General features: G+C 57.1%; 58 protein-coding genes, 6 tRNA genes, 3 rRNA genes and 1 pseudogene (2 of these 68 cut by a window edge). 60 read left to right on the top strand and 8 right to left on the bottom strand.

Translation table 11 applies throughout. The features are described 5' to 3' along the window. The 7 genes from gabT to trpC form a co-directional block, all read left to right on the top strand. On the top strand, positions 1-660 hold the 3' portion of the coding sequence (gene gabT, locus GYM54_RS10895; protein WP_181104467.1) for a 4-aminobutyrate--2-oxoglutarate transaminase. 621 nt of this gene lie to the left of the window's left edge; the window shows 660 of its 1,281 coding nt (coding positions 622-1,281); the start codon falls outside the window, past its left edge; the stop codon is at positions 658-660. 104 nt (positions 661-764) lie between these two features. After that, positions 765-1,439: a ribulose-phosphate 3-epimerase gene (rpe, locus tag GYM54_RS10890; protein WP_181104464.1), complete on the top strand. Its 675-nt coding sequence runs from the start codon at positions 765-767 to the stop codon at positions 1,437-1,439. Further along, positions 1,436-2,137 carry a phosphoglycolate phosphatase gene (locus GYM54_RS10885; RefSeq protein ID WP_231752182.1) on the top strand — a complete coding sequence of 234 codons (702 nt, stop codon included), beginning with the start codon at positions 1,436-1,438 and terminating at the stop codon, positions 2,135-2,137. Before rpe ends, GYM54_RS10885 begins: the two co-directional genes overlap by 4 nt. A gap of 188 nt (positions 2,138-2,325) precedes the next feature. Then, the gene (gene trpE / locus GYM54_RS10880; RefSeq protein WP_181104462.1) at positions 2,326-3,810 is read left to right on the top strand and encodes an anthranilate synthase component I; all 1,485 of its coding nucleotides are present in this window, start codon (positions 2,326-2,328) and stop codon (positions 3,808-3,810) included. Positions 3,811-3,812: 2 nt separating this feature from the next. Next, positions 3,813-4,406, top strand: a complete 594-nt coding sequence (locus GYM54_RS10875) for an aminodeoxychorismate/anthranilate synthase component II (RefSeq protein ID WP_181104460.1) — start codon at positions 3,813-3,815, stop codon at positions 4,404-4,406. Then, positions 4,406-5,452, top strand: a complete 1,047-nt coding sequence (gene trpD / locus GYM54_RS10870) for an anthranilate phosphoribosyltransferase (protein WP_181104458.1) — start codon at positions 4,406-4,408, stop codon at positions 5,450-5,452. The genes GYM54_RS10875 and trpD overlap by 1 nt, the downstream gene beginning before the upstream one ends. Then, positions 5,449-6,285 (top strand): indole-3-glycerol phosphate synthase TrpC, encoded by an 837-nt coding sequence (trpC, locus tag GYM54_RS10865; protein ID WP_181104456.1) that lies wholly within the window; start codon positions 5,449-5,451, stop codon positions 6,283-6,285. The genes trpD and trpC overlap by 4 nt, the downstream gene beginning before the upstream one ends. A 56-nt stretch (positions 6,286-6,341) precedes the next feature. Here the strand turns inward: trpC and crp are convergent, their stop codons facing one another. Next, positions 6,342-6,986 (bottom strand): cAMP-activated global transcriptional regulator CRP, encoded by a 645-nt coding sequence (crp, locus tag GYM54_RS10860; RefSeq protein ID WP_045430655.1) that lies wholly within the window; start codon positions 6,984-6,986, stop codon positions 6,342-6,344. 216 nt (positions 6,987-7,202) lie between these two features. Here crp and GYM54_RS10855 point away from each other — a divergent pair, with 216 nt between their 5' ends. Then, positions 7,203-7,625 carry an OsmC family protein gene (locus GYM54_RS10855; protein WP_019341349.1) on the top strand — a complete coding sequence of 141 codons (423 nt, stop codon included), beginning with the start codon at positions 7,203-7,205 and terminating at the stop codon, positions 7,623-7,625. Positions 7,626-7,855: 230 nt separating this feature from the next. Beyond that, positions 7,856-8,659, top strand: a complete 804-nt coding sequence (gene speD / locus GYM54_RS10850) for an adenosylmethionine decarboxylase (RefSeq protein WP_131651860.1) — start codon at positions 7,856-7,858, stop codon at positions 8,657-8,659. 114 nt (positions 8,660-8,773) lie between these two features. Here speD and coq7 read toward each other — a convergent pair whose 3' ends face one another. Next, entirely contained in the window at positions 8,774-9,421 is a 648-nt protein-coding gene (coq7, locus tag GYM54_RS10845; protein WP_181104454.1) for a 2-polyprenyl-3-methyl-6-methoxy-1,4-benzoquinone monooxygenase, read from the bottom strand. Positions 9,422-9,484: 63 nt separating this feature from the next. Then, positions 9,485-9,826 carry a histidine triad nucleotide-binding protein gene (locus GYM54_RS10840; RefSeq protein WP_131651848.1) on the bottom strand — a complete coding sequence of 114 codons (342 nt, stop codon included), beginning with the start codon at positions 9,824-9,826 and terminating at the stop codon, positions 9,485-9,487. A gap of 80 nt (positions 9,827-9,906) precedes the next feature. On the opposite strand from GYM54_RS10840, the gene GYM54_RS10835 reads away from it, so the two are divergent. Then, a complete protein-coding gene (locus tag GYM54_RS10835; protein WP_181104452.1) occupies positions 9,907-11,382 on the top strand; it encodes an AAA family ATPase in 1,476 nt (491 codons plus the stop codon). Between the two features lie 180 nt (positions 11,383-11,562). On the opposite strand, the gene GYM54_RS10830 is transcribed toward GYM54_RS10835, so the two are convergent. Continuing rightward, positions 11,563-12,531: a nitronate monooxygenase family protein gene (locus GYM54_RS10830; RefSeq protein ID WP_181104450.1), complete on the bottom strand. Its 969-nt coding sequence runs from the start codon at positions 12,529-12,531 to the stop codon at positions 11,563-11,565. Between the two features lie 18 nt (positions 12,532-12,549). Further along, on the bottom strand, positions 12,550-12,978 hold the full coding sequence (hemJ, locus tag GYM54_RS10825; protein ID WP_131651851.1) for a protoporphyrinogen oxidase HemJ: 429 nt from the start codon (positions 12,976-12,978) through the stop codon (positions 12,550-12,552). Positions 12,979-13,111: 133 nt separating this feature from the next. Here hemJ and argC point away from each other — a divergent pair, with 133 nt between their 5' ends. Both argC and erpA read left to right on the top strand, forming a co-directional pair. Next, on the top strand, positions 13,112-14,146 hold the full coding sequence (gene argC, locus GYM54_RS10820) for an N-acetyl-gamma-glutamyl-phosphate reductase (protein WP_181104448.1): 1,035 nt from the start codon (positions 13,112-13,114) through the stop codon (positions 14,144-14,146). Positions 14,147-14,283: 137 nt separating this feature from the next. Next, positions 14,284-14,634: an iron-sulfur cluster insertion protein ErpA gene (erpA, locus tag GYM54_RS10815; protein ID WP_122166900.1), complete on the top strand. Its 351-nt coding sequence runs from the start codon at positions 14,284-14,286 to the stop codon at positions 14,632-14,634. An 80-nt stretch (positions 14,635-14,714) separates the two neighbouring features. Here the strand turns inward: erpA and GYM54_RS10810 are convergent, their stop codons facing one another. Both GYM54_RS10810 and GYM54_RS10805 read right to left on the bottom strand, forming a co-directional pair. Next, positions 14,715-15,806, bottom strand: a complete 1,092-nt coding sequence (locus GYM54_RS10810) for an anhydro-N-acetylmuramic acid kinase (RefSeq protein ID WP_197445205.1) — start codon at positions 15,804-15,806, stop codon at positions 14,715-14,717. Continuing rightward, positions 15,806-17,202: pseudogene (locus GYM54_RS10805) on the bottom strand (peptidoglycan DD-metalloendopeptidase family protein). Before GYM54_RS10805 ends, GYM54_RS10810 begins: the two are co-directional and overlap by 1 nt. Positions 17,203-17,384: 182 nt before the next feature. Between GYM54_RS10805 and tyrS the strand changes: the two are divergent. Beyond that, a complete protein-coding gene (gene tyrS, locus GYM54_RS10800; protein WP_181104442.1) occupies positions 17,385-18,584 on the top strand; it encodes a tyrosine--tRNA ligase in 1,200 nt (399 codons plus the stop codon). Positions 18,585-18,667: 83 nt separating this feature from the next. Here the strand turns inward: tyrS and GYM54_RS10795 are convergent, their stop codons facing one another. Further along, positions 18,668-19,066, bottom strand: a complete 399-nt coding sequence (locus GYM54_RS10795) for a hypothetical protein (protein WP_257626595.1) — start codon at positions 19,064-19,066, stop codon at positions 18,668-18,670. A 96-nt stretch (positions 19,067-19,162) separates the two neighbouring features. Here GYM54_RS10795 and GYM54_RS10790 point away from each other — a divergent pair. The 47 genes from GYM54_RS10790 to secY all read left to right on the top strand — a co-directional run. Further along, positions 19,163-20,700, top strand: a 16S ribosomal RNA gene (locus tag GYM54_RS10790). Positions 20,701-20,791: 91 nt separating this feature from the next. Next, positions 20,792-20,868: transfer RNA gene (locus GYM54_RS10785), tRNA-Ile, on the top strand. A 30-nt stretch (positions 20,869-20,898) separates the two neighbouring features. After that, positions 20,899-20,974: transfer RNA gene (locus GYM54_RS10780), tRNA-Ala, on the top strand. A 255-nt stretch (positions 20,975-21,229) separates the two neighbouring features. Further along, positions 21,230-24,117, top strand: a 23S ribosomal RNA gene (locus GYM54_RS10775). A gap of 156 nt (positions 24,118-24,273) precedes the next feature. Further along, positions 24,274-24,389: ribosomal RNA gene (gene rrf / locus GYM54_RS10770) — 5S ribosomal RNA — on the top strand. The 16S, 23S and 5S rRNA genes sit together here with 2 tRNA genes alongside, the layout of an rRNA operon. A 112-nt stretch (positions 24,390-24,501) precedes the next feature. Then, positions 24,502-25,467 carry a bifunctional biotin--[acetyl-CoA-carboxylase] ligase/biotin operon repressor BirA gene (gene birA, locus GYM54_RS10765; protein ID WP_181104982.1) on the top strand — a complete coding sequence of 322 codons (966 nt, stop codon included), beginning with the start codon at positions 24,502-24,504 and terminating at the stop codon, positions 25,465-25,467. Next, positions 25,457-26,197 (top strand): type III pantothenate kinase, encoded by a 741-nt coding sequence (locus GYM54_RS10760; protein ID WP_181104981.1) that lies wholly within the window; start codon positions 25,457-25,459, stop codon positions 26,195-26,197. The genes birA and GYM54_RS10760 overlap by 11 nt, the downstream gene beginning before the upstream one ends. 10 nt (positions 26,198-26,207) lie before the next feature. Further along, positions 26,208-26,870: an SPOR domain-containing protein gene (locus GYM54_RS10755; protein WP_131651947.1), complete on the top strand. Its 663-nt coding sequence runs from the start codon at positions 26,208-26,210 to the stop codon at positions 26,868-26,870. 139 nt (positions 26,871-27,009) lie between these two features. Continuing rightward, positions 27,010-27,094, top strand: a tRNA-Tyr gene (locus tag GYM54_RS10750). A 25-nt stretch (positions 27,095-27,119) separates the two neighbouring features. Next, positions 27,120-27,193 (top strand) — tRNA-Gly (locus GYM54_RS10745). Between the two features lie 28 nt (positions 27,194-27,221). Continuing rightward, positions 27,222-27,297: transfer RNA gene (locus GYM54_RS10740), tRNA-Thr, on the top strand. An 83-nt stretch (positions 27,298-27,380) separates the two neighbouring features. After that, a complete protein-coding gene (gene tuf / locus GYM54_RS10735) occupies positions 27,381-28,574 on the top strand; it encodes an elongation factor Tu (RefSeq protein ID WP_131651939.1) in 1,194 nt (397 codons plus the stop codon). Positions 28,575-28,626: 52 nt separating this feature from the next. Next, positions 28,627-28,702 (top strand) — tRNA-Trp (locus tag GYM54_RS10730). A 43-nt stretch (positions 28,703-28,745) separates the two neighbouring features. Next, complete coding sequence (secE, locus tag GYM54_RS10725; RefSeq protein ID WP_181104979.1) at positions 28,746-29,114, top strand: preprotein translocase subunit SecE; 369 nt, start codon at positions 28,746-28,748, stop codon at positions 29,112-29,114. 9 nt (positions 29,115-29,123) lie between these two features. Continuing rightward, the gene (gene nusG, locus GYM54_RS10720; RefSeq protein ID WP_131651944.1) at positions 29,124-29,657 is read left to right on the top strand and encodes a transcription termination/antitermination protein NusG; all 534 of its coding nucleotides are present in this window, start codon (positions 29,124-29,126) and stop codon (positions 29,655-29,657) included. Between the two features lie 111 nt (positions 29,658-29,768). Then, positions 29,769-30,200, top strand: coding sequence for a 50S ribosomal protein L11 (rplK, locus tag GYM54_RS10715; protein WP_125840149.1), 432 nt, complete (start codon positions 29,769-29,771; stop codon positions 30,198-30,200). After that, entirely contained in the window at positions 30,200-30,895 is a 696-nt protein-coding gene (gene rplA, locus GYM54_RS10710; RefSeq protein ID WP_131651943.1) for a 50S ribosomal protein L1, read from the top strand. The genes rplK and rplA overlap by 1 nt, the downstream gene beginning before the upstream one ends. Positions 30,896-31,102: 207 nt before the next feature. Then, positions 31,103-31,603 (top strand): 50S ribosomal protein L10, encoded by a 501-nt coding sequence (gene rplJ / locus GYM54_RS10705; protein WP_014854237.1) that lies wholly within the window; start codon positions 31,103-31,105, stop codon positions 31,601-31,603. A 75-nt stretch (positions 31,604-31,678) separates the two neighbouring features. Continuing rightward, positions 31,679-32,047 carry a 50S ribosomal protein L7/L12 gene (rplL, locus tag GYM54_RS10700; RefSeq protein WP_131651953.1) on the top strand — a complete coding sequence of 123 codons (369 nt, stop codon included), beginning with the start codon at positions 31,679-31,681 and terminating at the stop codon, positions 32,045-32,047. Positions 32,048-32,267: 220 nt separating this feature from the next. Next, complete coding sequence (rpoB, locus tag GYM54_RS10695) at positions 32,268-36,338, top strand: DNA-directed RNA polymerase subunit beta (protein ID WP_197446134.1); 4,071 nt, start codon at positions 32,268-32,270, stop codon at positions 36,336-36,338. A gap of 61 nt (positions 36,339-36,399) precedes the next feature. Further along, a complete protein-coding gene (gene rpoC / locus GYM54_RS10690; RefSeq protein WP_131651941.1) occupies positions 36,400-40,599 on the top strand; it encodes a DNA-directed RNA polymerase subunit beta' in 4,200 nt (1,399 codons plus the stop codon). Positions 40,600-40,739: 140 nt separating this feature from the next. Then, entirely contained in the window at positions 40,740-41,111 is a 372-nt protein-coding gene (gene rpsL / locus GYM54_RS10685) for a 30S ribosomal protein S12 (RefSeq protein ID WP_025240342.1), read from the top strand. Between the two features lie 98 nt (positions 41,112-41,209). Next, positions 41,210-41,680: a 30S ribosomal protein S7 gene (gene rpsG / locus GYM54_RS10680; protein WP_019342051.1), complete on the top strand. Its 471-nt coding sequence runs from the start codon at positions 41,210-41,212 to the stop codon at positions 41,678-41,680. Between the two features lie 30 nt (positions 41,681-41,710). Further along, positions 41,711-43,840, top strand: a complete 2,130-nt coding sequence (gene fusA / locus GYM54_RS10675; RefSeq protein WP_131651940.1) for an elongation factor G — start codon at positions 41,711-41,713, stop codon at positions 43,838-43,840. Positions 43,841-43,870: 30 nt separating this feature from the next. Then, positions 43,871-45,064 carry an elongation factor Tu gene (gene tuf, locus GYM54_RS10670; protein ID WP_131651939.1) on the top strand — a complete coding sequence of 398 codons (1,194 nt, stop codon included), beginning with the start codon at positions 43,871-43,873 and terminating at the stop codon, positions 45,062-45,064. A gap of 149 nt (positions 45,065-45,213) precedes the next feature. Further along, positions 45,214-45,525: a 30S ribosomal protein S10 gene (gene rpsJ / locus GYM54_RS10665; RefSeq protein ID WP_003186070.1), complete on the top strand. Its 312-nt coding sequence runs from the start codon at positions 45,214-45,216 to the stop codon at positions 45,523-45,525. Between the two features lie 81 nt (positions 45,526-45,606). After that, a complete protein-coding gene (gene rplC, locus GYM54_RS10660) occupies positions 45,607-46,242 on the top strand; it encodes a 50S ribosomal protein L3 (RefSeq protein WP_131651938.1) in 636 nt (211 codons plus the stop codon). A 12-nt stretch (positions 46,243-46,254) separates the two neighbouring features. Further along, on the top strand, positions 46,255-46,857 hold the full coding sequence (gene rplD, locus GYM54_RS10655; RefSeq protein ID WP_131651937.1) for a 50S ribosomal protein L4: 603 nt from the start codon (positions 46,255-46,257) through the stop codon (positions 46,855-46,857). Continuing rightward, a complete protein-coding gene (gene rplW / locus GYM54_RS10650; protein WP_021209378.1) occupies positions 46,854-47,153 on the top strand; it encodes a 50S ribosomal protein L23 in 300 nt (99 codons plus the stop codon). Before rplD ends, rplW begins: the two co-directional genes overlap by 4 nt. Before the next feature lie 14 nt (positions 47,154-47,167). After that, on the top strand, positions 47,168-47,989 hold the full coding sequence (gene rplB / locus GYM54_RS10645; protein ID WP_131651936.1) for a 50S ribosomal protein L2: 822 nt from the start codon (positions 47,168-47,170) through the stop codon (positions 47,987-47,989). Positions 47,990-48,005: 16 nt separating this feature from the next. Continuing rightward, positions 48,006-48,281, top strand: a complete 276-nt coding sequence (gene rpsS, locus GYM54_RS10640; protein ID WP_014854225.1) for a 30S ribosomal protein S19 — start codon at positions 48,006-48,008, stop codon at positions 48,279-48,281. Positions 48,282-48,294: 13 nt separating this feature from the next. Further along, the gene (rplV, locus tag GYM54_RS10635; protein WP_131651935.1) at positions 48,295-48,627 is read left to right on the top strand and encodes a 50S ribosomal protein L22; all 333 of its coding nucleotides are present in this window, start codon (positions 48,295-48,297) and stop codon (positions 48,625-48,627) included. Positions 48,628-48,640: 13 nt separating this feature from the next. Then, entirely contained in the window at positions 48,641-49,327 is a 687-nt protein-coding gene (gene rpsC / locus GYM54_RS10630) for a 30S ribosomal protein S3 (protein ID WP_131651934.1), read from the top strand. A gap of 12 nt (positions 49,328-49,339) precedes the next feature. Continuing rightward, positions 49,340-49,753 carry a 50S ribosomal protein L16 gene (rplP, locus tag GYM54_RS10625; RefSeq protein ID WP_014854222.1) on the top strand — a complete coding sequence of 138 codons (414 nt, stop codon included), beginning with the start codon at positions 49,340-49,342 and terminating at the stop codon, positions 49,751-49,753. Continuing rightward, positions 49,753-49,944 (top strand): 50S ribosomal protein L29, encoded by a 192-nt coding sequence (gene rpmC, locus GYM54_RS10620; protein ID WP_003289209.1) that lies wholly within the window; start codon positions 49,753-49,755, stop codon positions 49,942-49,944. The genes rplP and rpmC overlap by 1 nt, the downstream gene beginning before the upstream one ends. A gap of 2 nt (positions 49,945-49,946) precedes the next feature. After that, positions 49,947-50,213: a 30S ribosomal protein S17 gene (gene rpsQ / locus GYM54_RS10615; protein ID WP_014854221.1), complete on the top strand. Its 267-nt coding sequence runs from the start codon at positions 49,947-49,949 to the stop codon at positions 50,211-50,213. A gap of 23 nt (positions 50,214-50,236) precedes the next feature. Continuing rightward, positions 50,237-50,605: a 50S ribosomal protein L14 gene (gene rplN / locus GYM54_RS10610; protein WP_014854220.1), complete on the top strand. Its 369-nt coding sequence runs from the start codon at positions 50,237-50,239 to the stop codon at positions 50,603-50,605. Between the two features lie 11 nt (positions 50,606-50,616). Then, positions 50,617-50,931 (top strand): 50S ribosomal protein L24, encoded by a 315-nt coding sequence (gene rplX / locus GYM54_RS10605; RefSeq protein WP_131651933.1) that lies wholly within the window; start codon positions 50,617-50,619, stop codon positions 50,929-50,931. 19 nt (positions 50,932-50,950) lie between these two features. Further along, the gene (gene rplE / locus GYM54_RS10600) at positions 50,951-51,490 is read left to right on the top strand and encodes a 50S ribosomal protein L5 (RefSeq protein ID WP_131651932.1); all 540 of its coding nucleotides are present in this window, start codon (positions 50,951-50,953) and stop codon (positions 51,488-51,490) included. A 12-nt stretch (positions 51,491-51,502) separates the two neighbouring features. Next, positions 51,503-51,808 (top strand): 30S ribosomal protein S14, encoded by a 306-nt coding sequence (rpsN, locus tag GYM54_RS10595; protein WP_197445958.1) that lies wholly within the window; start codon positions 51,503-51,505, stop codon positions 51,806-51,808. A gap of 184 nt (positions 51,809-51,992) precedes the next feature. Beyond that, complete coding sequence (gene rpsH / locus GYM54_RS10590; RefSeq protein WP_003281824.1) at positions 51,993-52,385, top strand: 30S ribosomal protein S8; 393 nt, start codon at positions 51,993-51,995, stop codon at positions 52,383-52,385. 12 nt (positions 52,386-52,397) lie between these two features. Next, complete coding sequence (gene rplF / locus GYM54_RS10585) at positions 52,398-52,931, top strand: 50S ribosomal protein L6 (RefSeq protein WP_019339968.1); 534 nt, start codon at positions 52,398-52,400, stop codon at positions 52,929-52,931. Positions 52,932-52,941: 10 nt separating this feature from the next. Further along, positions 52,942-53,292, top strand: a complete 351-nt coding sequence (rplR, locus tag GYM54_RS10580) for a 50S ribosomal protein L18 (protein WP_131651930.1) — start codon at positions 52,942-52,944, stop codon at positions 53,290-53,292. 3 nt (positions 53,293-53,295) lie between these two features. Further along, positions 53,296-53,796, top strand: a complete 501-nt coding sequence (gene rpsE / locus GYM54_RS10575) for a 30S ribosomal protein S5 (protein ID WP_037025759.1) — start codon at positions 53,296-53,298, stop codon at positions 53,794-53,796. Positions 53,797-53,798: 2 nt separating this feature from the next. Then, positions 53,799-53,978, top strand: a complete 180-nt coding sequence (gene rpmD / locus GYM54_RS10570; RefSeq protein WP_003281818.1) for a 50S ribosomal protein L30 — start codon at positions 53,799-53,801, stop codon at positions 53,976-53,978. Between the two features lie 3 nt (positions 53,979-53,981). Next, a complete protein-coding gene (gene rplO / locus GYM54_RS10565) occupies positions 53,982-54,416 on the top strand; it encodes a 50S ribosomal protein L15 (RefSeq protein WP_181104975.1) in 435 nt (144 codons plus the stop codon). Next, on the top strand, positions 54,417-54,549 hold the beginning of the coding sequence (gene secY / locus GYM54_RS10560) for a preprotein translocase subunit SecY (protein WP_181104973.1). 1,196 nt of this gene lie beyond the right edge of the window; 133 of the gene's 1,329 nt are visible here — the first part of the coding sequence; it begins with the start codon at positions 54,417-54,419; its stop codon lies beyond the right edge, outside the window. It begins immediately after the preceding gene.

Below are 54,549 nucleotides of genomic sequence, written 5' to 3'. Positions count from 1 at the left end.
CCGGTGCAGGGCGAGGGCGGTTTCAATGTTGCGCCGAAGGACTTCATGATCCGCCTGCGCGCGCTGTGCGATCAGCACGGCATCCTGCTGATCGCCGATGAGGTGCAGACTGGTGCCGGCCGTACCGGCACCTTCTTCGCCATGGAGCAGCTGGGTGTGGCTGCGGACCTCACCACGTTCGCCAAGTCCGTCGGCGGTGGGTTCCCGATTGCCGGCGTTTGCGGTAAGGCTGAAATCATGGACGCCATCGCCCCAGGTGGCTTGGGCGGCACCTACGCGGGTAACCCCCTTTCTTGCGCGGCGGCGCTGGCGGTGATGGAAATCTTCGACGAAGAGAAGCTGCTCGACCGCTGCAAAACGGTGGCAGACAAACTCACAGGCGGCCTGGAGGCGATCCAGGCGCGGCACAAGGAAATCGGTGAAGTACGCGGGCTGGGCGCAATGGTCGCCATCGAACTGTTCGAGGACGGCGATCATGTGCGCCCCGCAGCTGCACTGACCGCACAAGTCGTCGCGCGAGCGCGAGAAAAGGGCCTGATCCTGCTTTCCTGTGGCACCTACTACAACGTGCTGCGCGTGCTGGTGCCGCTGACAGTCGAGGACGAGGTGCTCGAACGCGGCTTGGCGATCATCGGGGAATGCTTCGACGAGCTGACCTGAGCCACTCTGCGGCGCGCCGGCACCCGCAATGGCTGTCAGGCGCGCCGCAATCCCGACCCCTCGGGTACAATGCGCGGCATTCCGCCCGCGCAACCGAGGTCGTCATGCAGCCGTTCGCCATCGCCCCCTCCATCCTTTCCGCCAATTTCGCTCGTCTGGGCGAGGAAGTGGACAACGTGCTCGCCGCCGGCGCGGACATCGTCCATTTCGATGTGATGGACAACCACTACGTGCCCAACCTGACCATCGGTCCGATGGTCTGCTCGGCACTGCGCAAGCACGGCGTCACCGCGCCCATCGACGTGCACCTGATGGTCAAGCCGGTGGACCGCATGATCGGCGACTTCCTCGAGGCCGGCGCCAGCTACATCACCTTCCACCCGGAAGCCTCCGACCACATCGACCGCTCGCTGCAATTGATCAAGGATGGCGGCGCTAAGGCCGGCCTGGTGTTCAACCCGGCGACGCCGCTGGACGTGCTCAAGTACGTCATGGACAAGGTCGACATGATCCTCCTGATGAGCGTGAACCCCGGTTTCGGTGGGCAGAAGTTCATCCCCGGCACCTTGGACAAGCTGCGTGAAGCGCGTGCGTTGATCGAGGCCAGTGGCCGGGAGATCCGCCTGGAGATCGACGGTGGCGTCAATCCCAAGAACATCCGCGAAATCGCCGCGGCAGGCGCCGATACTTTCGTCGCCGGGTCGGCGATTTTCAATCAGCCGGACTACAAGGCAGTGATCGACCAGATGCGTGCCGAACTGGCGCTGGCCCGCTCATGACTCGCCTGGAGCAGCTCTTCGAAGGACAGTTGCCGCGCCTGGTGATGTTTGATCTTGACGGCACCCTGATGGATTCGGTGCCGGACCTGGCCGCTGCGGTGGACAAGATGCTGATGCTGCTGGGGCGCGAACCTGCCGGTGTGGCACGGGTGCGCGACTGGGTCGGCAATGGCTCGAAGGTTCTGGTACGTCGCGCGTTGGCCGGTCAGTTGCAGCATGACGGCGTCGCCGATGAGCTGGCCGACGAGGCGCTGGCGCTGTTCATGCAGGCTTACGCCGGTGGGCATGAGCTGACCACCGTCTATCCTGGCGTCGTTGAATGCTTGGACTGGCTGCGTGAGCGCGATGTGAAGCTGGCGATCATCACCAATAAGCCGGCGCAGTTCATCGAGCCGCTGTTGGAAGAGAAGGGCCTCGCTGGTTATTTCCAATGGCTGGTCGGCGGTGACACGCTGCCTCAGCAGAAGCCCGACCCGGCGGCGCTGTTGTGGGTCATGGACAAAGCTGATGTGACCGCCGAGCAATCGCTGTTCGTTGGTGATTCGCGCAACGATGTTAGGGCTGCCAGGGCTGCGAAGGTCCGTTGCGTCGCGCTCAGCTACGGTTACAACCACGGCGAACCTATCGCCAATGAGCAGCCCGCGCTGGTGCTCGACGGCCTGCGCGAGCTGGTTGCTTCGGCTTCGGGGCTGCGCTAGTGTGGCCTCTGTTCCGCAGATCCCGAAAATCCCGCAGACGAGATCAGATCGTGGTGGTCACCCGCAAACAATGGATGAATGTCATCAAGGCCCTGGCCCGTTGGCGCTGGCGCGCCTGACATTTCCTGCCGGCACGCCCGGTACGTTTGCACGATTCGACCAGTAGCTCCTCCGACCACGAGGCTGACATGACCCGCGAAGAATTCCTGCGTTTGGCCGCCGAAGGCCACAACCGCATCCCGCTGTCGTTCGAAACCATCGCCGATTTCGACACGCCGCTGACGCTCTATCTCAAGCTCGCCGATGCGCCCAACTCCTACTTGCTCGAATCCGTGCAGGGCGGGGAGAAGTGGGGGCGATATTCGATCATTGGCCTGCCGTGCCGCACGGTGTTACGGGTGCAGGATCACCGCATCAGCGTTACCACCGATGGCATCGAGACCGAGAGCTGCGAGGTCGATGACCCGTTGGCCTTCGTCGAAGCCTTTCAGCAGCGCTATCGCGTGGCGCCGGTCGAGGGGCTGCCACGCTTCAATGGCGGGTTGGTCGGCTATTTCGGCTACGACAGCGTTCGCTATGTAGAGCGCAAGCTGGCGCAGTGCCCTAACTCCGATCCGCTGGGAACGCCCGATATTCTTTTAATGGTGTCCGACGCAGTGGTCGTGTTCGACAATCTGGCCGGCAAACTGCATTGCATCGTGTTGGTCGATCCTGCGCAGCCGGAGGCCTATGAGGCTGGGCAGGCGAAACTACAAGCGCTACGCGAAAAACTGCGTCAGCCGATTACGCCGCGTTTGGGCCTGGACTTTGAAAAGAGTGGCGGCACCGAGCCGACGTTCCGCTCCAGCTTCAGTCGCGAGGACTACGAGCAGGCCGTCCACCGCATCAAGGACTACATCCTCGCGGGCGACTGTATGCAGGTGGTTATCTCCCAGCGCATGTCGATTCCGTTCAAGGCCGCGCCGATCGATCTCTACCGCGCGCTGCGTTGCTTCAACCCGACGCCCTATATGTATTTCTTCAATTTTGGCGATTTCCACGTGGTGGGCTCGTCGCCGGAAGTGCTGGTGCGTGTCGAAGAAGGGCTAGTCACGGTCCGGCCGATCGCCGGTACCCGTCCGCGGGGAGCCAACGAGGAGGCCGATGTGGCGCTGGAGCAGGATCTGCTCAGCGACGCCAAGGAGCTGGCCGAGCACCTGATGCTGATCGACCTGGGGCGCAACGATGTTGGACGCGTCGCTGAGAACGGCTCGGTACGGTTGACTGAAAAGATGGTCATCGAGCGCTACTCCAATGTCATGCACATCGTTTCCAACGTCACCGGCCAGCTCAAGGCACCGTTGACTGCCATGGATGCATTGCGCGCGATCCTGCCGGCGGGCACCTTGTCCGGTGCGCCGAAAATTCGCGCCATGGAAATCATCGATGAGCTGGAGCCGGTGAAACGTGGCGTCTATGGCGGCGCGGTCGGCTATCTTGCCTGGAACGGCAACATGGACACCGCGATTGCGATTCGCACCGCCGTGATCAAGGACGGCGAGCTGCACGTGCAGGCGGGCGCCGGCATCGTCGCCGACTCGCAGCCAGCGCTGGAGTGGGAAGAAACGCTCAACAAGCGCCGCGCCATGTTCCGCGCGGTGGCCCTGGCTGAACGCGACCAGCAGGAGAACTGATCATGCTGTTGATGCTCGATAACTACGATTCCTTTACTTACAACGTCGTGCAGTACCTCTGCGAGCTTGGCGCGGACGTCAAAGTGGTGCGCAACGACGAGCTGAGCGTGGCCGAAATCGAAGCCCTGAACCCCGAGCGCATCGTTGTCTCGCCCGGCCCCTGCACGCCAACCGAGGCGGGCGTTTCGCTGGAGCTGATTCGCCATTTTGCGGGCAAGCTGCCGATTCTGGGCGTCTGCCTCGGGCACCAGAGCATCGGTCAGGCCTTCGGCGGTGATGTGGTGCGTGCGCGACAGGTGATGCACGGCAAGACCAGCCCAGTCTTCCATCACAACGCCGGAGTATTCGCCGAGCTGAACAATCCGCTGACGGTCACCCGTTACCACTCGCTGGTGGTCAAGCGCGAGACGCTTCCCGATTGTCTGGAGATCACCGCCTGGACCCAGAACGAGGACAGCGGTATCGATGAAATCATGGGCCTGCGGCATAAGACGCTGAACGTCGAGGGCGTGCAGTTCCATCCTGAGTCCATCCTGACCGAGCAGGGCCATGAACTGTTCGCCAATTTTCTGAAGCAGACCGGAGGCGTGCGCTGATGGATATCAAGGAAGCCCTGAGTCGCATCGTCGGCCAGCTGGATCTATCCACTGAGGAAATGAAAGCCGTCATGCGCCAGATCATGACCGGCCAGTGCACCGATGCGCAGATCGGCGCGTTCCTCATGGGGATGCGCATGAAGAGCGAAACCATCGACGAGATCGTCGGTGCCGTGCAGGTGATGCGCGAGCTTTCCGAACCGGTGCATTTCGATACCCATCGTCTGGTGGATACCTGTGGCACCGGGGGCGACGGGATGAATATCTTCAACGTCTCGACCGCCGCTGCGTTCGTTGTCGCAGCCGCTGGTGGCAAAGTGGCCAAGCATGGAAACCGCGCGGTGTCGGGCAAGAGCGGCAGCGCCGATCTGCTCGAAGCGGCGGGTGTGTATCTGGACCTGACGCCTGAGCAGGTCTCGCGCAGCGTGGATACGGTCGGTGTTGGCTTCATGTTCGCGCCGGCGCATCACGGTGCGATGAAGTTCGCCGCCGCGCCCCGCCGCGAACTGGGGCTGCGCACGCTGTTCAATATTCTCGGACCGATGTCCAATCCGGCCGGGGTGAAGCATCAGGTGCTCGGGGTGTTCAGCAAGGAACTCTGCCGACCGATGGCCGAGGTGCTGGCGCGTCTGGGCAGCAAGCATGTGCTGGTCGTACATGCACAAGACGGTCTCGATGAAATAAGTCTGGCGGCGCCGACTCATGTCGCCGAGCTGAAGAATGGTGAGATCACCGAATACCGCATCCAGCCGGAAGATTTTGGCATCAAGAGCCAGAGCCTGATCGGCCTGAACGTCGACGATGCTCAGGGTTCGCTGACGTTGATCCGGGATGCGCTGGGCCGGCGAAAAACCGAAAACGGTCAGAAGGCTGCCGACATGATCGTGCTGAATGCCGGCGCCGCGCTTTACGCGGCCGATGTCGCAGGCACGCTGAAAGAGGGCGTCGAGCTGGCGCATGACGCATTGCACACCGGTCTGGCACGGGACCGGTTGGAAGAACTGGTGTCCTTTAGCGCGATATTCAGGCAGGAGAAATCGCAATGAGCGGTGTGCCGACAGTTCTAGAAAAGATCATCACCCGCAAGCATGAGGAAGTGGCCGAACGCCGTGCTCGTGTCGGTCTGGATGAGCTCGAGCGGCTGGCGGCTGCGGCAGACCCCGTTCGTGGTTTCGCCCGGAGCTTGCAGGAGCAGGCTCGTAATAAGCAGCCGGCAGTCATCGCCGAAGTAAAGAAAGCCTCGCCAAGCAAAGGCGTGCTGCGCGAGGACTTCGTACCCGCCGACATCGCCAGGAGTTACGAGGCTGGCGGTGCGACCTGCCTGTCGGTGCTGACCGACATCGATTTCTTTCAGGGGGCCGATGAGTATCTCAAGCAGGCCCGCGCTGCGTGCACGCTACCGGTGATCCGCAAGGACTTCATGGTCGATCCTTATCAAGTGGTCGAGGCGCGGGCGCTGGGGGCCGATTGTATTTTGCTGATCGTCGCGGCGCTGGAAGACGCGCAGATGGGCGAACTGGCTGATGCGGCAAAGGCTCAGGGGCTTGATGTGTTGGTTGAGGTGCATGACGGAGCGGAGCTGGATCGGGCTTTGCGCCTCGAGACCCCTTTGCTCGGGATCAACAACCGTAACCTGCACACCTTCGAACTCAGCTTGGAAACCACACTCGATCTGCTGCCTCGTGTGCCTCGCGACCGTCTGGTGGTAACCGAGAGCGGGATTCTTCATCGTGCCGATGTAGAGCTGATGGAGATTAATGAGGTGTACGCATTTCTGGTGGGCGAAGCTTTCATGCGCGCCGAAGAACCCGGCGTCGAGCTGCAGCGTTTGTTCTTTCCAGGGCGCTCCCGCCCGCGTCCGGTCAGTGATCCGGAGTAACTGCGGGGAATTTGAAAAGCCGGCCTTGAGCCGGCTTTTTCAATGCTGAGCGGCGCTCAGCGAGTACCAAAGACCACCATGGTCTTGCCCTTGACGTGCACAAGGCCTTGGGATTCCAGGCTCTTGAGTACGCGTCCGACCATCTCTCTGGAACAGCCGACGATGCGGCCTATTTCCTGACGAGTGATCTTGATCTGCATGCCATCGGGATGCGTCATCGCATCGGGCTGCTTGCATAGGTCGAGCAAGGTGCGGGCGACGCGGCCGGTCACATCGAGGAACGCCAGATCACCTACTTTGCGGGTGGTGTTGCGCAAACGTTCGGCCATCTGACTGCCGAGCGCGTAGAGGATGTCAGGATCCTGCTGTGTCAGTTCACGGAACTTAGCGTAGCTCAGTTCGGCGACCTCGCATTCGGTCTTTGCGCGTACCCACGCGCTACGCTCCTTCTCCGAGCCCTCCTTTTCGAATAGCCCCATCTCGCCGAAGAAATCTCCGGAGTTGAGGTAGGCGATGATCATTTCACGACCATCGTCATCTTCGATCAGGATGGTGACCGAGCCTTTCACAATGAAAAAGAGCGTCTCGCTTCGATCACCCGCGTAGATGATGGTGCTCTTGGCGGTATAGCGACGGCGGTGACAGTGTGCGAGTAGTTTGTCGATGTTCTTGATCTTGGGCGTGAGTGTAATAGCGACCATGCTGTAGTCCCGGAAGATATCCAATAGAAGGCAGATTCTTATTATGTGTGACTGAGTTCTGTTGTCAGCGCCGAGGGAGCTTAACAGACCGGTTCGTGTCGACAACAAAACTGCGACACGAATATCAACTTCAACGCATTCATTTCGTCGGATTGGTGTGCCCGGTCGCAAACATCGGTCATGTTAAGCTTCGCTCTTTTTAATCGGAGTCTATCGATGAAAGCGCGCATACAGTGGGCCGGCGAAGCGATGTTTCTTGGCGAGTCGGGCAGTGGTCATGTCGTGGTGATGGACGGACCTCCGGAAAACGGCGGGCGCAATCTCGGCGTTCGTCCTATGGAAATGCTTCTGCTGGGGCTCGGTGGTTGCAGTAACTTCGATGTGGTAAGCATTCTGAAGAAGTCCCGTCAGGCAGTGGAAAGCTGCGAAGCCTTCCTTGAGGCGGAGCGTGCCGATGAGGATCCGAAGGTTTTTACCAAGATCCACCTGCGTTTTGTCGTAAAGGGCCGTGGTCTGAAAGAGGCGCAGGTCAAGCGTGCCGTAGAGCTATCGGCAGAAAAATACTGCTCTGCATCGATCATGCTCGGGCGTGCGGGTGTGGAAATCAGTCACGAGTACGAGATCGTCGAACTCGGCTGATGGTCGGGCAGCGATGCGCCCGCCGCTGGCGTGTTGTCCCGAGATGCTCGTCGGCACTGGCACCGCAAGCGATCACTCTGCATAATGCGCGCCCCGTTTTTACGGGGCCGTTTCTTAGAACACAGCACAGTCGCAAATGCGAAGAGGTGTATACCGTCCTACGCAGATACAGGGTATCTGACGGGCATGCTCAATCACGCGGTAAGCCGCATCAATGAGAGTTTCCAATGGTGAAAAGCAAACTCAAGCTCCACGGGTTCAATAACCTGACGAAGTCCTTGAGCTTCAATATTTACGACATCTGCTATGCCGAAACGCAGGAAGACCAGCAGGCGTATGTACAGTACATCGACGAACAGTATGACGCGGAGCGGCTGACGCAGATTCTGACCGATGTCGTGGACATCATTGGTGCCAACATTCTTAACATTGCGCGGCAGGATTACGAGCCGCAGGGCGCGAGCGTGACCATCCTTATCTCGGAGCAGCCCGTTACTCCGACAGATAGCCAGATCGAGGAATCCCCCGGTCCGTTGCCCGATACTATCCTGGCGCACTTGGACAAGAGCCACATTACGGTTCACACCTACCCCGAAATCCATCCTGTCGACGGTATCGCGACCTTCCGTGTGGATATCGACGTTTCCACCTGTGGCGTCATCTCACCGCTCAAGGCGCTCAATTATCTGATTCACCAGTTCGATTCGGATATCGTCACTGTCGATTATCGGGTGCGCGGTTTCACTCGCGATGTAGAAGGCAAGAAGCACTTCATCGATCACGAGATCAACTCGATTCAGAACTATCTCTCCGAAGACACTCGCTCGGCCTATCAGATGACCGACGTCAACGTTTATCAGGAGAATCTGTTTCACACCAAGATGCTGCTGAAAGACTTCGAGCTGGAGAACTATCTGTTCGGTGACGCCACTAGCAATCTTCTGCCGGAGCAGCGTAAGCAGGTGGAAGACCGTTTGCGTCACGAGATGCTGGAAATCTTCTACGCTCGCAATATGCCGGGCTCACAGCGATAAGCTGATAAACCCGCTGCGCGCTGCAAGGTCGGAAAAGGCTGTCGCGAGGCGGCCAGCCTCAAGAAGGAGCTCAAGCTGGAGGGCAAGCGTTCCTCAGCTTGAGCCAGCTTCAGCTCAGATCCGGTAGGTAGTTTTGGTCATGACCTTGGCCATCAGACTCATGCCGAATTTGATGGGTGCCGGGAAGCGCAAGCCACCGGCATCGAGAGCGGCGGTCGAATGCTGCGCTTCGTCCGTACGCATCTGCTCCAGAATGGCTCGGGATTTCTCGTCACTCGCCGGGATCTGCTCCAGGTGCTCGTCGAGATGCTTGCAGACTTGATCCTCGGTCGCGGCAACGAAGCCCAGGCTGATCCGGTCGCTGATCAGGCCAGCAGACGCGCCGATGCCGAACGACAGACCATAAAACAGCGGGTTGAGCACACTGGTATGGCTGCCCAGTTGGTGGATGCGCTGTTCGCACCAGGCCAGATGGTCGATTTCTTCATCGGCAGCTCGCTCCATCGCTTCGCGCACTCTCGGTAATCGCGCCGTCAATGCCTGCCCCTGATACAGCGCCTGTGCGCAGACTTCGCCGGTGTGATTGATCCGCATCAGACCGGCAACGTGACGCGCTTCGCTGTCGCTCAGCTCGGTCTCGTTCTTCAATACCGCAGGTGTAGGGCGGTGGGGCTGGCCGCTGAAGGGGAGTAGCGTTCGCAATGCCGCATCGGCTTGCATCAGCAGGCGGTCGGCAGGGGAGTATTGGCGTTGGTTGGGCATTTCGCCTCCAAGTGTTTCGGAGCAGCCTTGATGTGATCGGAAATGGTGCGGACGAGTTCGCGATCAGCCCGGCGGCCAATGCATTTGACGCTGGCCGAGCACGTGCATATGTATGTGGTAGACCGTCTGGCCCCCGAGGTCGTTGCAGTTCATCACGACACGAAAACCATCCTGACAGCCCTGTTCTTCGGCGAGACGCTGAGCCGTGAAAAGGATATGACCAGCGAGCGCTTTGTCATCATCTTCGCTCAGGTCATGGAGGGTCGCGATGTGCTTCTTCGGAATGACGAGGAAGTGCACGGGCGCCTGCGGCGCGATGTCATTGAAGGCGACGACCTGATCATCTTCATAAAGCTTGTGCGCGGGGATATCCCCAGCCACGATCTTGCAGAACAGACAATCCATGGCGTTTCTCCAGCATGGGAACGATTGGGCAGTGTAACAGGCGCTTTTGCGGCAGGTCAGCCGCTACAGGGAGGTAACGCATGAAGAACGACATCCGTGATCTGGTGCTGGTGCTTGAATCAAGGGTCCGATTGGTTGTGATCGAATCCTGGGATGAGCGGCGAGTGCTTGAAACCCTGACTGGGCTGGCTGTCAACCGAGGTCTCGCGCTTCACCTCTGGTCCGTCACCGAGGGACTCAGGCATCTGGCGTTCGGTGGTGAGGCGCTGGATGCAGGCGAAAGCTGCTCGGTGGAGGTCGCGTTGAAGCGCGTCAAGCATGATCCGCTAGGCAACCTCTATGTGTTCTGCGATATGCATCCGTTTCTCGATGAGCCACGCGTGGTGCGGCTATTGAAAGAAATCGCCATGGCGCAGGGGCCGTCGGCACCGACGCTGGTGCTGGTGTCGCATGCATTCAAACTGCCGGCGGAGGTTCAGCGATACGCAGCTCGGTTCAGTCTGAGTCTGCCCTCCGAAGAGGAGTTGTTGAGCATCGTGCGCGACGAGGCGACGCGTTGGAGCGAGCGCAATCGCGGGATGCGGGTGCGCACCGATAACCGCACGCTGCATCAGGTCGTGAAGAATCTGCGGGGCCTTAGCCACGCTGAGGCTAGCAGTCTGGCGCATAGCTTGGTCTGTGATGACGGAGCTATTACTCAAGACGATCTGCCGGAGCTCAATCGCAAGAAGTTCGAGCTGCTCGACATGGATGGCGTACTCGGTTTCGAGTACGAGACAGCACGCTTTGCTGATGTTGGCGGGTTGGGTAATTTCAAGCGTTGGCTGGGCGAGCGCAGGGCGGCCTTTTTTGCTGGTAACAGGTCCGATATGCCTCGCGGAGTGATGCTCGTCGGGGTGCAGGGCGGCGGCAAGAGTATGGCCGCCAAAGCGGTGGCGGGGCTTTGGGGCTTGCCTTTGCTGCGCCTGGACTTCGGTTGTCTGTACAACAAGTTCTTCGGAGAGACCGAGCGTAATCTGCGGGAGGCGCTGAAGCTGGCCGAGCAGATGGCGCCTTGCGTGTTGTGGATGGATGAGCTGGAAAAGGGTCTCGCCACTGGAGATATGGATAGCGGCGTCAGTCAGCGGGTGTTGGGTACTTTGCTTACCTGGATGGCCGAGCGTGACGCACCGGTGTTCATGGTGGCGACCGCCAACGCGGTGGATCGCCTTGCGCCGGAGCTGTTGCGCAAGGGGCGCTTCGATGAGCTGTTCTTTGTCGATCTGCCCGATGAGGCGACTCGTGCCGAAATCTTCCACATTCATCTGGCGCGGCGCGAGCTGGATGCTGGCTGTTTCGATCTGCCGAAGCTGGCCAGTGCTTGCGATGGTTTCTCCGGTGCCGAGATCGAGCAGGTAGTGGTCTCGGCCGTTTACGCCGGGCAGGCGCAATCCCGCGAACCGGATCAAGCCATGATGCTTGAATGCATCCGGGCGACGTCGCCGCTTTCAGTCGTGATGGCTGAAGCGCTGGATGAGCTGCGTAGTTGGGCTTCGGGGCGCACGGTAGTGGCCTGATTGGTTCGGACTCGCAGGCGCTTTGTCGCGAGGCAACGCAGCGAGAGCTCGGCGACTGCCCGGTATGGCGGTGAGCCGAGTGATTCATTTATCGGCCCCCGCGTTGCGGTATCGCTAATCCGGAATTGAGCAGCCTTGCTACTGCTCGAGCCCAGCCTTGCGAAACGACTGGCGTGGCTATTACCGCTGCCAATGCTGGGCAAGCCGTGTCGCCTGGCGATGGGCTTCACGGTATTCGCGATCCAGGCGGGCGATCAGTTCTTCGGCGCTCGGCACGTCATTTATCTCGCCGACTCCCTGGCCTGCGGACCAGACGGTTTTCCATGCTTTGGCTTCATCGCTTACCGGTTTGAGCTTTTCGCCGTAGTCCATTTTGCCTGTCGATCGCAGACGTTCCTCATCGTAGCCGGCTTGCTGCAGGCTTTGGCGCAAAAAGCTCGCCGGTACACCTGACACTGCGGCGGTGTGCACGATATCCGCCGCGTGGGCCTGTAACAGCATCTGCTTGTATTCGTCAGAGGCCTGGCTTTCGCGGCTGGCGATAAAGCGCGTTCCCATATACGCAAGATCAGCGCCCAGCATCTGCGCCGCGAATATTTCGTGGCCATGACTGAGGCAGCCAGACAGCAACAGGGTTTTATCGAAGAACTGGCGGATCTCGGCGATCAGCGCGAAAGGACTCCACGTGCCGGCATGACCACCGGCCCCGGCCGCAACCGCAATCAGGCCATCGACACCGGCTTCGGCGGCTTTTTCCGCATGCCGGCGCGTGGTGACGTCATGAAAGACCAGGCCGCCATAGCTGTGTACGGCGTCCACTAGTTCTTTCACGGCGCCGAGACTGGTGATGACGATCGGCACCTGCTGTTCCACGCAGATCGCAAGGTCTGCCTGCAACCGCGGGTTGCTGTGATGCACGATCAGGTTGACGGCATATGGCGCAGGCTTCTGCATGGGCGAGAGATGCTCGTCGATTTCCTGTAACCAATCACGAAATCCGCTGCTCTCCCGCTGATTAAGTGCTGGAAAGCTGCCCACAACGCCGTTGCGGCAGCAGGCTGCCACGAGCGATGGGTTGGATACCAGAAACATGGGCGCGGCCACTAGAGGCAGACGCAGACTTTCCTCAAGAAGTGCAGGTAGCGACATGACGGGTTCCTATCTATTTCAGAATGGTTTGACGACCACTAGAATCACAATGGCCAGCAACAGCAACACCGGAAACTCATTGAACCAACGATAGAACACGTGACTGCGCGTATTCTCGTTGCGTGCGAAGCGCTTCAGCTGGGCGCCGCAGACGTGGTGATAGCCAATCAGCAAGACAACCAGTGCGAGTTTGGCATGCAGCCAGCCGCCGGTACTGAACAGCGTGGGGTTCAGCGCGATCATTCCTATTCCGAACAGGAGCGTGGCGATCATCGAGGGCATCATGATGCCCCGATAGAGCTTTCTCTCCATTACCTGGAATCGTTCACGGCTGGTCGCGTCCTCACTCATGGCGTGATAGACGAACAACCTTGGCAAATAGAACAGCCCGGCGAACCAGCAGACGATCGCAACGATGTGCAGGGCTTTCAGCCATAGATAGAGCATTCAGGGAGTCCTTGGTATGAAAATCGGTCTGATAGTAGTGGCATGACTGTCGTCGCGTCACCTGAGTGGTTGGCCCTGAACGCGGGCACCTTTATCATCGTCGTTCTTTTTCATCCAGTGCGCGAGGCAGCTCATGGTCAAAGTCGGAATCGTTGGCGGTACAGGCTACACCGGAGTTGAACTGCTGCGTCTGTTGGCGCAACACCCCCAAGCCGAAGTAGCTGTAATCACCTCTCGCTCCGAGAACGGGGTTAAGGTCACGGATATGTATCCGAACCTGCGAGGCCACTATGACGAGCTGGCCTTCAGCGTGCCTGATACCGCAACGCTCGGCTCTTGCGATGTGGTTTTTTTCGCAACTCCCCATGGCGTCGCTCATGCGTTGGCGGCTGAACTGCTGGATGCGGGGACCAGAGTCATCGATCTGTCAGCGGACTTCCGCCTTCAGGATGCCGATGAATGGGCCAAGTGGTATGGCCAGCCGCATGGCGCGCCGGCTCTGTTACCCGAAGCCGTTTATGGTCTGCCGGAGGTCAATCGAGAGCAGATCAAGGGTGCTCGGTTGATCGCCGTCCCCGGTTGTTATCCGACCGCTACCCAGCTCGGCTATCTGCCTCTCCTCGAAAACGGCCTGGCGGATGCATCGCGCCTGATCGCCGACTGCAAATCGGGCGTCAGTGGTGCCGGGCGCGCCGCGAAAATCGGTTCTCTGTTCACCGAGGCGGGCGAAAGCATGATGGCTTATGCAGTCAAAGGTCATCGCCACCTGCCTGAAATCACCCAGGGCTTGCGCCGCGCAGCCAAAGGGGATGTGGGGCTGACTTTCGTTCCTCATCTCACGCCGATGATCCGCGGTATCCATGCCACGCTCTACGCAACGGTGGCAGACACCACGGTAGATTTGCAGGCGCTTTATGAGCAGCGCTACGCCAATGAGCCGTTTGTCGACGTGATGCCTGCTGGTAGCCATCCTGAAACCCGTAGCGTGCGTGGCGCCAACATGTGCCGCATCGCCGTCCATCGTCCACAAGGCGGCGACTTGGTTGTCGTGCTATCGGTCATCGACAATCTGGTCAAAGGTGCTTCTGGTCAGGCGCTGCAGAACATGAATATTGTCTTCGGTCTGGATGAGCGGCTCGGCTTGAGCAACGCGGCGCTGCTGCCTTGATTGATGCCGTCGTCGTGCTGTCCAAGCGCGGGCATCTCAACGGGTTGCTCGAGGATGAATAGTTGACCATTTTTGTAGGGAAAGCCGATAATGCCGCGTCAACGCAGTAATGAGCGCTCCCGCGCTAGGAGAACCGAATGAGTGTCGAATCCTTCACGCCCACCGCGATTCAGTTCAGTCAGGGTGCCGCGAGTAAGGTGAAGAGTCTGGTCGATGAAGAGGGTAATCCGCGACTGAAGTTGCGTGTCTTCGTTACAGGTGGCGGCTGCTCTGGTTTTCAATACGGCTTCACCTTCGATGAAGACCTTGCCGAAGATGACACCATCATCGAGCGCGAGGGTGTGAGTCTTGTGGTGGATCCGATGAGCTACCAGTATCTCGCCGGGGCCGAAGTCGACTATCAGGAAGGCTTGGAAGGCTCTCGCTTCATTATCAAGAACCCGAACGCCACGACGACCTGTGGTTGCGGACAGTCCTTCTCGATCTAATGCGTGTTCGCAAAAAAAACAAAAACACCGTGCCTGGCACGGTGTTTTTTTTTGTCCGTCGCGATGATGAACGGCGGGCGTCAGGTGGGGTAGATTGCGCCCAATATTCGCGCTCCTCGAGCGCCCGTCACGCTTGGCCGGTTGGCGGGGATGCCTTCCAGGCAGCAGTGCGCTAGCCAGGCGAATGCCATGGCTTCGATCCAGTCTGGCTCTACACCATAATCAGTAGTGCTTGTTACCAGGCATGTCGGTAACAGGTCTCGCAGCCTTTGCATCAGCGCTGCGTTGTGCGCGCCCCCGCCGCAAACCAAGACGTCTTGCGTTTCCGGTTGGCTGGCAAGCAGCGAATCGCGGATGCTTCGTGCCGTCAGCTCCAACAAGGTAGCTTGGACGTCGGCAGCAGCTATATCCGAATATGAAGCGAGGTGGGTATCCAGCCAGGGCAGATTGAACAATTCGCGTCCGGTGCTTTTCGGACCCTGCGCAGCGAAGAATTTGTCATCTAGCAGTTTCGCAAGCAGCTGCGCGTGTACTTTGCCGGTGGAAGCCCAATCGCCATTTCGATCATATGCCAGGCCTTGGTGGCGTTGGATCCAGGCATCCAGTAGCACGTTGCCAGGGCCGCAATCGAATCCATGAGTTGTTGTGCTGGGGTTGAGCAAGCTGAGATTGCTGAACCCGCCGATATTCAGTACTGCGCGGATTCGCGTCGTGTCGCTGAACATGGCTTCATGGAATGCAGGTACTAAAGGGGCGCCTTGGCCGCCGGCTGCCATGTCGCGTCGACGAAAATCGGCTACAACACTTATGCTGGTCAGCTCCGCCAGCAAAGGAGGATGGCCAATCTGGATGGTGAAGCCGCGTTGCGGTTCGTGTCGGATCGTTTGCCCGTGACTTCCAATGGCTCGAATGGCTTTAGCATCCATCTGAGCCTTGCCGAGCAGCTTGTTTACTCCACTGTTTGCGAGCTCAGCCCACGCTTGTTCAGCCATTGCAGCCCGAGCCAATTCATTGGGTCCGGGCGAGCAAAGATCAAGCAGGTCCTGCTTAAGCTGCTGCGGCATTGCCTCATAGTGCGTACCGATCAAGGTTGTCCGATCGTTCTGCTCTATCAGCGCGAAGTCCAGACCATCCAGACTGGTGCCTGACATGAGGCCTATGTAAAACGGCATTATTGCGTGTTCTGCATCGCCAGCATGGTCGCACGCTCTTCGTCCATGCGTGCCATTAGCGGCTTGCTCAACTGCACGAAGCGCTGTTTTTCGTTCTTTGCAATTGGATCTGCCATGGGCAACTTCAGGCCCAATGGATCGACATGCACGCCATCGACTTGAAATTCGTAATGTAAGTGCGGGCCGGTTGATAGGCCCGTCGTTCCGATGTATCCGATGATCTGACCCTGCTTGACCGACGATCCGCTGCGTACGCCTTTGGCGAAGCCCTGCATGTGGGCATACAGAGTTCGGTAGCGGTTGCCGTGCTGAATGACTACGGTATTACCATAACCACCCTTACGGCCTGCAAGCAGCACCTTGCCGTCACCTGCGCTCTTGATCGGAGTGCCTCGCGGAGCAGCGTAGTCCACGCCTTTATGGGCGCGAATCTTATTCAGGATCGGGTGTTTGCGCCCATTGGAAAAGCGCGAGCTGATGCGGGCGAAATCTACCGGTGTACGGATGAAAGCCTTGCGCATGCTTTGGCCGTCGGCGGTGTAATAACTGCTAGTGCCCTGCTTGTTGGTGTAGCGGACTGCGGTATAGCTCTTGCCTCGGTTCGTGAAGCGCGCCGCGAGAATATTCCCAGTTCCTACTTTCTCGCCGGCCACTGTCTTTTCTTCGTATACGACTTCGAAGGAATCGCCCTTGCGTATGTCCATCGCGAAATCAATGTCGTAACCGAACACGTTGGCTAAATCCATCGTCAGGTTATGACTGAGGCCTGCATGCTTCGCGGCGAGAAACAGGCTGCTTTCGATACGACCATAGGCGTAAGCGGTACTGACGTCTGGCTTCAACTGTTCCTTTTTAAATACATAGCCTGCGTCGGAGCGTTCCAGCTGCACGCTTTCCAGCTTATTCAGTGGGCTGCGCAGCTGAGCCAAGTTGCCTTGCTCATCGAATTCGAACTCGAGGCGCTGGCCGACCTTAAGACGGGCAAGTTGCTTCGCCTCCTTGCTGCTCGCCAATACATCGTGAACGGTGGACTGAGGAGGCCTACCTTCGCAAATACGGTCGATAGAGTATCTCCATTAGCAACCACCACCTCTTTCACGCGAGGCTTGGCTTCAGCTTCGGCTTCAGTAGTGCCCTGCACTGGCAAAGATGCTTGGAGTTCGGTTTTTTCGATTACGGCAAAGGGCGTCTCGGGTGGCTCGTTCAGAAAAGGCTCTTCTTCCGAAGATGCCAGCTCTGAGGTGGTTTCTAGGCGAAGGTCAAGAAAGGTCTTTTTCGCTTCGACTTCACGTGATGGAAATACAAGGAGTGCCAGGCTCAGAAGCGCAGCTACACCGCTCGCAGCCAAGAGATGACTCTTCGGGTAGAGAGGAGCTTTCGATTTTGAATAGGTCATTAGATGTCTGGTGTCTGGCGATATTTTGTACAGGGAAAAATATCTGTCTAAAATATAATCAAAATGCTGTCGAGGCAACCCTTGGTTAGGGCTCGTCGATCATTGACCGAGATTCGAGAACGTTGAATTTTCCCGGCGTTCTTGTAAGGTCTACCGCCTTTGTTTTCTGAATGAGACCTCCGATGCAGTCGATTCAAGAGCAGTTGTCGATGATCAAGCGGGGCGCTGATGAAGTGCTCGTCGAGGCAGAGTTAGTCAGCAAACTTGAGCGTGGCGTCCCGCTGCGAATCAAGGCTGGTTTCGACCCTACTGCACCGGATTTGCATCTCGGCCATACGGTGCTTATTAATAAGTTGCGTCAATTCCAGGAGCTGGGGCATCAGGTGATCTTCCTTATAGGAGATTTCACCGGAATGATTGGTGACCCTAGTGGCAAAAGCGCAACCCGTCCTCCTTTGACGCGTGATCAGGTTTTGGAAAACGCGGAAACCTATAAGAGTCAAGTCTTCAAGATTCTTGATCCGGCCAAGACCGAGGTCGCCTTCAACTCAAGCTGGATGGATGATCTGACGCCATCGGACTTTATCCGTCTGGCATCACAGTATACGGTCGCCCGAATGCTGGAGCGTGATGACTTCAGTAAGCGGTACTCGACCAATCAGCCAATAGCCATTCATGAGTTTCTCTACCCTTTGGTTCAGGGCTATGACTCCGTTGCGCTTCGGGCGGATGTCGAGCTTGGTGGTACGGACCAGAAATTTAATCTCCTGATGGGTCGCGAGCTGCAGCGCTCGTATGGGCAAGAGTCACAATGCATCGTCACGATGCCGCTCCTCGAGGGGCTGGATGGCGTAAAGAAAATGTCCAAGTCGCTCGGCAACTACGTTGGGATCCAGGAGGCGCCAGGTGTTATGTACAGCAAGCTGGTGTCGATCCCTGATGGGCTTATGTGGCGTTACTTCGAGCTGTTGAGTTTCCGCGATATGGGGGAGATCGAAGAGTTCCAGGCGGACGTAGAGCGGGGCGCCAACCCGCGCGATATAAAGATCAAGCTCGCAGAAGAGATTGTCGCTCGATTTCACGGTGAAGAGGCTGCTGCTACAGCGCATCGCTCCGCAGGCAACAGAATGAAAGACGGCGAACTGCCTGAGGATATCCCAGAGATCGAGTTGCGCTCCGCTGAAGATATGCCTATCGCCTCGGTGCTGAACCGTGCGGGGTTGGTTAAGAATGCGGCGGTGGCGCGTGATCTGCTTGTGTCAGGCGGTGTGCGGGTGGATGGTGAGGTCGTTGATCGGGAGTTTATCTTCAGGCTCGGTCGCAGCCATGTCTGTCAGGCTGGCAAGAGAGCGTTCGGGCGGATTTCGCTTCTGGCTGATTAAAAGGGCGAAAACGTAGTTGACATGCATTTCTGGGTGCCTATAATGCGCACCTTCTCCGGCGCAGGCCCTTGGCGAAACCTCTTTTAAATCAAGAAGTTAGCTAAATTTAGGGCTTGCACGGACGGCAAATTCGAGTAGAATGCGCCGGGCTGGCAGGGTGGTGGTTGGGTCCTGTTAGTGGCTTCGGTCAGGTTGATCGAAAGCGGTTTAACGAGGCGGTTGACAGCGGGTTTGAACGCTGTAGAATTCGCCTCCCGCTGACGAGGGGCTCTAGCTGATCGAAAGCGCAAGCGGTTGAGAAGAAAGAAAAACTTCTTCAAAAACAGCTTGACGAGAAACAAGGCTGCTGTAAAATGCGCGGCCTCGGTTGAGACGAAAGGCTTGATCGAAACGCTCTTTAACAACTGAATCAAGCAATTCGTGTGGGTGCTTGTGAGGTAAGACTGGTAGTCAGCAAGATTATCAGCATCACAAATACTCAACGAGAAATCATTGAGTGCTCTTCTTTGGGGTGACCTTGAGAAGAGATTGCGATTGCTGAGCCAAGTTTAGGGTTTTCTCAAAACCCAAGCAGTATTGAACTGAAGAGTTTGATCATGGCTCAGATTGAACGCTGGCGGCAGGCCTAACACATGCAAGTCGAGCGGATGAGGGGAGCTTGCTCCCTGATTCAGCGGCGGACGGGTGAGTAATGCCTAGGAATCTGCCTGGTAGTGGGGGACAACGTTTCGAAAGGAACGCTAATACCGCATACGTCCTACGGGAGAAAGCAGGGGACCTTCGGGCCTTGCGCTATCAGATGAGCCTAGGTCGGATTAGCTAGTTGGTGAGGTAATGGCTCACCAAGGCTGCGATCCGTAACTGGTCTGAGAGGATGATCAGTCACACTGGAACTGAGACACGGTCCAGACTCCTACGGGAGGCAGCAGTGGGGAATATTGGACAATGGGCGAAAGCCTGATCCAGCCATGCCGCGTGTGTGAAGAAGGTCTTCGGATTGTAAAGCACTTTAAGTTGGGAGGAAGGGCAGTAAGTTAATACCTTGCTGTTTTGACGTTACCGACAGAATAAGCACCGGCTAACTTCGTGCCAGCAGCCGCGGTAATACGAAGGGTGCAAGCGTTAATCGGAATTACTGGGCGTAAAGCGCGCGTAGGTGGTTTGTTAAGTTGGAAGTGAAAGCCCCGGGCTCAACCTGGGAACTGCTTTCAAAACTGGCAAGCTAGAGTATGGCAGAGGGTGGTGGAAATTTCCTGTGTAGCGGTGAAATGCGTAGATATAGGAAGGAACACCAGTGGCGAAGGCGACCACCTGGGCTAATACTGACACTGAGGTGCGAAAGCGTGGGGAGCAAACAGGATTAGATACCCTGGTAGTCCACGCCGTAAACGATGTCGACTAGCCGTTGGGATCCTTGAGATCTTAGTGGCGCAGCTAACGCATTAAGTCGACCGCCTGGGGAGTACGGCCGCAAGGTTAAAACTCAAATGAATTGACGGGGGGCCCGCACAAGCGGTGGAGCATGTGGTTTAATTCGAAGCAACGCGAAGAACCTTACCAGGCCTTGACATGCAGAGAACTTTCCAGAGATGGATTGGTGCCTTCGGGAACTCTGACACAGGTGCTGCATGGCTGTCGTCAGCTCGTGTCGTGAGATGTTGGGTTAAGTCCGTAACGAGCGCAACCCTTGTCCTTAGTTACCAGCACGTAATGGTGGGCACTCTAAGGAGACTGCCGGTGACAAACCGGAGGAAGGTGGGGATGACGTCAAGTCATCATGGCCCTTACGGCCTGGGCTACACACGTGCTACAATGGTCGGTACAAAGGGTTGCCAAGCCGCGAGGTGGAGCTAATCCCATAAAACCGATCGTAGTCCGGATCGCAGTCTGCAACTCGACTGCGTGAAGTCGGAATCGCTAGTAATCGTGAATCAGAATGTCACGGTGAATACGTTCCCGGGCCTTGTACACACCGCCCGTCACACCATGGGAGTGGGTTGCTCCAGAAGTAGCTAGTCTAACCTTCGGGAGGACGGTTACCACGGAGTGATTCATGACTGGGGTGAAGTCGTAACAAGGTAGCCGTAGGGGAACCTGCGGCTGGATCACCTCCTTAATCGAAGACTTCAGCTTCTTCATAAGTTCCCACACGAATTGCTTGATTCACTAGCGAAAAGCGATTGGGTTTCGACCCGAGAGAGACGATTGGGTCTGTAGCTCAGTTGGTTAGAGCGCACCCCTGATAAGGGTGAGGTCGGCAGTTCGAATCTGTCCAGACCCACCAATTGTCATGGGATGTGGCCGATCTGTAGATGGGGCCATAGCTCAGCTGGGAGAGCGCCTGCTTTGCACGCAGGAGGTCAGCGGTTCGATCCCGCTTGGCTCCACCATTACTCGATAATCGCTGAAAGCTCAGAAATGAGTGCTCCGAACGGACGTTCGAGAGTATTGATTTCTGGTCTTTGCGCCAGAACTGTTCTTTAAAAATTTGGGTATGTGATAGAAATAGACTGAGTGATCACTTTCACTGGTGATTATTCAGGCTAAGGTAAAATTGCGAATTGCTCTTTATGAGCAAGAATGCGGATTTTCGGCGAATGTCGTCTTCACGTTATAGACAGTAACCAGATTGCTTGGGGTTATATGGTCAAGTGAAGAAGCGCATACGGTGGATGCCTTGGCAGTCAGAGGCGATGAAAGACGTGGTAGCCTGCGAAAAGCTTCGGGAGTCGGCAAACAGACTGTGATCCGGAGATGTCTGAATGGGGGAACCCAGCCATCATAAGATGGTTATCACACACTGAATACATAGGTGTGTGAGGCGAACCAGGGGAACTGAAACATCTAAGTACCCTGAGGAAAAGAAATCAACCGAGATTCCCTTAGTAGTGGCGAGCGAACGGGGACTAGCCCTTAAGTTGATTTGAGATTAGCGGAACGCTCTGGAAAGTGCGGCCATAGTGGGTGATAGCCCTGTACGCGAAAATCTCTTATCAATGAAATCGAGTAGGACGGAGCACGAGAAACTTTGTCTGAATATGGGGGGACCATCCTCCAAGGCTAAATACTACTGACTGACCGATAGTGAACCAGTACCGTGAGGGAAAGGCGAAAAGAACCCCGGAGAGGGGAGTGAAATAGAACCTGAAACCGTATGCGTACAAGCAGTGGGAGCCTACTTTGTTAGGTGACTGCGTACCTTTTGTATAATGGGTCAGCGACTTATTTTCAGTGGCGAGCTTAACCGAATAGGGGAGGCGTAGCGAAAGCGAGTCTTAATAGGGCGTCTAGTCGCTGGGAATAGACCCGAAACCGGGCGATCTATCCATGGGCAGGTTGAAGGTTGGGTAACACTAACTGGAGGACCGAACCGACTACCGTTGAAAAGTTAGCGGATGACCTGTGGATCGGAGTGAAAGGCTAATCAAGCTCGGAGATAGCTGGTTCTCCTCGAAAGCTATTTAGGTAGCGCCTCGTGTATCACTGCTGGGGGTAGAGCACTGTTTCGGCTAGGGGGTCATCCCGACTTACCAAACCGATGCAAACTCCGAATACCAGCAAGTGTCAGCACGGGAGACACACGGCGGGTGCTAACGTCCGTCGTGAAAAGGGAAACAACCCAGACCGTCAGCTAAGGTCCCAAAATCCTGGTTAAGTGGGAAACGATGTGGGAAGGCTTAGACAGCTAGGAGGTTGGCTTAGAAGCAGCCATCCTTTAAAGAAAGCGTAATAGCTCACTAGTCGAGTCGGCCTGCGCGGAAGATGTAACGGGGCTCAAACCAGGTACCGAAGCTACGGGTTCATCGTAAGATGAGCGGTAGAGGAGCGTTGTGTAAGCCTGTGAAGGTGAGTTGAGAAGCTTGCTGGAGGTATCACAAGTGCGAATGCTGACATGAGTAACGACAATGCGAGTGAAAAACTCGCACGCCGAAAGACCAAGGGTTCCTGCGCAACGTTAATCGACGCAGGGTGAGTCGGTCCCTAAGGCGAGGCTGAAGAGCGTAGTCGATGGGAAACGGGTTAATATTCCCGTACTTCTGGTTACTGCGATGGGGGGACGGAGAAGGCTAGGCCAACTGGCGTTGGTTGTCCAAGTTTAAGGTGGTAGGCAGAGATCTTAGGTAAATCCGGGATCTTAATGCCGAGAACTGATGACGATCCTTCTTTTAGAAGGAGAAGTGGTTGATGCCATGCTTCCAGGAAAAGCCTCTAAGCTTCAGGTAATCAGGAACCGTACCCCAAACCGACACAGGTGGTTGGGTAGAGAATACCAAGGCGCTTGAGAGAACTCGGGTGAAGGAACTAGGCAAAATGGCACCGTAACTTCGGGAGAAGGTGCGCCGGTGAGGGTGAAGGGTTTACCCGTAAGCTCATGCCGGTCGAAGATACCAGGCCGCTGCGACTGTTTATTAAAAACACAGCACTCTGCAAACACGAAAGTGGACGTATAGGGTGTGACGCCTGCCCGGTGCCGGAAGGTTAATTGATGGGGTTAGCGCAAGCGAAGCTCTTGATCGAAGCCCCGGTAAACGGCGGCCGTAACTATAACGGTCCTAAGGTAGCGAAATTCCTTGTCGGGTAAGTTCCGACCTGCACGAATGGCGTAACGATGGCGGCGCTGTCTCCACCCGAGACTCAGTGAAATTGAAATCGCTGTGAAGATGCAGTGTATCCGCGGCTAGACGGAAAGACCCCGTGAACCTTTACTATAGCTTTGCACTGGACTTTGAATTTGCTTGTGTAGGATAGGTGGGAGGCTTTGAAGCGTGGACGCCAGTTCGCGTGGAGCCATCCTTGAAATACCACCCTGGCAACTTTGAGGTTCTAACTCTGGTCCGTTATCCGGATCGAGGACAGTGTATGGTGGGTAGTTTGACTGGGGCGGTCTCCTCCTAAAGAGTAACGGAGGAGTACGAAGGTGCGCTCAGACCGGTCGGAAATCGGTCGTAGAGTATAAAGGCAAAAGCGCGCTTGACTGCGAGACAGACACGTCGAGCAGGTACGAAAATGAGTCTTAGTGATCCGGTGGTTCTGTATGGAAGGGCCATCGCTCAACGGATAAAAGGTACTCCGGGGATAACAGGCTGATACCGCCCAAGAGTTCATATCGACGGCGGTGTTTGGCACCTCGATGTCGGCTCATCACATCCTGGGGCTGAAGCCGGTCCCAAGGGTATGGCTGTTCGCCATTTAAAGTGGTACGCGAGCTGGGTTTAGAACGTCGTGAGACAGTTCGGTCCCTATCTGCCGTGGACGTTTGAGATTTGAGAGGGGCTGCTCCTAGTACGAGAGGACCGGAGTGGACGAACCTCTGGTGTTCCGGTTGTCACGCCAGTGGCATTGCCGGGTAGCTATGTTCGGAAGAGATAACCGCTGAAAGCATCTAAGCGGGAAACTTGCCTCAAGATGAGATCTCACTGGAGCCTTGAGCTCCCTGAAGGGCCGTCGAAGACTACGACGTTGATAGGTGGGGTGTGTAAGCGTTGTGAGGCGTTGAGCTAACCCATACTAATTGCCCGTGAGGCTTGACCATATAACACCCAAACAATTTGATGTTTGCGTGTCAGACGGTTGAAGTCGACAAACAAACCGAAAAGACGCATCGCTCGCAAAGCGAACCAAAACACAGCAACACCATCACATGCCCGATTCGCTGCAGCGGCTAAATCCCGAGGCAGCAACCGAATTGCTTGACGACCATAGAGCGTTGGAACCACCTGATCCCATCCCGAACTCAGCAGTGAAACGACGCATCGCCGATGGTAGTGTGGGGTCTCCCCATGTGAGAGTAGGTCATCGTCAAGCTTCTACACCAAACCCCCGGCCCTCGTAAGAAGGTCGGGGGTTTGTCTTTGCGCCAGAGAAATTATTAAGCTGTAGAGACGGCTCTACGATGTGTACTTGGCTATGAGGGCTTATGAACAGCTTGCTAAGGCTACTCAGTGACGGACGTTTTCATTCTGGCGAAGAGCTTGGTGCTGCTCTCGGTGTGAGTCGCAGCGCTGTATGGAAATATTTAAAGCGGCTCGAAAGCCAGTATGGTTTTGAACTGTTTCGGGTGCCTGGTAAGGGATACAGGCTATCGGAGCCTCTATCGCTGCTGGGTTATGACGAAAGCTCCGACGTGTTAGGTCGCCTCGGTTGGCAGCTCTGCCTGCGAGAGACGGTAGACTCAACAAATGCTGAAGCGTTGAGGCTGCTGCAGGCGGGGCAAGCTGTTCCCTTTGTCGTATTGGCGGAAAGCCAAACTGGCGGACGTGGTCGGCGAGGGCGGGTCTGGGTCAGTCCTCCGGCGAAGAACCTCTACTACACCCTGGCAATGAAGGTCTCGGGTGGCCCCCAGGGTATGTCTGGCTTGAGTCTAGTGGTGGGCTTGGCGGTTCTTCAGGCTCTACGTCAGGCAGGAGTCGAGCGTGCCGGGCTTAAGTGGCCCAACGATATCTATACGGACGGTAAGAAAATCGCAGGAATTCTTTTGGAGCTAACAGGGGATCCGGCCGATGTCTGTCACGTTATTATTGGCATTGGAATAAATGTGAACATGACCTCAGCTGCTGGGGGAATTGACCAGCCTTGGACCTCGGTGAGGCAGCAAACAGGTATTCTGATGGATCGAAGCGAGCTCGCCAATTTGATTAGTGAGTTTTTGCATCGTTACCTATGTCTGCATGCGCAACGAGGTTTTTCTGCTTTGCATGATGAGTGGGAAGCTAACAATATCTGGCAGGGTAGGCGCTGTACCTTAAGCAATGGCGCTCAGCTGATTACAGGCTTGATGCTCGGCGTGGATGGACAGGGCGCTTTGCGGCTCTTGGTCGACGGCTTAGGGGAGCGCCGCTTCAGTGGGGGAGAGCTAAGCTTGAGGCTCGATCATGATTCTTGAGCTCGATTGCGGAAACAGTTTCATTAAATGGCGGGTTATTCCTGTAACTGGCGGCGTGCCGTTGATTCAGGGTATCGCTTCGCAACCGGTAGATATTGTGCAGGCTCTGCTCGGACAAGGCCTGGGCAAGATACCCCGCTGTCGCCTGGTTAGCGTACGGAGTGACGCCGAAACCCAGGTGGTTATGGATGTGCTCTCTGAATCGCTAAGCTTGAGCGTGACGAAGGCATGTCCAGCTGAGCGTCTCGCCGGGGTTGTGAATGGTTACCGTGACCAGCAGCGACTGGGGCTGGACCGCTGGTTAGCTATCGTGGCTGCGTACGATATGTGCCGAGAAGCCTGTTTGGTTATCGATTTGGGTACAGCCATCACTGTTGATCTGGTAGCTCGCGACGGTACGCATCTTGGTGGGTACATCGCGCCTGGCGTCGCCCTGCTGCGGGGGCGCTTGCTTGCTCATACGCGCCGCATTCAGTACGACTCTGAGGAAACAGCGCTTGTGTTGAGCGATTTTTCTGCCGGAAGGTCTACCGCTGAGGCTGTTGACCGAGGCTGCTTGATCATGGCTCGTAGTTATGTCTGCAGTCAGATTACCTTCGCCGAAAGCTATTTGGGTGGCGACTTTGTCACCTATGTTACTGGTGGTGACGCGCCGCTTGTTGCCGATGTCCGCGAAGTAAAGTGCGTGGCTGATCTGGTTTTCAGAGGCTTGGCGTTGGCCTGCCCCTAAAGAGGTATCGATGCGCTGGCTTCTAATGCTTCTGGTGATGCTGAACCTACTGCTTTATCTGCTTCACCTAAATCAAATCCGGCCAGTGGATGGCGGCGGCGCTCAGCTAAGTGCTCCCTCTCGAGAGGCTGATATTAAGCTGCTAAGCGAGGCGGATTCCTTCGTCCGGCGTAGGTCCGCACACGACGCGAGCAACGTTTGTCTGTTGCTTGGTGGTTTTAATGAGGAGTCGCTTGCGCAAGCCGTTGAGCAGCGCCTGCTTAGTCTGGATATTGATTCTCAGGTTGAGGCTGTTGATGAGGCTGCCGGTGTTGACTACTGGGTGTATCTTCCTCCTCTTGTCTCTCGACAAGCGTCGTTACGTCAGTTGCGAGAACTGCAATCGCGTAATATAGATAGTTACATCATCACCGTAGGGGATTTGTCGAACGGAATATCCTTGGGAATATTCTCTCGCAAGGATTCTGCGGAAAGCGTCGTGACTCGTCTGCAGGGAGTTGATTACACAGCCTTGGTTCGTGAGCTGCCTAGAAGTCACCGCCGTTATTGGGTGCGGGTGGCCGGAGAACGTAAGCACTTGCTAAGCGACGAACTACTCGCAGAGCTTGTCGGAAGCTTTCCTGCCCTAGAGTCTCAGCAAATACCCTGCTCAAGCATTGCAACTTCGACATAGTTTACATAGAATGGCGCCCGCTCAGCAGCACCTCCCCTTGGGGCGTGCAGTAGGCACTGTCATCGGAGCTAACCTCAGGTTTTAAATGAGAAAAAGCTTGACAGAAGAGGTGGTGGCAAACAAAATGCCGCCTCGTTTTGGAGGGGTTCCCGAGCGGCCAAAGGGATCAGACTGTAAATCTGACGTCATCGACTTCGAAGGTTCGAATCCTTCCCCCTCCACCAGATTTCAGCGTAAGCACAAGCTGACGCGGGTATAGTTTAGTGGTAGAACCTCAGCCTTCCAAGCTGATGATGCGGGTTCGATTCCCGCTACCCGCTCCACGTTTAAAGTGTCTTCGCAGCGAGCATTGCTCATGTAGCTCAGTTGGTAGAGCACACCCTTGGTAAGGGTGAGGTCAGCGGTTCAAATCCGCTCATGAGCTCCAATATCAAAGGCAGATATGTAAATATCTGCCTTTGTTTTAATGGTGGCGTGACTAGCTCAATTCAACGATGGGAGACGGTCTCGATGGCTAAAGAAAAATTCGAACGTAACAAACCGCACCTGAACGTCGGCACCATTGGTCACGTTGACCATGGCAAGACCACTCTGACCGCAGCGCTGACCAAAGTCTGTGCTGAGACCTGGGGTGGTTCGGCGCGTGACTTCTCGCAAATCGACAATGCGCCAGAAGAGAAGGCTCGTGGTATCACCATCAACACCTCCCACGTTGAATATGATTCCTCGATCCGTCACTACGCTCACGTTGACTGCCCGGGCCACGCTGACTATGTGAAGAACATGATCACCGGAGCCGCGCAGATGGACGGCGCTATCCTGGTTTGCTCTGCTGCTGACGGCCCCATGCCGCAGACTCGTGAGCATATCCTGCTGTCCCGTCAGGTTGGTGTTCCCTACATCGTCGTGTTCCTGAATAAGGCCGACATGGTTGACGACGCCGAGCTGCTGGAATTGGTCGAGATGGAAGTTCGCGACCTGCTGTCGACCTATGACTTCCCGGGCGATGACACTCCGATCATCATCGGTTCCGCGCTCATGGCGCTAAACGGTCAGGACGACAACGAAATGGGTGTGTCGGCCGTGCGCAAGCTGGTCGAAACTCTGGACGCCTACATCCCCGAGCCTGAGCGTGCCATCGACAAGCCGTTCCTGATGCCGATCGAAGACGTGTTCTCGATCTCTGGTCGCGGTACCGTTGTTACTGGTCGTGTCGAGCGTGGCATCGTCAAGGTCCAGGAAGAAATCGAGATCGTTGGTATCCGTGCCACGACCAAGACTACCTGCACCGGCGTTGAAATGTTCCGCAAGCTGCTCGACGAAGGTCGTGCTGGTGAGAACGTTGGCGTGCTGCTGCGCGGCACCAAGCGTGATGATGTCGAGCGTGGTCAGGTTCTGGCCAAGCCGGGCACCATCAAGCCGCACACCAAGTTCGAAGGCGAGGTGTACGTGCTGAGCAAGGAAGAAGGCGGGCGTCACACTCCGTTCTTCAAGGGCTACCGTCCGCAGTTTTACTTCCGTACTACTGACGTAACCGGTAACTGCGAGCTGCCGGAAGGCGTGGAAATGGTCATGCCGGGCGACAACATCAAAATGGTTGTCACCCTGATCGCTCCGATCGCCATGGAAGACGGCCTGCGCTTCGCGATTCGCGAAGGTGGTCGTACCGTTGGTGCCGGCGTGGTTGCCAAGATCATCGAATAATCGTTTGATCTGTTTCAATCGGGCCGGCATAATAGTCGGCCTGACTCTTGTTAGGCCAGTAGCTCAATTGGCAGAGCGGCGGTCTCCAAAACCGCAGGTTGGGGGTTCGATTCCCTCCTGGCCTGCCAACTTCAATATCGAATTTGGCAGTTTTTTACAGGGTTCTCGCAGATGAATGTCAAAGCAGAAGCCAAAGACACGCGCTTCGATTTGGTGAAGTGGTTTGTTGTTGCTGCTTTGGTGGTCGTGGCTGTCGTGGGTAATCAGTACTACGCTGCGGAGCCGATTCTGTATAGGGTTATTGCTCTTCTTGTCGTTGCGGTCGTCGCTTCTTTGGTTGCGCTGCAGACATCAAAAGGTCGTGCTTTCTTCGTTCTGCTGAAGGAAGCGCGCGTCGAGATTCGCAAAGTCGTTTGGCCGACCCGTCAAGAAACCACTCAGACCACATTGATTGTTTTGGCGGTCGTGCTGGTTATGGCGCTGCTGTTGTGGGGGTTGGATTCCCTGCTCGGTTGGCTGGTTTCTATGGTCGTAGGTTAAGGGTGTCCCGTGGCTAAGCGTTGGTATGTGGTTCATGCTTACTCGGGTTACGAGAAGCATGTCATGCGCTCGCTGATCGAGCGCGTCAAGCTTGCCGGTATGGAAGAGCATTTCGGCGAGATTCTGGTCCCCACCGAAGAAGTCGTGGAGATGCGTAACGGGCAGAAGCGCAAAAGTGAGCGCAAGTTCTTCCCTGGGTATGTGCTAGTGCAGATGGACATGGCCGAGGGTGCGTGGCACCTGGTCAAGGACACGCCGCGGGTGATGGGCTTCATTGGTGGTACGGCGGACAAGCCTGCGCCTATTACCGACAAGGAAGCTGAGGCCATTCTGCGTCGTGTTGCTGACGGTAGCGACAAGCCCAAGCCGAAAACCTTGTTCGAGCCTGGCGAGGTTGTGCGTGTCGCGGATGGTCCATTCGCAGATTTCAATGGTGTGGTCGAAGAAGTCAACTACGAGAAGAGCCGTATTCAGGTGGCTGTTCTTATCTTCGGTCGCTCTACACCGGTAGAGTTGGAGTTCAGTCAGGTCGAGAAGGTCTAACTGAAGAAAGTATCCCTACCCCGCAGCTAGCCGCTGCGGGGTTTTGTCGTCACTGGGATAAATAAGTAAACAGGGGAGCCGAAAGGCGCTTGAACCCGTAACGGAGTAGCTATGGCTAAGAAGATTCAAGCTTATATCAAGCTTCAGGTAAAGGCCGGTCAGGCCAACCCGTCGCCGCCGGTCGGCCCTGCACTGGGTCAGCATGGCGTGAACATCATGGAGTTCTGCAAGGCGTTCAACGCCCGCACCCAAGGCCAGGAGCCTGGTCTGCCGACTCCTGTGATTATCACTGTTTACAGCGATCGCAGCTTCACGTTTGAAACCAAGAGCACTCCGGCAGCTGTGCTGCTGAAGAAAGCTGCTGGCGTCACCAGCGGTTCGGCTCGTCCCAACACCCAGAAGGTCGGCACTGTTACCCGTGCCCAGCTGGAAGAGATCGCCAAGACCAAGCAGGCTGATCTGACCGCTGCCGAAATGGAAGCTGCCGTACGGACCATCGCTGGTTCGGCTCGCAGCATGGGCCTGAACGTGGAGGGCGTGTAATGGCTAAGTTGACCAAGCGTCAGAAGACAATTGCCCAGAAGATCGAAGCGGGCAAGCAGTACGGTTTTGAAGAGGCTGCAACCTTGCTGTCCGAACTGTCGGCCGTCAAGTTCACCGAATCCTTCGACATCGCCATCAACCTGGGTGTGGATCCGCGTAAATCCGACCAGGTCGTTCGTGGTGCAACCGTTCTGCCGAACGGTACCGGCAAGACCGTTCGCGTAGCCGTATTCACCCAAGGTCCGGGCGCGGAAGCTGCTCTGGCTGCCGGCGCTGATCGCGTTGGCATGGACGAGCTGGCTGCCGAAATGAAAGGCGGCGACCTGAACTATGACGTGGTCATCGCTTCCCCGGACGCGATGCGCGTTGTCGGTCAGCTGGGCCAGATCCTTGGTCCGCGTGGCCTGATGCCGAACCCCAAGGTCGGTACCGTGACTCCGGACGTTGCGACCGCAGTCAAGAATGCCAAGGCTGGTCAGGTTCGTTTCCGCACTGACAAGAACGGCATCATCCACAGCTCCGTGGGCAAGGTTGGTTTTGAGGCCGGTCAGCTCAAGCAGAACGTTGAGGCGCTGCTGTCCGACCTCAAGCGTCTGAAGCCGTCCACTTCCAAAGGTATTTACGTCAAGCGCGTGACCCTGAGCACCACCATGGGTCCGGGACTGGTCATCGACCAGGCTTCCCTCGACGCGTAAGACGATCCGCTCCGGTAATCGGGGCGGTGCAAGATTGGGGTCCCTGCCTGGCGGGGGCTATCCAAGACCGTAGGCGGCGCAAGCCTTAAACCGTTGAAGCTCGCTTCTTCAAGCCTACGCAGAGGTGCTCCCGATTCGTACCGAATCAGACACCAAAACCCGTCCGGTTTCGACCGGATGAACCGGTAACATCCAGGAGTAAAACCCGTGGCAATCAAACTCGAAGACAAGAAGGCCATCGTCGCTGAAGTCAACGAGGCTGCCAGTGCTGCCCTGTCCGCTGTCGTGGCTGATGCCCGTGGCGTGACCGTAGGGGCCATGACCGGACTCCGTAAAGAGGCCCGCGAAGCCGGCGTTTACGTACGTGTCGTACGTAACACCCTGCTCAAGCGCGCCGTTGAAGGCACTCAGTTCGACGTGCTCAACGACGTGTTCAAAGGCCCGACCCTTATCGCATTCTCCAATGAGCATCCGGGCGCTGCTGCCCGTATCTTTAAGGAATTTGCCAAGGGTCAGGACAAGTTCGAGATCAAGGCCGCTGCGTTCGAGGGTCAGTTCCTCGCAGCCAATCAGATCGACGTGCTGGCAACCCTGCCGACCTACGACGAAGCCATTTCGCAGCTGATGAGCGTGATTCAAGGCGCTACCAGCAAGCTGGCTCGTACTCTGGCGGCCGTTCGCGACCAGAAGGAAGCCGCCGCCGCTTAAGGCGTGCGTGGTTCTTTCCAATCTCTTTTGAATTAGATGGCCGCAGGCCGTCACCTATATACAGGAACTAGAGTCATGGCTCTGACCAACGAAGATATCATCAACGCCGTTTCCGAAATGTCCGTGATGCAGGTTGTTGAACTGATCAAGGCAATGGAAGAAAAATTCGGCGTTACTGCTGCTGCCGCGACCGTTGCTGCAGCTGGCCCGGCCGCTGCTGCTGCTGAAGAGCAGACCGAGTTCAACGTTATGCTGCTTGAGGCTGGCGACAAGAAAGTGAACGTGATCAAGGCCGTTCGCGAGCTGACCGGTCTGGGCCTGAAAGAAGCCAAGGCCGTCGTTGACGGCGCCCCTGGCGTGGTCAAGGAAGGTGTCTCCAAGGACGAAGCGGAAGCAGCCAAGAAGGCTCTGGAAGAGGCTGGCGCCAAAGTCGAGCTCAAGTAAGCGCCGACCTTGCGTCTACAGCCGAAGCGACTCGCGTAAGGCTGATGGCTGGTGGCTTTTGCCACCGGCCTTTTTCCGTTATAGCTGCGCGATGTTTGTCGAGCAGCTGGACTGGAAAAGCCGCTCCGATGGGCGGCGCGAATCATGGGATTCGCAAGATTTTCTGGCTGCTCCCGTCGGGAGAAGCCAAACAAGCAGGTGACCAAGCTGGGGAACGCTGATGGCTTACTCATACACTGAGAAAAAACGAATCCGCAAGGACTTTAGCAAGTTACCGCACGTGATGGACGTGCCGTATCTTTTGGCCATCCAGCTGGATTCGTATCGCGAATTCCTGCAGGCGGGAGCGACAAAGGATCAGTTCCGCGATATTGGCTTGCACGCAGCCTTCAAATCCGTTTTTCCGATTATCAGCTATTCCGGCAATGCAGCGCTGGAGTACGTCGGCTACCGCCTCGGCGAGCCGGCATTCGACGTCAAGGAGTGCGTGCTGCGCGGCGTGACCTTTGCTGTTCCGCTGCGAGTCAAGGTGCGCCTGATCATTTTCGACAAGGAATCGTCGAGCAAGGCAATCAAGGATATCAAGGAGCAGGAAGTCTACATGGGGGAAATCCCCCTGATGACAGAGAACGGTACCTTCATCATCAACGGTACCGAGCGCGTCATCGTCTCCCAGTTGCACCGCTCGCCGGGTGTCTTCTTCGACCACGACCGTGGCAAGACCCATAGCTCAGGCAAGCTGCTGTATTCCGCGCGCATCATTCCTTACCGCGGTTCCTGGCTAGACTTCGAGTTCGATCCGAAGGATGCCGTATTTGTGCGTATCGATCGCCGCCGCAAGTTGCCTGCCTCGGTATTGCTGCGTGCGCTGAACTACAGCACCGAAGAAATCCTCGACGCCTTCTACGACACCAACGTCTTCCACGTGAAGGGTGAATTGCTCTCGCTCGAGCTGGTCGCGCAGCGTCTGCGCGGCGAGATCGCGTCGTTCGACATCACCGACGGAAGTGGCAAGGTCATTGTCGAACAAGGTCGTCGTATCACTGCTCGCCATATCAATCAGCTCGACAAGTCCGGCATCAAGGAACTCGAGATGCCGATGGACTACGTGCTGGGCCGCACTGTGGCCAAGGCGATCGTGCATCCGGCGACTGGCGAGATCATCGCCGAGTGCAACACCGAGCTGACCGTCGAAGTGCTGGCCAAGATCGTCAAGGCGCAGGTGGTCCGCTTCGAGACCCTGTATACCAACGACATCGATTGTGGTCCGTTCATCTCCGACACCTTGAAGATCGATTCGACCGCCAATCAGCTCGAAGCGCTGGTCGAAATTTATCGCATGATGCGTCCTGGCGAGCCGCCAACCAAGGACGCCGCTGAGACGCTGTTCAACAACCTGTTCTTCGCCTCTGAGCGTTACGATCTGTCAGCTGTCGGCCGGATGAAGTTTAACCGCCGTATCGGTCGCGCCGAGATCGAAGGTTCCGGCGTGCTGAGCCGCGAGGACATCGTTGCCGTGCTCAAGACCCTGGTCGATATCCGTAACGGCAAGGGCATCGTCGACGACATCGACCACTTGGGTAACCGCCGCGTACGTTGCGTCGGCGAAATGGCCGAGAATCAGTTTCGTGTTGGCTTGGTGCGCGTCGAGCGTGCGGTCAAGGAACGTCTGTCCATGGCTGAAAGCGAAGGCCTGATGCCGCAGGACCTGATCAACGCCAAGCCGGTTGCGGCGGCGGTGAAGGAGTTCTTCGGTTCCAGCCAGCTGTCGCAGTTCATGGACCAGAACAACCCGCTGTCCGAGATCACTCACAAGCGCCGCGTCTCCGCACTCGGCCCAGGTGGTCTGACCCGCGAGCGTGCCGGCTTCGAAGTGCGTGACGTACACCCGACCCATTACGGTCGCGTCTGCCCGATCGAAACCCCTGAAGGTCCGAACATCGGTCTGATCAACTCGCTGGCCGCCTATGCGCGCACCAACCAGTACGGCTTCCTGGAAAGCCCGTACCGTGTGGTCAAGGAAGGCGAAGTCACCGATGAAATCGTATTCCTGTCAGCCATCGAAGAGGCTGACCATGTGATTGCCCAGGCCAGCGCCAAGCTGGAAGGCCGCAAGCTGGTCGACGAGCTGGTTGCCGTGCGCCACTTGAACGAATTCACCGTCAAGGCGCCGGAAGACGTGACGCTGATGGACGTATCGCCGAAGCAGGTGGTTTCCGTCGCAGCCTCGCTGATCCCGTTCCTTGAGCACGACGACGCCAACCGCGCACTCATGGGCTCCAACATGCAGCGTCAGGCTGTGCCGACTCTGCGTTCGGACAAGCCGCTGGTAGGCACCGGGATGGAGCGCAACGTAGCGCGGGACTCCGGCGTCTGCGTGGTCGCTCGCCGTGGCGGTGTCATCGATTCGGTCGATGCCAGTCGCGTGGTCGTGCGCGTTCATGATGATGAGGTTGAGACGGGCGAAGCCGGTGTCGATATCTACAACCTGACCAAATACACCCGTTCCAACCAAAACACCTGCATCAACCAGCGTCCGCTGGTGAGCAAGGGTGATGTGGTCGAGCGTGGTGACATCATGGCTGACGGCCCGTCCACCGATATGGGTGAGCTGGCACTGGGGCAGAACATGCGCGTCGCGTTCATGCCCTGGAACGGCTACAACTTCGAGGACTCCATCCTCCTGTCGGAGCGCGTGGTTCAGGAGGATCGCTTCACCACCATTCACATTCAGGAGCTGACCTGCGTATCGCGTGATACCAAACTCGGCCCAGAGGAAATCACGGCGGATATCCCCAACGTGGGTGAAGCTGCGCTGAACAAGCTGGACGAGGCGGGCATCGTATACGTGGGTGCCGAAGTCGGTCCGGGCGACATTCTGGTGGGCAAGGTCACGCCGAAGGGCGAAACCCAGCTGACGCCGGAAGAGAAACTGCTACGTGCGATCTTCGGTGAGAAGGCATCCGACGTGAAGGACACCTCCCTGCGTGTGCCAACCGGCACCAAGGGCACGGTCATCGACGTGCAGGTGTTCATCCGTGACGGCGTGGAGCGCGACTCGCGCGCGCTGGCCATCGAGAAGATGCAGCTCGACGAGATCCGCAAGGACCTCAACGAGGAGTTCCGCATCGTCGAGGGCGCCACCTTCGAGCGTCTGCGTTCGGCCCTGGTCGGCGCGACCGCCGAAGGTGGCGCAGGCCTGAAGAAGGGCGCCGCGATTACCGACGAGATCCTGGACGGTCTCGAGCATGGTCAGTGGTTCAAGTTGCGCATGGCCGACGACGCGCTCAACGAGCAGTTGGAAAAGGCCCAGGCCTACATTTCCGACCGTCGCGTGCTGCTCGACGACAAGTTCGAAGACAAGAAGCGCAAGCTGCAGCAGGGCGATGACCTAGCGCCGGGCGTGCTGAAGATCGTCAAGGTCTACCTGGCTATCAAACGTCGCATCCAGCCGGGCGACAAGATGGCGGGTCGCCACGGTAACAAGGGTGTAGTCTCGGTGATCATGCCGGTGGAAGACATGCCGCACGATGCCAACGGTACACCGGTGGATATCGTACTGAACCCGCTGGGCGTACCTTCGCGGATGAACGTCGGTCAGATCCTTGAAACCCACCTGGGCCTCGCGGCCAAGGGCTTGGGCGAGAAGATCAACCTGATGCTCGAAGAGCAGCGCAAGGTTGCCGAGCTGCGCAAGTTCCTGCATGAGATCTACAACGAGATCGGCGGTCGTCAGGAAAGCCTGGACGATCTGAACGATCAGGAAGTGCTCGACCTGGCCAGCAATCTGCGCAAGGGTGTGCCTATGGCCACTCCGGTGTTCGATGGGGCCAAGGAGCGCGAGATCAAGGCCATGCTGAAGCTGGCCGATCTGCCGGAAAGCGGCCAGATGCAGCTGTTCGATGGACGTACCGGCAACAAGTTCGAGCGCACCACTACCGTCGGCTACATGTACATGCTCAAGCTCAACCACCTGGTCGACGACAAGATGCATGCGCGTTCTACCGGTTCCTACAGCCTGGTTACCCAGCAGCCGCTTGGTGGTAAGGCACAGTTCGGTGGTCAGCGTTTCGGGGAGATGGAGGTCTGGGCGCTGGAAGCCTACGGCGCGGCCTACACCCTGCAGGAAATGCTGACCGTCAAGTCGGACGACGTGAACGGTCGGACCAAGATGTACAAGAACATCGTGGACGGCGATCACCGCATGGAGCCGGGTATGCCGGAGTCCTTCAACGTACTGATCAAAGAGATCCGTTCGTTGGGTATCGACATCGATCTGGAAACCGAATAACACGCGACGCATATCGGGAGCGAACGTTGGTTCGCTCCCTGCTCCGCTGGGAGGAAAGGCCTTGAAAGACCTGCTGAATCTATTGAAAAACCAGGGTCAAATCGAAGAGTTCGATGCCATCAAGATCGCGTTGGCGTCGCCCGAGATGATCCGTTCCTGGTCCTTCGGTGAAGTGAAGAAACCGGAGACCATCAACTACCGTACGTTCAAGCCTGAGCGCGACGGCCTGTTCTGCGCCAAGATCTTTGGTCCGGTCAAGGACTACGAGTGCCTGTGCGGCAAGTACAAGCGCCTCAAGCACCGCGGTGTGATCTGCGAGAAGTGCGGCGTTGAAGTTGCGCTTGCCAAGGTGCGCCGTGAGCGCATGGCGCACATCGAACTGGCTTCGCCGGTCGCCCACATCTGGTTCCTGAAGTCGCTGCCGTCCCGTATCGGTCTGCTGCTGGACATGACCCTGCGCGATATCGAGCGCGTGCTCTATTTCGAGAGCTACGTGGTAATCGATCCGGGCATGACCACGCTCGAAAAAGGCCAGCTGTTGAACGACGAGCAGTACTTCGAAGCGCTCGAAGAGTTCGGTGACGACTTCGACGCCCGCATGGGTGCCGAAGCCGTGCGCGAGCTGCTGCACGAAATCGACCTGGAGCACGAGATTGGTCGCCTGCGTGAAGAGATTCCGCAGACCAACTCGGAAACCAAGATCAAGAAGCTATCCAAGCGTCTCAAGCTGATGGAAGCCTTCCATGGCTCGGGAAACCTGCCCGAGTGGATGGTGCTTACCGTTCTGCCTGTGCTGCCGCCGGATCTGCGTCCGCTGGTTCCGCTTGATGGCGGCCGCTTCGCGACCTCCGATCTGAATGATCTGTATCGCCGCGTCATCAACCGTAACAACCGCCTCAAGCGCCTGCTCGATCTGTCCGCGCCGGACATCATCGTGCGCAACGAAAAGCGCATGCTGCAGGAGGCGGTCGACGCGCTGCTGGACAATGGTCGTCGCGGCCGTGCCATCACCGGTTCGAACAAGCGACCGCTGAAATCCCTGGCCGACATGATCAAGGGTAAGCAGGGTCGTTTCCGTCAGAACCTGCTGGGCAAGCGCGTGGACTATTCCGGTCGTTCGGTTATCACCGTCGGCCCGACCCTGCGTCTGCACCAGTGCGGTCTGCCGAAGAAGATGGCCCTCGAGCTGTTCAAACCGTTCATTTTCGGCAAGCTGGAAATGCGCGGCATGGCGACCACCATCAAGGCCGCCAAGAAGATGGTCGAGCGCGAGCTGCCTGAAGTTTGGGACGTTCTCGCCGAAGTCATCCGCGAACATCCCGTGCTGCTCAACCGTGCGCCGACCCTGCACCGTCTGGGTATCCAGGCGTTCGAGCCGGTGCTGATCGAAGGTAAAGCGATCCAGCTGCACCCGCTGGTCTGTGCGGCGTACAACGCCGACTTCGACGGTGACCAGATGGCCGTTCACGTCCCGCTGACGCTGGAAGCCCAGCTCGAAGCGCGTGCGCTGATGATGTCGACCAACAACATCCTCTCGCCCGCTAACGGCGAGCCGATCATCGTGCCGTCGCAGGACGTGGTACTGGGTCTGTATTACATGACCCGCGAAGCCATCAATGCCAAAGGCGAAGGCCGGGTGTTCGCCGATCTGCAGGAAGTCGACCGCGTGTTCCGCGCCGGTGAGGCTTCTCTGCACGCGCGGGTCAAGGTGCGCATCAACGAGACCATCAAGGATCGTGACGGCTCCATTACCCGGAACACTCGCATCGTTGACACCACCGTCGGCCGTGCTCTGCTGTTCCAGATCGTTCCGGCCGGCATGGCGTTCGATGTGGTCAACCAGCCGATGAAGAAAAAGGCGATCTCCAAGCTGATCAACCTGTGCTATCGCACGGTGGGTCTGAAGGACACCGTCATCTTCGCCGACCAGCTGATGTACACCGGTTTCGCCTACTCGACTATCTCCGGTGTATCGATCGGCGTGAACGACTTCGTCATCCCCGATGAAAAGGCGCACATCATCGACGCGGCAACCGAGGAAGTGAAGGAGATCGAGAGCCAGTACGCGTCCGGCCTGGTGACCCAGGGCGAGAAGTACAACAAGGTGATCGACCTCTGGTCCAAGGCCAACGACGAAGTTTCCAAGGCGATGATGGCCAACCTCTCGAAAGAGAAGGTCATCGACCGCGACGGCAACGAAGCCGAGCAGGATTCGTTCAACTCGATGTACATGATGGCCGACTCGGGTGCGCGGGGTTCCGCTGCCCAGATCCGCCAGCTGGCCGGTATGCGTGGCCTGATGGCCAAGCCGGACGGCTCTATCATCGAGACGCCGATTACCGCGAACTTCCGTGAGGGCCTGAACGTACTCCAGTACTTCATCTCCACCCACGGTGCTCGTAAAGGTCTGGCCGATACCGCTCTGAAAACCGCGAACTCCGGTTATCTGACCCGTCGTCTGGTCGACGTGGCGCAGGATCTGGTAGTGACCGAGATCGACTGCGGAACCGAACAAGGCCTGCACATGACCCCTCACATCGAAGGCGGCGACGTGGTCGAGCCGCTGGGCGAGCGTGTGCTGGGGCGTGTGATTGCGCGTGATGTTCTCAAGCCGGGCACTGACGACGTGCTGGTGCCGGCGGGCACCTTGATCGACGAGCAATGGGTCGATTTCATCGAGCTGAACAGCATCGACGAAGTGATTGTGCGCTCGCCGATTTCCTGTGAAACCCGTTACGGCATTTGTGCCAAGTGCTACGGTCGCGATCTGGCGCGCGGGCATCAGGTGAACATCGGTGAAGCCGTTGGCGTCATCGCGGCGCAATCCATTGGTGAGCCGGGTACTCAGCTCACCATGCGTACCTTCCACATCGGTGGTGCGGCGAGCCGGACCTCGGCTGTCGACAACGTGATGGTGAAGAATGGCGGTACCATTCGCCTGCATAACCTCAAGTACGTAGAGCGTGCCGATGGCGCTCTGGTTGCCGTTTCCCGCTCCGGTGAACTGGCTGTGGCAGATGACTATGGGCGCGAGCGCGAGCGTTACAAGCTGCCTTACGGTGCGGTGATTTCCATCAAGGAAGGCGACAAAGTGGATGCCGGTGCGGTGGTCGCAAAATGGGATCCGCACACCCACCCGATCGTCACCGAGATGAAGGGTGTCGTGACCTTCGTCGGAATGGAAGAAAACATCACCATCAAGCGTCAGACCGACGAGCTTACCGGTTTGACCAACATCGAGGTGATGGATCCGAAGGATCGCCCGGCCTCAGGCAAAGACATTCGTCCGGCTATCAAAATGGTCGACGCCAGTGGTAAGGAGTTGTTGCTGCCGGGTACCGACGTGCCAGCCCAGTACTTCCTTCCAGCCAACGCGCTGGTCGGGGTGGCGGATGGTGCTGAGATCAACGTCGGTGACGTTATCGCGCGTATCCCGCAGGAGACCTCTAAGACCCGTGACATCACCGGTGGTCTGCCGCGTGTTGCCGACCTATTCGAAGCGCGCCGTCCGAAGGAGCCATCGATCCTGGCGGAAATCAGCGGCACCATTTCGTTCGGCAAGGAAACCAAGGGCAAGCGCCGCTTGGTCATCACGCCAACCGATGGCACCGATCCTTACGAGGAGCTGATTCCAAAGTGGCGTCACCTCAACGTCTTCGAAGGCGAGCAGGTGAATAAGGGCGAAGTGATCTCTGACGGTCCGAGCAATCCGCACGACATCCTGCGTCTGCTGGGCGTTAGTGCGCTGGCCAAGTACATCGTCAACGAGATTCAAGACGTGTACCGCTTGCAGGGCGTGAAGATCAACGACAAGCACATCGAGACCATCCTGAGGCAGATGCTGCGCAAGGTTGAAGTGGCTGAGTCGGGTGACTCCAGCTTCATCAAGGGCGATCAGATGGAGCTGACTCAGGTACTGGAAGAGAACGAGCGCCTGTCCATGGAGGACAAGTTCGTTTCTAAATACGTACGAGTGCTTCTGGGGATCACCAAGGCGTCGTTGTCAACCGAGTCGTTCATCTCCGCGGCGTCGTTCCAGGAGACCACTCGCGTGCTGACGGAAGCGGCGGTTACTGGCAAGCGCGACTACCTGCGTGGTTTGAAGGAGAACGTGGTTGTGGGTCGCCTGATCCCGGCCGGTACCGGCCTGCAGTATCACAGCGAGCGCAAGCGCAAGCGCGATGCTGAAAAGCCGGTTCGTGTGAGTGCTGATGAAGTGGAAGCGGCGCTGACCGAAGCGCTGAATTTCAGCGGCAACTGACTTGAGGTTAGTCCCGATGCAAATCGGGGCGCGCCTTGACGGGGTGTGGGAAGCTCTTTAGACTCTTGTACCCCTAATTTGGCGGGGCTTTATGCTCTGCCATTTTCGTTTGTGTCGAAAGACAACAGTGGAGCTAGTAGATGGCAACGATTAACCAGCTGGTACGCCAGCCGCGCAAGCGCGTCGTCGAGAAGAGCGACGTCCCTGCGCTGCAGAACTGCCCGCAACGCCGTGGCGTGTGCACTCGTGTGTACACCACCACGCCAAAGAAACCGAACTCTGCGCTGCGTAAAGTATGCCGAGTTCGCCTGACCAATGGTTTTGAAGTCGCTTCCTACATCGGTGGTGAAGGTCACAACCTGCAAGAGCACAGTGTCGTGCTGATCCGTGGCGGTCGTGTAAAAGACCTTCCGGGTGTGCGCTATCACACCGTGCGCGGTTCGCTGGATACCTCCGGCGTCAAGGATCGTAAACAGGGCCGTTCCAAGTACGGCACCAAGCGTCCGAAGTAACCGTATTTTCATTTTATTAGAGTCGATAAGAGTAAGGTCGGGCGTAACCTCGCCGTTACAGTCCCGAGCTAACCTGAAGACCGTTTGAGGGCTTATCAATGCCAAGACGTCGTGTAGCAGCCAAGCGCGAGATCCTTGACGATCCGAAATACGGAAGTCTGATCCTGGCCAAATTCATGAACCACGTGATGGAGAGCGGCAAAAAAGCCGTCGCAGAACGTATCGTTTATGGTGCCTTGGAAAAGGTTAAAGAGCGTAAGAACACCGATCCCCTGGAGATCTTCGAAAAAGCACTCGACGCCATCGCTCCGCTGGTCGAAGTGAAGTCGCGCCGCGTAGGTGGTGCGACTTACCAGGTTCCGGTCGAGGTTCGTCCTTCCCGTCGTAACGCTCTGGCGATGCGCTGGCTGGTGGACGCTGCGCGCAAGCGTGGTGAGAAGTCCATGGCTCTGCGTTTGGCCGGCGAACTGTCGGATGCGTTTGAAGGCAAGGGAGCTGCTGTGAAGAAGCGTGAAGACGTGCACCGTATGGCTGAAGCCAACAAGGCGTTCTCGCACTACCGTTTCTAATTCTGGCACCACTCAACTTGCGAGGGCTTTATGGCTCGTAACACAGCAATTAACCGCTACCGTAACATTGGTATTTGTGCGCACGTTGATGCGGGCAAGACCACGACGACTGAGCGGATCCTGTTCTACACAGGTCTCAGCCATAAAATGGGTGAGGTGCATGACGGTGCGGCTACTACTGACTGGATGGTGCAGGAGCAGGAGCGCGGTATCACCATTACCTCCGCTGCTGTTACCACTTTCTGGAAGGGCTCAGCCGGTCAGTACGACAACTATCGCGTAAACGTCATCGATACCCCTGGCCACGTTGACTTCACCATCGAAGTAGAGCGTTCGCTGCGTGTGCTCGACGGCGCTGTCGTGGTGTTCTGCGGCACCTCGGGTGTTGAGCCGCAGTCCGAAACCGTATGGCGTCAGGCCAACAAGTACGGCGTTCCGCGTGTTGTGTACGTGAACAAGATGGACCGTGCGGGTGCAAACTTCCTGCGCGTCGTCGCTCAGATCAAGAATCGTCTGGGTCACACTCCAGTGCCGATTCAGCTGGCTATTGGTTCGGAAGATAGCTTCCAGGGCCAAGTCGACCTGCTCAAGATGAAGGCTATCTACTGGAACGACGACGATAAAGGCACCACCTATCGTGAGGAAGAAATTCCTGCCGATATGCTGGAGCTGGCGGAAGAGTGGCGCTCCAACATGGTTGAGGCGGCTGCCGAGTCCAGTGAAGAGCTGATGAACAAGTACTTGGAAGGCGAAGAGCTGACCGTCGAAGAAATCAAGGCTGGTTTGCGCGCGCGCACCATTGCCAACGAGATCGTTCCGGCTGTCTGTGGTTCTTCCTTCAAGAACAAGGGTGTTCCTCTGGTTCTCGACGCCGTTATCGAGTTCCTGCCTGCTCCGACCGAGATTCCTGCGATCAAGGGTATTCATCCGGACATCATCGACAAGCCTAAAGAAGAGCTCGCTGATGCTGACTTTGATGAGCGTCATGCGGACGATGATGAGCCGTTCTCGGCTCTGGCGTTCAAGATTGCCACCGACCCGTTCGTTGGTACTTTGACCTTCGTGCGTGTCTACTCGGGTGTCCTGGCCTCGGGCGACTCGGTGATCAACTCGGTCAAGGGCAAGAAAGAGCGCGTTGGTCGTATGGTGCAGATGCATGCGAACCAGCGTGAAGAGATCAAAGAAGTGCGCGCTGGCGACATCGCTGCGCTGATCGGCATGAAAGACGTCACTACCGGTGACACCCTATGCAACGCTGACAAGCCGATCATCCTTGAGCGTATGGACTTCCCGGAGCCGGTTATCTCGGTAGCAGTAGAGCCGAAAACCAAGGCTGACCAGGAGAAGATGGGTATCGCACTGGGCAAGCTCGCTCAGGAAGACCCGTCGTTCCGTGTCAAGACCGACGAAGAAACCGGCCAGACGATCATCTCTGGCATGGGTGAGCTGCACCTGGATATCCTCGTTGATCGCATGAAGCGCGAGTTCAACGTCGAAGCCAACATCGGTAAGCCGCAGGTTTCCTACCGCGAGAAGATCACCAAGAACTGCGAAATCGAAGGCAAGTTCGTGCGTCAGTCCGGTGGTCGTGGTCAGTTCGGTCATTGCTGGATCCGCTTTGCGCCGGCAGACGAAGGTCAGGAAGGACTGGTATTCGTGAACGAGGTCGTGGGCGGTGTGGTTCCTAAGGAATACATCCCGGCTATCCAGAAGGGTATCGAGGAGCAGATGAAGAACGGCGTTGTTGCCGGTTATCCGCTCATTGGCCTGAAGGCGACCGTTTTCGACGGTTCCTACCATGATGTCGACTCCAACGAGATGGCGTTCAAAGTGGCGGCTTCTATGGCAACCAAGCAGCTGGCCCAGAAGGGCGGTGGAGTGGTGCTCGAGCCGATCATGAAGGTAGAAGTGGTAACCCCTGAGGACTACATGGGTGACGTGATGGGTGACCTCAATCGTCGTCGCGGCCTGATTCAGGGAATGGAAGATACGGTTACTGGTAAGGTAATCCGTGCCGAGGTTCCGCTGGGTGAAATGTTCGGTTATGCGACTGACGTTCGGTCTATGTCCCAGGGTCGTGCAAGCTACTCCATGGAATTCTCCAAGTACTCCGAGGCTCCGTCGAATATCGTCGAAGCACTGGTTAAAAAACAAGGTTGATTCAGCCCTTTAAGTAAGAGGTTTACTGTCGTGGCTAAAGAAAAATTCGAACGTAACAAACCGCACCTGAACGTCGGCACCATTGGTCACGTTGACCATGGCAAGACCACTCTGACCGCAGCGCTGACCAAAGTCTGTGCTGAGACCTGGGGTGGTTCGGCGCGTGACTTCTCGCAAATCGACAATGCGCCAGAAGAGAAGGCTCGTGGTATCACCATCAACACCTCCCACGTTGAATATGATTCCTCGATCCGTCACTACGCTCACGTTGACTGCCCGGGCCACGCTGACTATGTGAAGAACATGATCACCGGAGCCGCGCAGATGGACGGCGCTATCCTGGTTTGCTCTGCTGCTGACGGCCCCATGCCGCAGACTCGTGAGCATATCCTGCTGTCCCGTCAGGTTGGTGTTCCCTACATCGTCGTGTTCCTGAATAAGGCCGACATGGTTGACGACGCCGAGCTGCTGGAATTGGTCGAGATGGAAGTTCGCGACCTGCTGTCGACCTATGACTTCCCGGGCGATGACACTCCGATCATCATCGGTTCCGCGCTCATGGCGCTAAACGGTCAGGACGACAACGAAATGGGTGTGTCGGCCGTGCGCAAGCTGGTCGAAACTCTGGACGCCTACATCCCCGAGCCTGAGCGTGCCATCGACAAGCCGTTCCTGATGCCGATCGAAGACGTGTTCTCGATCTCTGGTCGCGGTACCGTTGTTACTGGTCGTGTCGAGCGTGGCATCGTCAAGGTCCAGGAAGAAATCGAGATCGTTGGTATCCGTGCCACGACCAAGACTACCTGCACCGGCGTTGAAATGTTCCGCAAGCTGCTCGACGAAGGTCGTGCTGGTGAGAACGTTGGCGTGCTGCTGCGCGGCACCAAGCGTGATGATGTCGAGCGTGGTCAGGTTCTGGCCAAGCCGGGCACCATCAAGCCGCACACCAAGTTCGAAGGCGAGGTGTACGTGCTGAGCAAGGAAGAAGGCGGGCGTCACACTCCGTTCTTCAAGGGCTACCGTCCGCAGTTTTACTTCCGTACTACTGACGTAACCGGTAACTGCGAGCTGCCGGAAGGCGTGGAAATGGTCATGCCGGGCGACAACATCAAAATGGTTGTCACCCTGATCGCTCCGATCGCCATGGAAGACGGCCTGCGCTTCGCGATTCGCGAAGGTGGTCGTACCGTTGGTGCCGGCGTGGTTGCCAAGATCATCGAATAATCAATCGGTGGTAAAAAAGGGCCCCCTGGGGCCCTTTTTCTATTATTGATCATTTATTGACACCCCCTGGACGCATCCGTACAATTGCGCCTCCTTTTACCGGGCGTATTGCGTTTGGTAGGGATGGCTAATTGGAGTCTGAGGTCAAAATGCAAAACCAACAAATCCGTATTCGGTTGAAGGCTTTTGACCATCGCCTGATCGATCAATCAACCCAGGAAATCGTGGAAACCGCGAAACGTACTGGTGCTCAGGTGCGTGGTCCGATACCACTGCCGACCCGCAAAGAGCGGTTTACCGTTCTGGTTTCTCCGCACGTCAACAAGGACGCGCGCGACCAGTACGAGATCCGCACTCATAAGCGTGTGCTGGACATTGTTCAGCCAACCGACAAAACCGTCGATGCGCTGATGAAGCTTGATCTTGCGGCTGGCGTGGAAGTGCAGATCAGCCTCGGCTAAAACCTTGAGTTTTAGTCGTGTAACGCTCTGAAATGGGCGGCCATAGCGGGTGAAAGCCCCGTACACTCAAGAGGTTACAATATGACTATTGGTGTAGTCGGTCGTAAGTGCGGCATGACCCGCATTTTCACCGAAGATGGTGTCTCTGTTCCGGTTACGGTCATTGAGATCGAGCCGAATCGTGTCACCCAGTTCAAGAATGAAGAGAGCGATGGCTATCGCGCCGTGCAGGTCACTGTCGGCGAGCGTCGCGCCTCGCGTGTCTCCAAGGCTCAGGCTGGTCACTTCGCTAAGGCGAATGTCGCTGCCGGTCGTGGGGTCTGGGAATTCCGCCTCGATGGCGAAGAGTTCCAGGCGGGCGATCAGATCAATGCCGAGATTTTTCAGGCTGGACAGATGGTGGATGTCACCGGTCAGTCCAAGGGTAAAGGCTTTGCCGGCACCATCAAGCGCTGGAACTTCCGTGGTCAGGACAATACACACGGTAACTCCGTATCCCACCGCGTTCCGGGTTCGATTGGCCAGTGCCAGACTCCGGGTCGTGTTTTCAAGGGCAAGAAGATGTCCGGGCACATGGGCGCCGAGCGCGTAACCGTGCAGTCCCTGGAAATCGTGCGTGTCGATGCCGAGCGTAACTTGCTATTGGTCAAGGGCGCAGTGCCCGGCGCCACTGGTGGTGACGTGATCGTGCGTCCGGCCGCCAAGGCTCGCGGGTAAGGGGGAGTTCACATGCAATTGAATGTTAATGGCGCACAAGCCATAGAAGTCTCCGAGCGTACCTTTGGTGGTGAGTTCAACGAGACGCTGGTGCACCAAGCAGTCGTCGCCTACATGGCTGGCGGCCGTCAGGGTAGTAAGCAGCAAAAGACTCGCTCCGATGTGTCCGGTGGCGGCAAGCGTCCCTGGCGCCAGAAGGGCACTGGCCGTGCGCGTGCCGGTACTTCGCGTGGACCGATCTGGCGTGGCGGCGGTGTAACTTTCGCAGCTCGTCCGCAGAACCATGAGCAGAAACTCAACAAGAAGATGTACCGCGCAGCGCTACGCTCCATTCTTTCCGAGTTGGTTCGTTCCGAGCGTCTGGTGGTCGTTGAAGATTTCGCCGTCGACAGCCCTAAGACCAAGCTGCTTGCTAACAAGCTGACTGGTATGGGTCTGAATGACGTACTGATCGTTTCCGATGCTGTCGATCAGAACCTGTATTTGGCGGCTCGCAACCTGCCGCACGTCGATGTTCGTGACGTTCAAGGTTCCGATCCAGTCAGCCTGATCGCCTATGACAAGGTGTTGATCACCGTGTCGGCTGTGAAGAAATTCGAGGAGCTGCTGGGATGAACCAGGAACGCGTATTCAAAGTCCTGCTTGGTCCGCACGTCTCCGAGAAGGCAACCATGCTGGCTGACAGCAAGAGCCAGTTCGTTTTCAAGGTTGCTACTGATGCAACCAAGCTGGAAATCAAGAAGGCCGTCGAGAGCCTGTTCAACGTGAAGGTCGCCAAGGTCAGTACCCTGAATGTTCAGGGTAAGACCAAGCGTACCGCTCGCGGTCTGGGCAAGCGCAACGACTGGAAGAAGGCATACATTGCGCTTCAGCCGGGCCAGGATCTCGATTTCTCCGGCAACGCTGAGTAAGGAAGGGGTGCATCATGGCAATCGTTAAATGCAAACCGACTTCCGCAGGCCGCCGTTTTGTGGTCAAGGTGGTCGGTCAGGAGCTGCACAAAGGCGCTCCTTATGCTCCGCTGCTCGAGAAGAAGTCAAAGTCCGGCGGCCGTAACAACAACGGCCGTATCACCACTCGTCACGTTGGTGGTGGTCACAAGCAGCATTACCGTCTGGTCGATTTTCGTCGCAATAAGGATGGCATTCCCGCTGTCGTTGAGCGCATCGAATACGATCCGAACCGTACTGCGCACATTGCGTTGCTGAAGTATGCCGACGGCGAGCGCCGCTACATCATCGCCCCCAAGGGCGTAAGTGCTGGCGATCAGTTGGTGTCTGGCATCAATGCGCCAATCAAGGCTGGTAACAGCCTGCCGCTGCGCAACATTCCGCTGGGTTCTACCATCCACGGTGTGGAGCTGAAGCCGGGCAAAGGTGCCCAGATCGCTCGTTCCGCTGGTGCGTCGGCTCAGTTGGTAGCGCGTGAGGGTGCATACGTAACGCTGCGTCTTCGCTCTGGCGAAACACGCAAGGTTCTGGCTGAGTGCCGCGCCACTCTGGGTGAGGTTTCGAACGCCGAGCATAGCCTGCGTTCGCTGGGTAAAGCCGGTGCCAAGCGCTGGCGTGGCGTTCGTCCGACCGTTCGCGGTGTGGCGATGAACCCGGTCGATCACCCGCATGGTGGTGGTGAAGGTCGTACCTCTGGTGGTCGTCATCCGGTGTCGCCGTGGGGCTTCCCGACTAAGGGCGCGAAGACTCGCTCGAACAAGCGCACCGACAACATGATCGTCCGTCGCCGCAAGTAACTAGAGGGATACGACAGTGCCACGTTCTCTGAAAAAAGGTCCTTTTATCGATCTTCACCTACTGAAGAAGGTCGAGGTGGCAGCGGAAAAGAATGATCGCAAGCCGGTGAAAACCTGGTCGCGTCGTTCAATGATCCTGCCGCAAATGGTCGGTCTGACCATCGCTGTGCATAACGGTCGCCAACACGTCCCCGTTCTCGTGAACGAAGACATGGTCGGTCATAAACTCGGCGAGTTCGCTGGTACCCGCACTTATCGCGGGCACGTAGCGGACAAGAAAGGCAAGCGCTAAGGGGTAAGGAAAGATGGAAGTAGCCGCTAAGTTGTCGGGCGCTCGCATCTCCGCCCAGAAAGCCCGCCTGGTCGCCGACCAGATCCGCGGGAAAGGGGTGGGCGAAGCGCTCAACCTGTTGGCTTTCAGCAGTAAGAAAGCCGCCGAGATCATGAAGAAAGTGCTGGAGTCGGCCGTGGCCAACGCCGAGCACAACGAAGGCGCTGACGTGGACGACCTGAAGGTTTCCACTGTTTTCGTCAACGAAGGGCGTTCGCTTAAGCGCATCATGCCGCGTGCCAAAGGCCGCGCTGATCGCATCGTCAAGCGGTCTTGCCATATCACTGTCAAGGTTGCGGACAAGTAACGGAGTCGATCAGATGGGTCAGAAAGTACATCCCACTGGCATTCGCCTGGGAATCGTCAAGGAGCACACCTCCGTCTGGTACGCAGACGGTCGTACGTACGCCGATTATCTGCTTGCAGATCTGAACGTGCGCGAGTACCTCCAAGACAAATTAAAAAGCGCGTCCGTAAGCCGTATCGATATCCATCGCCCGGCTCAGACAGCACGCATCACCATCCACACCGCTCGTCCCGGCATCGTGATCGGCAAGAAGGGTGAGGATGTAGAGAAGCTGCGTCAGGACCTGACCAAGCAAATGGGTGTGCCTGTGCACATCAACATCGAAGAAATCCGCAAGCCGGAGCTCGATGCAATGCTGGTAGCACAGAACGTTGCTCAGCAGCTGGAGCGTCGTGTGATGTTCCGTCGCGCCATGAAGCGCGCCGTACAGAACGCGATCCGCATTGGTGCCAAAGGCATCAAGATCCAGGTGAGCGGTCGTCTGGGTGGGGCTGAAATCGCCCGTACGGAATGGTATCGGGAAGGTCGTGTGCCGCTGCACACCCTGCGTGCCGATATCGACTACAACACCTACGAAGCACACACCACTTACGGTGTGATCGGCGTCAAGGTCTGGATCTTCAAGGGTGAGGTCATTGGTGGCCGCCACGAAGAACTCAAGCCGCAAGCGCCTGCGCCTCGTAAAAAAGCTGCCAAGTAAGGAGTACGCCAAATGTTGCAACCAAAGCGTACAAAATTCCGCAAGCAGATGACTGGCCACAATCGTGGTCTGGCTCAGCGCGGTAGCAAGGTCAGCTTCGGCGAGTTCGCTCTGAAGTCTGTTTCCCGTGGTCGTCTGACTGCCCGCCAGATCGAGTCCGCACGTCGTGCGCTGACTCGTCACGTCAAGCGTGGCGGCAAGATCTGGATCCGCGTGTTCCCCGACAAGCCTGTCACCAAGAAGCCTCTGGAAGTCCGGATGGGTAAAGGTAAGGGTAACGTCGAGTACTGGGTAGCCCAGATTCAACCGGGCAAGGTGCTCTACGAGATCGAGGGTGTTTCCGAAGAGCTGGCGCGTGAGGCTTTCGCCCTGGCTGCTGCAAAGCTGCCGCTCGCCACCTCCTTTGTTAAGCGGACGGTGATGTGATGAAAGCGAATGAGCTTCGTGAAAAATCCGCTCAGCAGCTGAACGAGCAGTTGCTCGAGCTGCTGCGCGACCAGTTCAATCTGCGTATGCAGAAGGCAACTGGCCAGTTGGGGCAGTCTCACCTGCTCTCACAAGTCAAGCGCGACATCGCTCGTGTCAAGACTGTGCTCAACCAGCAGGCAGGTAAGTGATCATGGCTGAAGTTGAAAAGACTGTCCGCACGCTGACTGGCCGCGTCGTCAGCGACAAAATGGACAAAACCATCACCGTATTGATCGAGCGTCGCGTTAAGCACCCGATCTACGGTAAATACGTGAAGCGTTCGACCAAACTGCACGCACACGACGAAACCAACCAGTGCCGTATCGGTGACAAAGTCACGATTCGCGAGACTCGTCCTCTGGCGAAGACCAAGTGCTGGATGCTGGTTGATGTCGTTGAACGTGCCGTCGAAGTCTAAGGGCTAGGGGTCGGAGAAATTATATGATTCAGACTCAATCAATGCTCGATGTGGCGGACAACAGTGGCGCTCGTCGTGTCATGTGTATCAAGGTCCTGGGCGGTTCACACCGCCGTTATGCCGGCATCGGTGACATCATCAAGGTTACCGTCAAGGAAGCGATTCCGCGTGGCAAGGTCAAGAAAGGCCAGGTGATGACCGCTGTTGTGGTCCGTACCCGTCACGGTGTTCGTCGTCCGGACGGTTCCATCATTCGCTTCGATGGCAACGCTGCTGTTCTGCTGAACAACAAGCAAGAGCCTATCGGTACCCGTATTTTCGGGCCGGTGACGCGTGAGCTTCGTAACGAGAAGTTCATGAAAATCGTCTCGCTCGCGCCTGAAGTGCTCTAAGGAGTAGCCGCATGCAAAAGATTCGTCGCAACGACGAGATCATCGTCATCGCCGGCAAGGACAAGGGCAAGCGCGGTAAGGTGCTTCGGGTTCTCGCTGACGACCGCTTGGTCGTTGGTGGTATCAACCTCGTAAAGCGTCATACCAAGCCGAACCCAATGTCGGGCGTTCAGGGCGGTATCGTCGAGAAAGAGGCGCCTCTGCACGCCTCTAACGTCGCTATTTTCAATGGTGAAACCAACAAGGCTGATCGCGTTGGCTTCAAGATTGAAGACGGCAAGAAAATTCGTGTCTTCAAGTCGACCCAAAAGCCGGTTGAAGCTTGAGACTGCTAGGTAGATAACCATGGCACGACTAAAAGAAGTTTATCGGAAGCAAATCGCTCCCAAGCTGAAAGAAGAGCTTCAGCTTGGCAACGTGATGGAAGTTCCGCGCATCACCAAGATCACCCTGAATATGGGTATCGGCGAAGCGATCGGTGATAAGAAAATCATCGATAACGCAGTTGCCGACCTGGAGAAGATCACCGGTCAGAAGGTTGTAGTGACCCACGCTCGGAAATCCATTGCGGGCTTTAAGGTTCGTGAAGGCTGGCCGATCGGTGTCAAGGTCACGCTGCGCAATGATCGCATGTATGAATTCCTGGATCGTCTGCTCGCCATTTCCCTGCCTCGGGTTCGCGATTTCCGCGGCCTGAATGCCAAGTCCTTCGATGGTCGTGGCAATTACAGCATGGGTGTAAAAGAGCAGATCATCTTCCCGGAAATCGATTACGACAAGATTGATGCCCTGCGTGGTCTGGACATTACGCTGACCACTACTGCTCGGACGGACGAAGAGGGGCGCGCGCTGCTGCGTGCTTTCAACTTCCCGTTCCGTAACTGATAGGAGTAGGAAATGGCTAAGCAAAGCATGAAGAACCGTGAGCTGAAGCGTCAGCAAACGGTTGCTAAGTACGCCCAGAAGCGTGCCGCGCTGAAAGCTGTCATCGCTAATCCCGAGTCGTCTCCTGGGGCGCGTTGGGAGGCCCAGGTCGCCCTGCAGAAGCAGCCGCGTGATGCCAGCGCTTCGCGTCTGCGCAATCGTTGCCGTCTGACGGGTCGTCCGCATGGTGTGTATCGCAAGTTTGGTCTTGCGCGCAGCATGTTGCGTCAGGCCGCAATGCGTGGCGACGTACCGGGCCTGGTAAAAGCCAGCTGGTAACGAGGTTCCGGCATTGCTACCGGAACTGCCGCTATCGAATCAAGCCCCTCATGGGGCTTGATTCGTTTCTGGACTGTCTCTAGAATGTCCGGCTCGCCCGACTCACGCCTTTCGAGGCGCGTTCATCTAGTAGGCGACACGAGCCCTCGCGGGCTTATTTTTTAGAATTAGGAGCCAAGAGCCCATGAGTATGCAGGACCCGTTAGCGGACATGCTAACTCGTATCCGTAATGCCCAGATGGCCGAAAAGTCCGTCGTAAGCATGCCGTCTTCCACTTTGAAGGTGGCTGTAGCCAACGTTCTTCAAGGTGAAGGCTATATCGCAGGATACAACGTCAGCAGCGATGCCAAGCCGCAGCTGTCTATCGAGCTGAAGTACTTCGAAGGTCGTCCGGTTATCGAAGAGCTGAAGCGCGTAAGCCGTCCTGGCCTTCGCCAGTACAAATCCGTTGATCAGTTGCCGAAAGTTCGTGGCGGTCTGGGTGTTTCGATCGTGTCCACCAATAAAGGTGTGATGACTGATCGTGCTGCTCGCGCTGCTGGCGTTGGCGGCGAAGTGCTCTGCACAGTGTTCTAAGGGGGGATAAGCATGTCTCGCGTTGCTAAGAACCCCGTCAAGCTGCCCGCTGGTGTTGAATTCAACATGTCTGGCCAGCAGCTTTCGGTGAAGGGTGCCAAGGGCGCTCTTGAACTGAACGTACACTCCTCTGTGGAAGTGATCCATGAGGCTGGTGAGCTCCGTTTTGCTGCGCGTAATGGCGATCAGCAGAACCGTGCCATGGCCGGTACCACCCGTGCGCTGGTTAACAACATGGTGATTGGCGTCAGCCAAGGCTTCGAGCGCAAGCTTCAGCTGGTTGGTGTTGGTTACAAGGCGCAAGCCAAAGGTCAAGTGCTGTCCCTGGCTCTCGGCTTCTCGCACCCGGTGGAATATGAGCTGCCGCAAGGCGTTACCGCTGAGACCCCCAGCCAGACCGATATCCTGATCAAGGGTGTCGATAAGCAACTGGTCGGTCAGGTGGCTGCTGAAATCCGTGACTTCCGTCGCCCTGAGCCTTACAAGGGCAAAGGCGTACGTTACTCGGACGAAGTGGTCCGTCGTAAAGAAGCTAAGAAGAAGTAGGGCATAGCAAATGAGCGTAAAGAAAGTTACTCGTCTGCGTCGCGCTCGCAAGGCACGCCTGAAGATGCGCGAGCTGGAAGTCGTACGCCTTTGTGTGTACCGCTCTTCCCAGCACATCTACGCCCAGGTCCTTTCGGCCGACGGCGGCAAGGTCCTGGCCAGTGCCTCGACTCTCGACAAAGAACTGCGCGGCGGTGCCACCGGCAACGTCGACGCTGCCAAGAAAGTTGGTCAGCTGGTCGCTGAGCGTGCTAAGGCCGCAGGTGTCACCCAGGTGGCGTTCGACCGTTCTGGCTTCAAGTACCATGGTCGTGTCAAGGCACTGGCTGATGCTGCTCGTGAAGGCGGGCTGGAGTTCTAAGTTATGGCATATAACGAGCAAAAGCGCGACGAAGGCTACATTGAGAAGCTGGTTCAAGTTAACCGCGTCGCCAAGACAGTAAAAGGTGGTCGCATCTTCACCTTCACCGCACTGACTGTAGTGGGTGATGGTAAAGGTCGCGTAGGTTTCGGTCGTGGCAAGTCCCGCGAAGTGCCGGCTGCTATTCAGAAGGCCATGGAAGCGGCTCGCCGCAACATGATCCAAGTTGACCTGAACGGTACTACCCTGCAGTACGCGACCAAGGCTGCGCATGGCGCCTCCAAGGTGTATATGCAGCCTGCTTCGGAAGGTACCGGTGTTATTGCCGGTGGTGCGATGCGCGCCATTCTTGAAGTCGCTGGCGTGCAGAACGTCTTGGCCAAGTGCTACGGCTCGACCAATCCGGTGAATGTGGTTCACGCCACCTTCAAGGGTTTGAAGTCGATGCAGTCGCCTGAGTCGATCGCTGCGAAGCGTGGCAAGAGCGTTGAGGAGATTTCCTGATCATGGCTAACACCGTCAAGGTTACGCTGATCAAAAGCGTCAGCGGCCGCATTCCTAATCACAAGCTTTGCGTCAAGGGTCTCGGCCTGCGTCGCATTGGTCATACCGTCGAGGTTCAGGACACTCCTGAAAACCGCGGCATGATCAACAAGGCTTATTACATGCTCCGTGTGGAGGGCTAAGCCATGCAACTGAACGATTTGCGTTCTGCGCCAGGCGCCCGTCGCGAGAAACTGCGTCCGGGCCGTGGTATCGGCAGCGGCCTCGGCAAAACCGGTGGTCGTGGTCATAAGGGTCAGACTTCCCGTTCCGGTGGCAAGATCGCTCCCGGTTTCGAGGGCGGCCAGCAGCCTCTGCATCGTCGTCTGCCGAAGTTCGGCTTCGTCTCTCTGAAGGCCATGGATCGTGCCGAAGTGCGCACCTCCGAACTGGCAAAGATTCAGGGCGACGTAGTTACTCTGCAGAGCCTCAAGGATGCCGACATCATCAATCAGAACGTTCAGCGTGTAAAAGTCATGCTGTCGGGCGAGGTTGGTCGTGCGGTAACTCTGAAGGGCATCGCCGCCACTAAAGGTGCGCGTGCGGCTATCGAAGCAGCTGGCGGCAAGTTCGAGGAATAAATGGCTAAGCAAGGTGCTCTCTCCGCTCTGAGTAATGGCGGGCTGTCCGAACTCTGGGCTCGTCTGCGTTTTCTGCTGATGGCGATCATCGTCTATCGGATTGGAGCGCATATCCCGGTGCCGGGTATCAATC

The sequence above is a fragment of the Pseudomonas sp. MTM4 genome (assembly GCF_019355055.1).
Taxonomy (GTDB): domain Bacteria; phylum Pseudomonadota; class Gammaproteobacteria; order Pseudomonadales; family Pseudomonadaceae; genus Stutzerimonas.
Note: the sequence above shows the minus strand (reverse complement) of the source record. Positions and strands in the feature narration are given on the sequence as shown.

What these genes read in the sequence shown, in the direction of transcription:
- rpe (WP_181104464.1), top strand. Translation starts at nt 765, where the DNA reads ATGCAGCCGTTCGCCATCGCCCCCTCCATCCTTTCCGCCAATTTCGCT.
- GYM54_RS10885 (WP_231752182.1), top strand. Translation starts at nt 1,436, where the DNA reads ATGACTCGCCTGGAGCAGCTCTTCGAAGGACAGTTGCCGCGCCTGGTG.
- trpE (WP_181104462.1), top strand. Translation starts at nt 2,326, where the DNA reads ATGACCCGCGAAGAATTCCTGCGTTTGGCCGCCGAAGGCCACAACCGC.
- GYM54_RS10875 (WP_181104460.1), top strand. Translation starts at nt 3,813, where the DNA reads ATGCTGTTGATGCTCGATAACTACGATTCCTTTACTTACAACGTCGTG.
- trpD (WP_181104458.1), top strand. Translation starts at nt 4,406, where the DNA reads ATGGATATCAAGGAAGCCCTGAGTCGCATCGTCGGCCAGCTGGATCTA.
- trpC (WP_181104456.1), top strand. Translation starts at nt 5,449, where the DNA reads ATGAGCGGTGTGCCGACAGTTCTAGAAAAGATCATCACCCGCAAGCAT.
- crp (WP_045430655.1), bottom strand. Translation starts at nt 6,986, where the DNA reads ATGGTCGCTATTACACTCACGCCCAAGATCAAGAACATCGACAAACTA.
- GYM54_RS10855 (WP_019341349.1), top strand. Translation starts at nt 7,203, where the DNA reads ATGAAAGCGCGCATACAGTGGGCCGGCGAAGCGATGTTTCTTGGCGAG.
- coq7 (WP_181104454.1), bottom strand. Translation starts at nt 9,421, where the DNA reads ATGCCCAACCAACGCCAATACTCCCCTGCCGACCGCCTGCTGATGCAA.
- GYM54_RS10840 (WP_131651848.1), bottom strand. Translation starts at nt 9,826, where the DNA reads ATGGATTGTCTGTTCTGCAAGATCGTGGCTGGGGATATCCCCGCGCAC.
- GYM54_RS10835 (WP_181104452.1), top strand. Translation starts at nt 9,907, where the DNA reads ATGAAGAACGACATCCGTGATCTGGTGCTGGTGCTTGAATCAAGGGTC.
- GYM54_RS10830 (WP_181104450.1), bottom strand. Translation starts at nt 12,531, where the DNA reads ATGTCGCTACCTGCACTTCTTGAGGAAAGTCTGCGTCTGCCTCTAGTG.
- hemJ (WP_131651851.1), bottom strand. Translation starts at nt 12,978, where the DNA reads ATGCTCTATCTATGGCTGAAAGCCCTGCACATCGTTGCGATCGTCTGC.
- argC (WP_181104448.1), top strand. Translation starts at nt 13,112, where the DNA reads ATGGTCAAAGTCGGAATCGTTGGCGGTACAGGCTACACCGGAGTTGAA.
- erpA (WP_122166900.1), top strand. Translation starts at nt 14,284, where the DNA reads ATGAGTGTCGAATCCTTCACGCCCACCGCGATTCAGTTCAGTCAGGGT.
- GYM54_RS10810 (WP_197445205.1), bottom strand. Translation starts at nt 15,806, where the DNA reads ATGCCGTTTTACATAGGCCTCATGTCAGGCACCAGTCTGGATGGTCTG.
- tyrS (WP_181104442.1), top strand. Translation starts at nt 17,385, where the DNA reads ATGCAGTCGATTCAAGAGCAGTTGTCGATGATCAAGCGGGGCGCTGAT.
- birA (WP_181104982.1), top strand. Translation starts at nt 24,502, where the DNA reads ATGAACAGCTTGCTAAGGCTACTCAGTGACGGACGTTTTCATTCTGGC.
- GYM54_RS10760 (WP_181104981.1), top strand. Translation starts at nt 25,457, where the DNA reads ATGATTCTTGAGCTCGATTGCGGAAACAGTTTCATTAAATGGCGGGTT.
- GYM54_RS10755 (WP_131651947.1), top strand. Translation starts at nt 26,208, where the DNA reads ATGCGCTGGCTTCTAATGCTTCTGGTGATGCTGAACCTACTGCTTTAT.
- tuf (WP_131651939.1), top strand. Translation starts at nt 27,381, where the DNA reads ATGGCTAAAGAAAAATTCGAACGTAACAAACCGCACCTGAACGTCGGC.
- secE (WP_181104979.1), top strand. Translation starts at nt 28,746, where the DNA reads ATGAATGTCAAAGCAGAAGCCAAAGACACGCGCTTCGATTTGGTGAAG.
- rplK (WP_125840149.1), top strand. Translation starts at nt 29,769, where the DNA reads ATGGCTAAGAAGATTCAAGCTTATATCAAGCTTCAGGTAAAGGCCGGT.
- rplA (WP_131651943.1), top strand. Translation starts at nt 30,200, where the DNA reads ATGGCTAAGTTGACCAAGCGTCAGAAGACAATTGCCCAGAAGATCGAA.
- rplL (WP_131651953.1), top strand. Translation starts at nt 31,679, where the DNA reads ATGGCTCTGACCAACGAAGATATCATCAACGCCGTTTCCGAAATGTCC.
- rpoB (WP_197446134.1), top strand. Translation starts at nt 32,268, where the DNA reads ATGGCTTACTCATACACTGAGAAAAAACGAATCCGCAAGGACTTTAGC.
- rpsL (WP_025240342.1), top strand. Translation starts at nt 40,740, where the DNA reads ATGGCAACGATTAACCAGCTGGTACGCCAGCCGCGCAAGCGCGTCGTC.
- rpsG (WP_019342051.1), top strand. Translation starts at nt 41,210, where the DNA reads ATGCCAAGACGTCGTGTAGCAGCCAAGCGCGAGATCCTTGACGATCCG.
- fusA (WP_131651940.1), top strand. Translation starts at nt 41,711, where the DNA reads ATGGCTCGTAACACAGCAATTAACCGCTACCGTAACATTGGTATTTGT.
- rpsJ (WP_003186070.1), top strand. Translation starts at nt 45,214, where the DNA reads ATGCAAAACCAACAAATCCGTATTCGGTTGAAGGCTTTTGACCATCGC.
- rplC (WP_131651938.1), top strand. Translation starts at nt 45,607, where the DNA reads ATGACTATTGGTGTAGTCGGTCGTAAGTGCGGCATGACCCGCATTTTC.
- rplD (WP_131651937.1), top strand. Translation starts at nt 46,255, where the DNA reads ATGCAATTGAATGTTAATGGCGCACAAGCCATAGAAGTCTCCGAGCGT.
- rplW (WP_021209378.1), top strand. Translation starts at nt 46,854, where the DNA reads ATGAACCAGGAACGCGTATTCAAAGTCCTGCTTGGTCCGCACGTCTCC.
- rplB (WP_131651936.1), top strand. Translation starts at nt 47,168, where the DNA reads ATGGCAATCGTTAAATGCAAACCGACTTCCGCAGGCCGCCGTTTTGTG.
- rplV (WP_131651935.1), top strand. Translation starts at nt 48,295, where the DNA reads ATGGAAGTAGCCGCTAAGTTGTCGGGCGCTCGCATCTCCGCCCAGAAA.
- rpsC (WP_131651934.1), top strand. Translation starts at nt 48,641, where the DNA reads ATGGGTCAGAAAGTACATCCCACTGGCATTCGCCTGGGAATCGTCAAG.
- rplP (WP_014854222.1), top strand. Translation starts at nt 49,340, where the DNA reads ATGTTGCAACCAAAGCGTACAAAATTCCGCAAGCAGATGACTGGCCAC.
- rpmC (WP_003289209.1), top strand. Translation starts at nt 49,753, where the DNA reads ATGAAAGCGAATGAGCTTCGTGAAAAATCCGCTCAGCAGCTGAACGAG.
- rpsQ (WP_014854221.1), top strand. Translation starts at nt 49,947, where the DNA reads ATGGCTGAAGTTGAAAAGACTGTCCGCACGCTGACTGGCCGCGTCGTC.
- rplN (WP_014854220.1), top strand. Translation starts at nt 50,237, where the DNA reads ATGATTCAGACTCAATCAATGCTCGATGTGGCGGACAACAGTGGCGCT.
- rplX (WP_131651933.1), top strand. Translation starts at nt 50,617, where the DNA reads ATGCAAAAGATTCGTCGCAACGACGAGATCATCGTCATCGCCGGCAAG.
- rplE (WP_131651932.1), top strand. Translation starts at nt 50,951, where the DNA reads ATGGCACGACTAAAAGAAGTTTATCGGAAGCAAATCGCTCCCAAGCTG.
- rpsN (WP_197445958.1), top strand. Translation starts at nt 51,503, where the DNA reads ATGGCTAAGCAAAGCATGAAGAACCGTGAGCTGAAGCGTCAGCAAACG.
- rpsH (WP_003281824.1), top strand. Translation starts at nt 51,993, where the DNA reads ATGAGTATGCAGGACCCGTTAGCGGACATGCTAACTCGTATCCGTAAT.
- rplF (WP_019339968.1), top strand. Translation starts at nt 52,398, where the DNA reads ATGTCTCGCGTTGCTAAGAACCCCGTCAAGCTGCCCGCTGGTGTTGAA.
- rplR (WP_131651930.1), top strand. Translation starts at nt 52,942, where the DNA reads ATGAGCGTAAAGAAAGTTACTCGTCTGCGTCGCGCTCGCAAGGCACGC.
- rpsE (WP_037025759.1), top strand. Translation starts at nt 53,296, where the DNA reads ATGGCATATAACGAGCAAAAGCGCGACGAAGGCTACATTGAGAAGCTG.
- rpmD (WP_003281818.1), top strand. Translation starts at nt 53,799, where the DNA reads ATGGCTAACACCGTCAAGGTTACGCTGATCAAAAGCGTCAGCGGCCGC.
- rplO (WP_181104975.1), top strand. Translation starts at nt 53,982, where the DNA reads ATGCAACTGAACGATTTGCGTTCTGCGCCAGGCGCCCGTCGCGAGAAA.